Source organism: Glaciihabitans arcticus, from assembly GCF_004310685.1.
Classification (GTDB): Bacteria; Actinomycetota; Actinomycetes; order Actinomycetales; family Microbacteriaceae; genus Conyzicola; species Conyzicola arctica.
This window is the reverse complement of sequence record NZ_SISG01000001.1, coordinates 230686-285156: the sequence shown is the minus strand read 5'-3', so window position 1 is coordinate 285156 and position 54471 is coordinate 230686. Positions and strand designations below refer to the sequence as shown.

The window sequence follows — 54471 nt, the reverse complement described above, 5'->3', positions numbered from 1 at the left end:
CGGTCACGAAGATGCGGGTCGGGTCGACGGGCTCCTTCGACTCGATGTCGGCGATCGCGGCGGCGATGAAGGCGACGTCGTCGATCTGCTCGACCACGGGTCGGCCGCAGCAGACTCCCGCGTTCCAGGACAGCTCGCCCGGGATATTCGCAGCCTGAGTGCCGTTCGGGTAGGCGACGATGAAGCCGTCAGCGTCGGAGAGTGCGGTCAGCGCCGTCGCGGTCTCCGCGCGCGCGGCGTTGCCACCGGCGCCGTGGATCACGATGAGCAGCGGCATCGCATCGTCGGTCGCGCGCACGGGAGTGCGCAGCAGGTAACTGCGTTCAATGCCGCCCACGGTGATCGTGTTCGTGACGGCGGCCCCGGTGGCGGCGGCCGCGGCGATCACGGGAGCGGAGGCATCCGGAGTTGATACCGGAGCGCAACCGGCGACCAGCAGGGCGACGACCGCGAGCGCGCCGAGCAGCGCGGAGGGGGTGCGGAACCCTCGGGCACGGTCCGGAAGCATGCGTCATTGTAGGCATGGAATTCATCCGATGTTGACCACTATTCACGTGGCCGTAACACGCTGTATGCGCGCCGTGGCTTGGCTGTACGGCTAGCTCGACGCGACGAGCTGCACTCGCAGCGAATCGACGCGGGTGGCGATGATCTCGCTCGCCGACCATCGCTCCTGCATCCGGGCGAGCAGGGCGGCCAGGTCCTCGCGAGCAAGGCCGTTGGCAAGGGTCAGGAGAACAACGAGTTCGGGGCCGGCGAGCCGGGCATCCGGATCACCAGCGGCGAGACCGATCGACTGCACTGCGGCCTCGCCCTCGGCCCCCGCGGCGAAGGCGTCGAGCACCGCCTCGTCGGCATAGCTCGGCAGCCACGACTCGGACTGCGCAATCGACCACAGTGCGGGGCGGCGGATGACGTACTCCGTGTCGGAGGTCGGGTCGATGACCACGAGATCGGTCTGCTCGCTCGCCGCCGCAAGGGCGATGCGCACCGCGTTCGCCGGAACCGGCCGGGCGACCGGGTTCCACTCCCCCATCGAGGTCACGGAAGTGAACACCGGCAGGATCTTGCGCCCGTCGGGGGCCGTGACGGTGACGATCGACAGCTCCTGCGTCTTGTCGACGAGGTGGCCGTGCTCGCCCACTTCCGACTCTCCGAGTGTTGCGAGCAGCGGGATGAGGAAGCGCGACTCGCGTATCGCCTCGATCACCTCGGGTTCGCCGAGCTCCCGGCTGCGGAACCGGCGGAGCGCTTCGATGAGACGCTCGGGAGCCGAACCGTCATCCTCGGCGCTGTCGTTCGGCTCGAAGTGCCGGCCCTCCCAGGGAGTGCCGGCCGAGTCCGAACCGCCCGCCACTAGTCGCCCGCGACGTCGAGGGCTTCGGCGAGCGTAAACGCCTTGTTGTAGAGCGCCTTGCCGACGATCGCACCCTCGAGTCCCTGCGGCACGAGTGCGCGCAGGTCGGCGATGTCGTCGAGGTTCGCGATGCCACCGGAAGCGATGACCGGCTTGTGGGTGTGCTCCATGACCTGCTGCAGCAATTCGAGGTTCGGGCCGAGCAGCGTGCCGTCCTTGGTGACGTCGGTTACGACGTAACGACTGCAGCCGGCGCGCTCCAGGCGGTCGAGCACGGCCCAGAGGTCGCCGCCCTCCTGGGTCCAGCCGCGGGCCGCGAGGGTCGTGCCGCGAACGTCCAGGCCGACCGCGATGGCTTCGCCGAACTCCGCGATGACGTGGGCCGCCCACTCGGGGTTCTCGAGGGCAGCGGTACCGAGGTTGATGCGCTTGGCACCGGTCGACAGTGCGGCTTCGAGGCTCGCGTCATCCCGAATTCCACCGGACAGCTCGACATTGACGCTGCGGGGGGTGTTCTTGATGACCTTCTCGATGGTGTTGTGGTTGTTGCCACGGCCGAAGGCCGCGTCGAGGTCGACGAGGTGGATCCACTCGGCGCCCTGGTTCACCCACGCGTTGGCGGCTTCGACGGGGTCGCCGTAGTTCGTCTCCGAACCGGCCTCGCCCTGCACCAGTCGCACGGCCTTGCCGCCAGCGACGTCGACCGCCGGGAGGAGGGTGAGACCCGGGGTTCTGCTGAACTCGCTCATTGCCGTTCTTTCTTCTAACCGGTACGCGTTGTTCCGCGGACAAACAATCGATAGTACCGGCACTCACGCTACGCCGATTGCGCGCCGTTAGAGCGTGGCAAGCCAATTCTTGAGCAACCGGATGCCCGGTTCGCCCGATTTCTCGGGGTGGAACTGAGTGGCGGTCAGCGGGCCGTTCTCCACCGCGGCGAGAAAACGGCTGCCGTGTTCGGCCCAGGTCAGCAGCGGCGCAGGGAAGGGCGGCTGCACGTCGAGCTCCCAGGTCTGCGCGGCGAACGAGTGCACGAAGTAGAAGCGCTCGTCTTCGAGGCCGGCGAAGAGGCGGGTGTCCTTGGGGGTCTCAACGGTGTTCCAACCCATGTGCGGCAGCACCGGCGCTTCGAGCTCGGTCACACTGCCGGGCCATTCGCCGAGGCCCGGTGTGTCGTTGCCGCGCTCGACACCGTGCTCGAACAGCACCTGCATGCCGACGCAGATTCCGAGAACCGGGCGGGATCCGGTGAGGCGTCGCTCGATGAGCGCACCACCGCGCACTGTCGCGAGCGCGTCCATTACCGCCGAGAACGCACCGACACCGGGCACGAGCAGGCCGTCGGCGGCGTCCACGCGATCGCGATCGGCGGTCAGCTCGACGCGGGCGCCGGCCAGCTCGAGCGCCTTGGCGGCCGAGTGCACGTTGCCGGAGCCGTAGTCGAGCACAACAACGGTGGGTGAGGCCACCGTCACAGCTTTCCCTTTGTCGACGGGATGCCGCTGACGCGGGCATCGAGCTGCACGGCCTGGCGGAAGGCGCGCGCGAATGCCTTGAACTCAGCTTCGGCGATGTGGTGCGGGTCGCGCCCGCCGAGCACGGTGACGTGTACGGTCAGGCCCGCGTTGAACGCGATCGCCTCGAAGACGTGGCGCACCATGGAACCGGTGAAGTGTCCACCGATGAGGTGGAACTCGAACCCGGCCGGCTCACCCGTGTGGACGAGGAAGGGGCGCCCCGAGACATCCACCACCGCCTGCACCAGGGCCTCGTCGAGGGGAACGAGCGCGTCGCCGAAACGAGCGATGCCGGACTTGTCGCCGAGGGCCTGGCGGATTGCCGTGCCGAGCGCGATGCCGATGTCTTCTACCGTGTGGTGCACGTCGATGTCGGTGTCACCTGTCGCGCGCACGGTCAGATCAACGAGCGAGTGCTTGGCGAACGCGGTCAGAAGGTGGTTGTAGAAGGGCACCGACGTCTCGATGTCGGACGTTCCGGTGCCGTCGAGGTTGATCGACAGCTCGATGCTGGACTCGCTCGTCTCACGCTGGATTCGGGCGACGCGGGGCTCGGTGCTCATGCCCCAATCTTAGGCGGGCCGGGCGAGCTGCTCAGAGTCGCGCAAGAGCCTCGAGGAACACCGTCGTCTCGGCCGCGGTCCCGGCGGTGACGCGCAGGTGGTTCGGGATGCCGACATCCCGAATCAGGATGTCCTGCTCGAGCAGGGCCTCGAACACGGCGTTCGGGTCGTCAACCCCGCCGAACAGCACGAAGTTGGACCAGCTGGGCAGCGGCGCGTAGCCTAGCTTCTCGAGTTCGACGATGAGGCGGTCACGCTGCTCACGGATGTCGCCGACCATGGCGAGCATCTCGGGCGCGTGCCGCAGGGCTGCGACGGCGGCCGCCTGGGTGAGTGCGGACAAGTGGTACGGCAGGCGCACGAGTCGCAGCGCATCGGAGACGGCCGGGTCTGCGGCGAGGTAGCCGACGCGGGCTCCCGCGAAAGCGAAGGCCTTGCTCATGGTGCGGCTCACGATGAGGCGCTCGCGCCCCTCGAGCAGGCTCACGGCTGTGGGCAGCTCGCTGGGGGCGAATTCGGCGTAGGCCTCGTCGACGACAACAATGCCTCGGGAGGCCGCATAGGCGGCCTCGATGGTCTCGAGGCTGAGCGGTGTTCCGGTGGGGTTGTTCGGAGAGCAGAGAAACACGAGATCGGGGTCGGTCTGCTCGATCCAACGGGTCACCGTCTCGGGGGTGAGCGTGTACTGCTCGTCGCGCTCCCCGGCGATCCACTGGGTTCCTGTGCCCGCGGAGATGATCGAGTGCATTGAGTAGGTGGGCGGGAAGCCGAGCACGGTACGTCCGGGACCGCCGAAGGCCTGCAGGATCTGCTGCAGCACCTCGTTGGATCCGTTGGCCGCCCAGATGTGGTCAGCGCCGAGCTGTGCGTCGGGGGTTTCTTCGTTGAGGTATCGCGCGAGGCTCTCCCGCAGTTCGGTGAACTCGCGGTCGGGGTAGCGGTTGACGGTGAGGATGGCGCCTGCGATCGATTCCACGATGTCGCGGGCGACGTCTTCGGGGATCGGGTGCGTGTTCTCGTTGACGTTGAGCGCGACGCGCACGGTGTTCTGCGGCGCGCCGTAAGGCGTCAGTCCACGCAGGTCATCACGAATGGGAAGTTGGGAGAAGTCAGCCACCCGACCAGCCTATGGGCTGGGTTAGCGGGTGCACTGCGCTCGTTCGCGTGCTGATCCCGTTCGTGTACTGCGCTAGTTCGTGTACTGCGCTGGGATGTCGACGACCTGGCCGGCCTCGAGCACGTCGACGATGCCGTTGAGGTTCACGACGTCGGCGACGAAGTCGCGAGGGTCGCTGTGCGGCGCGTACTGCTCGGCGAGGCCCCACAGGGTCTGGCCGGGTTCGATCGTGACCTGCTCGAGCGCGACGCCTGCACCGTTGCCGGCCATCGCTCCCCCGCCGTTGAGGGCGAAAAACAGGGCGGCGATCACGATCGGGATGGCGATGAGCGTCATCAGCACGGCACGACCGCGGCGCGTGATGCGGAGGCGGGGCTGGGCAGCAGAGCGGGGCTGGGCAGCAGGTGCGAGCACGGGTGCGGCGTTGATGTGCGAACGCGCCGACACGGCGGTTGGTGCGAACTCGGCTACTGCGCTCATGTGCTTCTCCCTTACCTGCTGCTGGCTGCCTGTGTGAGGCGCTGTCTGACGCTCGAATCAATCTGGGTCGAAATATTCGTATCCGGCACTCGGCCGGGAGTGCCGGATACGAAGTGGTCGAGGAGCTAAGGAAGGCTGTGTGGCGATTCCCTAGAACCTCTGTTCCGAACATACCTTCGAATCACGGCGAAATGCAAGCCGATATTCGAAGATGTGGATAACTTCTGGTCCGACACACTCGAACAGGTGTTTGTTTATCGGCCTGAAGGCAGATATTGTTTCGAATGTCTGGTTCATACGTAACCAGCACCCACTGACATTGGAGGGCTCATGGCCGACATCGACAACACCGAAGCGGCTTCCGAGCGCCCCGGCACGCGTCGCCGCAAAAGCCTGAGCGAGAAGCAGATGGCGATCCTCGAGGTCATCCAGCGCGCAGTGTCCAGCCAGGGTTACCCGCCGAGCATGCGTGAGATCGGTGATGCCGTCGGCCTCGCCTCCCTCTCGAGCGTGACCCACCAGCTCAACCAGCTGGAGCTGAGCGGCTACCTGCGACGCGACCCCAACCGTCCGCGTGCGCTCGAGATCCTCATCGAACTGCCCTCGCAGTCCGAGGACTTCGAGAACAGCACCCCTGTTGGCGACGCCGCCATGGTGCCGCTCGTAGGTCGCATTGCCGCCGGCATCCCGATCACAGCGGAGCAGCAGGTGGATGAGGTCTTCCCGCTGCCGCGCCAGCTGGTGGGCAAGGGCGAGCTCTTTATGCTCAAGGTCGTCGGAGACTCGATGATCGACGCCGCGATCTGCGACGGTGACTGGATCGTCGTACGCCAGCAGAAGACCGCGGAGAACGGTGACATCGTCGCGGCCATGCTCGACAACGAGGCAACCGTGAAGGTGTTCCAGCAGCGCGACGGCCACACCTGGCTGCTGCCGCGCAACAGCCAGTTCGCGCCCATCCTCGGCGACTACGCCGATGTGCTCGGCAAGGTTGTTGCGGTTCTGCGCTCGCTCTAGGTTCTCGGCGGCTCTGTTTGAGGTCGGTTCGGCGCTGTCGGCTCGGTGTGTGGATTAGCGACCGACGCGCGGGTCTGATCCCCCGCCCCAGTCGCCACCCCACGCGCTGACGGTCACTGACGCCTGCCGTAGGGCGTCTCATCGTGTGCCATCTTGTCCTCCACAATGCGGGTTGAACCGAGGCTTTCCACATTTTTTTGTGCTGGTCAGGGATGCTTTACTCAATGTCGGTGGCCGTTGCCATAGTTCCGTCATGACCCACACCGGCACACTTCTCGACCAGCTCGCAGCACTCGCTGCCGAGCCCGTCGGTGTGCTTCGAGATGGCGATCTGCTGACCCGCGTCAGCTACGCGGAAGAGCTCGGCCGACTCGCTGACGCCTTGAGGGTCACGGCCGCGGCGGAGGTCGAGGCGCGCTCCCGCATCGAGCTGGGACCGGAGGGGCTATCCCGCCGCATGGGCCACGCCCGCGCCTCGCACCTGGTTGAGCAGCTCACCCGCGCGTCGGCGTCGTCGATCGCTTCGCGGCTCACGGTCGGGCGGATGATCGCCCCACGCGCCACCCTCGACGGCACCCCGCTCCTTGCCCTCTATCCGCGAGTGGCCGCCGCAGTGGGTTGCGGCGAGATCGGGATCGATGTGGCGAGAGTGATCACCCACAACCTCGAACAGGCGGCACCCTCCTGCTCCGTCGACGACCTCGCCACCGCCGAGACCGCACTCGTCGATCAGGCACTGTCATCATCCGCCGACCTGGTCGCGATCCAGGCTCGTATCTGGCGCGACACCCTCGACCCTGACGGCACCCTGCCCCGAGAAGAACGACTGCACACCCAACGCTCGCTTCGCATCGGGCGCGAACGCGACGGCATGGCCCGCGTCACCCTCGACACCTCCGGCGTCAACCTCGCCGAGATTCGCGCCATCTTCGGCGCCTACGCCTCACCCCGCATCACACCCCGGTTCCGCGACGAATCCGACATCGACCCCGCCTCCCCCGACCTCGAGACCCGCACAAACGCCCAACGCGGCCACGACGTCTTCATGGGACTCGTGCGCGCCGGCCACCAATCCGACGCAACCCGTCCCGGACCTCGCGTCGCGGTCCACGTCACCGTGCGCGAGAACGACCTGCAGACCGGAACGGGTGTCGCGTGGCTGGACGACGTGGACGAGCCCATCGCGGCGAGCTCAATCGATGAACTCGTCTGCTCGGGAGGCACCCGCAAGGCCGTCATCGACGAGAGCGGCGCCGTGCTCCACCTCGGACAAACCGAACGCTACTTCACCCCCGCACAACAAACAGCGCTGGCAATCCGTGATGGCGGCTGCGCGTTCCCGGGCTGCACCGCGCCACCCGCCTGGACAGACGCCCACCACGCACTCTTCTGGAAAGCCCACGACGGTCCCACGGACGTCGACAACGGAGTCCTGCTCTGCCCACCGCACCATCGACTCCTCCACAGCGGAGGCTTCCACCTCAAGATGCTGAACGGAGTCCCCTACTTCCGAGCACCCGCACACCTCGATCCCACCCGCGCGTGGCGCCGCGGCCAACAGAATCGCGCACTGACCGCGCTGCGGCGGTGAGAATCAGGCAGCCACAGTTGCGAAGGTGTGCAGCCAGCGGAACCGGTGGCGCAAAGCGGACTCGCGGGAAGCGGAACCGGTGGCACAAAGCGGACTCGCGGGAGCGGACCTGATGGCACAAGCGGACTCGCGCTCAGCGGACCCGCTGGCAGAACGCGCAGAAGTGCGACCCGCGGTTCATGAACTGCTCGCGCACGATCGGCCGACCACATCGCGGACACGGCTTACCCTGCTGCCCATAGGCGTTCAGCGAGTGGGAGAAGTACCCCGAGTTGCCGTTCACGTTCACGTACTGGGCATCGAAGCTGGTGCCACCTTCCGCCAGCGCCTTGATCAGCACCGACCGCACCTCCGCGAGCAGCAGCTTCGCGCGGGGCAGCGTGAGAGCCCCGGTCGGCTGGTCGTAGTGGATCTTCGCAGCCCAGAGCGCCTCGTCCGCGTAGATGTTGCCGATTCCGCTGACGAGAGTCTGGTCGAGCAGCGCACGCTTGATCCCGGTATTGCGCTTCCGCAACCGCGTGAAGAAGAGCGCGTCGTCGAACGAGGGGTCGAGGGGATCGCGAGCGATGTGCGCGACCTGCGACGGAACCAGCTGCGCCGCGACATCCAGAGTCGGCTGCATGGTGTCGATCGCCATCGAGCCGAAGATCCGCTGGTCGACGAAGTTCAGGCGCAGCGGCCCGTGATCCGGGTGCTCGAGCTCGATGCGGATGCGGGTGAGCGAGTCATCCGTGAACCGATCGCGCAGCAGCACCTGCCCGCTCATGCCGAGGTGAACAACAAGGGCCTCGGGGGCGCCGACGGGCGTGCCAGCCTCGACGAGCGGCAGCCACAGGAACTTGCCCCGCCGCTCCGCCGACAGGAACGTGCTGCCGGTCAGGCGCTCCACGAAATCCTCGGGGGGACCCGCGTGCCGGCGCAGGGAGCGGGCATCCAGAATCGACACGGATGCCACACGCGCACCGGTCACGGCAGGCTCGAGCCCCGCGCGCACAACTTCGACCTCGGGAAGCTCGGGCATCGACGAAGGGTTAGGCTGTGCCGGCCTGGAGCAGCGTCCAGGCCTCGAGCGCCGCAGCCATCTCGGCGTGCTTCTTGCTGGAACCGTCACCGGCGGCGATCTCGTCCGAGCCGAGGATCACGATGGCGTGGAAGCGCTTCGAGTGGTCCGGGCCGCTGTCGGTCACGAGGTAGGTGGGCAGGCCGCGACCGAGACGGGTGGAGAGCTCCTGCAGGCTGGTCTTCGGATCCATTGCGGCGCCGAAACGCTCGGGGTTGTCGAGCAGGGGAACGATGAGGCGAAGCACGAGTTCGGTCGCGGCATCCCCACCGAGGGAGATGTAGGACGCTCCGATGATGGCCTCGACCGTGTCGGCGAGAATCGATGACTTGTCGCGACCGCCGGTGAGCTCCTCACCGCGACCGAGGCGCAGGTGCTCGCCTAGCCCGATGCGACGGGCGACCTCCGCGAGGGCGACACTCGAGACGAGCGAGGCGCGACGCTTGGCCAGGTCCCCCTCGTCGAGGTCGGGGTGTGCGGTGTACAGCATGACCGTCACGGCCTGCCCGAGAATCGAGTCGCCGAGGAACTCGAGGCGCTCGTTGTGCGGGGAACCGGGGTGTTCGTAGGCCCACGACCGGTGGGTGAGAGCCTGCTCGAGCAGCTCGGCGCCGATTTCGACACCGAGGATGGCGTGGAGATCGGGCAAGGCATTGCTTAACGACGAAGAGACCGGCGCGCTACTCATAGCGCCGACCGGCCTGCTCGCCCATAACGATGGGGAGGACTATACGTCCGCGACCTTGCGGCCCTTGTACTCCATGTACAGGGGAGTGCCGGTCGAGTCTTCGACAACCTTCGCGCGGTGCGGGAGGCTGTAAACGGTCTTGCCGTTCTCGATGGTCTTGACCAGTGTGGGCGCGGTCGCCTTCCACTGTGCACGGCGCATGCGGGTGCTTGCCCGCGACATCTTGCGCTTCGGTACGGCCATTAGCTTCTCTTCTCTCTATCGGCAGCGGCGGCATCCGCCACGGCACTGCCTTCAACATCTTGTTCAGTCAGCTGAAGTCCGGCAAGCGCAGACCATCGCGGGTCAATCACTTCTCGGGGCTTCCTGTCCGGAAAATCGGCCAGACGCTCACCCGTTTCGGGATCGAGACCTGGGCAATCCGGCCGGCAGACCGGTTGAAACGGCAGTGACATCACTACCGCATCCCTGACCAACGGTTCCAGGTCGACATGATCGCCGACAACCGTGTAGTCAAAAGCTTCGTCCACAGAATACGCGAAAAGTTCCTGAATCTCGACTTCAATCGGCAGAGAGACGTCGTCGAGGCATCTAACGCACTCGCCGAGCGCGATTGTGTCGACATCGGCGGACACCAGAATGCCGTCGTGGAGCGATTCGAGCCGCACATCCAGGTGCACCTGGGCACCCTCGCGAACTCCGATCACGGCGTTGCCGTAGCCCTCTGCGACCGTCACGTCGAGAGCGCGCTCGCGCATCTCGCCGGGGCGGTGCATGAGGTCGAACACCGGAACGGTGTACAGGGTCGGAGTGAAATGGGACACAAGGGGATATTCTACGCGGTTGCCGCGGTTCTGCGCTCCTCGATCAACTTTCCCACCCCGACGACGGCTCCAACCGCGAGCATAACCAGAGCGCCCATCAGCACGATCGAGGGGTCGACGGGGGTGCGGGACATCCACGACCACGCGAAGGCGAGGGATGCAGCGAGCGCCACGATCGACGGAATGCTGAACAGTGCCGCCCTCGAGTGACGAACCGCGAGCACCACAATCATCATGGCGACAACGGCCACGGCCGAGCCGAGCGTGTAATCGCGCACCCCGGTCTCCCGACCGCCGAGCCGCAGCGCCAGCAGCATGACTCCCACCGACAGTAGTGCGGCGAAGATGACCGAGCGGCCCAGCTCCCACGAGAGCGGAAGGCGCCGTTCGGTGTCCTGGCGCTTGCGTGGGATGTACTCCCACGCCCGGCGGTCCGACCACGCCGCGGCGAAGTGACCGATGACGGCGAGAGAGAGGAACACCACCACGGGAACCACCCAGCTCTCGGCCAGGAACCAGACCAGCGCCGCGAGCACAAGGCCCGTGCCCGGGTTGGTGAGCGCGCGGATCCAGAACGCGAAGCGGAAGTGCGCCCGGGCCTCCGGCAGGTCGAGCGGGTGCACAAGCGGCTGTAAGGACGGATCGGGCAGGGTGATGGTTTCGGTGATCATGATTCGCTCCAGGGGACTGTCTCGATGAATGGTGTGGTGGAGCCGCCCTTGCCGATGTCGTAGACCTTCTGGCGGGAGACCCCGAGCGCGGTGGCCACAGCCACGGCGGAGTAGTCGTCGAGCAGAAACTCGACGGCTATGGCCCGCACGGCAGACGCACGTGAAACGAGATGAGCGGCGAGGGTGGAGACCTCGGCCGCGAGGAGGGCGGCGCCGAGGTTTCCCCCGAAGCCGTGGAAGCGGTCGTCCCCGCCCGAGCTCGCGGCTGCGTGCAGGGCGTCGCCGCCATCCGCCAGGGCGCTCTGCACGAGCTCGACGGAGATGCCGGCCGCGCGGAAGCGCTCGGTGGTCGCCTCACGCTGGTGTTCGGGGCGGTGAGCGAGGACATCCCGCCATCTGTCACCCCGGGGTTGTCTATTCATGCGTCGACTCTCCCACGAGCGGGAATACCTGTCAACCCCGGGATGACAGATAGGTGACACTCACCTCGCGGTCTAACGTGTGTTCTGACCGAGGAGGTCACATGGGCACATTGCTGTATGGCAGCAGTGGCATAGAGATCGACTTCGACGACCGGGCCCTCGCGCATCTCCAGGTCGCCATCACGGCGAAGCTACGCCGCAACGAGTCCTTCACCTTCTCCTGGGTGATCGAAGCGAGTGCCGGCGGAGGGCGAAACGCGGTCTGGCTGCACCCCGCCGTTCCGCTGTTCTACCGCTTCCGCGGCACCCGGCAGCCGTCCATCAACCCAGACTGGGTCGATCAGTTGTTGCAGTCAGCGAACCGCCCCGGAGGCATGGTCTACATCGACGAACCGACCGGTGCACACAAGGATGAACGATGAACGACGCCCTTCCCTGGACAGTCGAGCTGTCCCACGCGGAGCGGTCGCCACGAGACTCGGCGTGGTCAGCACCGCGCTCGTGACCGACGCGATCACGACGTGGACGCTCCGCACGAGCTACGTGCCCTCCGCTGACGGCTAGATGCCCTCGGTCGACGTCTTCGCGCCGCACCTCATCGGATGAGCCGTCTCGGTGCCGCAGCGCACCATCGAACTATTCGCGGCGTGCGCGGTCGCCGGGATGATGGCCCGCAGGACCCGGGCCGTCCCCTTCGCGAGTGCTTTCCTGACGATCTTCATCGGCTACCTCGCTCGCTACGAGATCATCCACGACCGTCGGGCCAGGCCGCCGACCTCGGTCGCGGTCGCCTCAACAGAAGAGGCCGTCGCATCTTCCGATACGACGGCCCCGACTGATTCGCAGAAGCTACTTGAGCAGCTCCTCGAGCTGTGCGCGGTTGAGCGAGCTGTAGCCGGTCTTGCCCGCGGCCTTGGCCTGCGCGCGCAGGGCGGCAACCGTGGGGGCTGCTGAGGGGGTGGCGGCGGGCACTGCGGCCTGGGCGGGCGCAGCCTTGGGAGCAGCGGCCTTGGCGGGCGCAGCCTTCGCGGGAGCGACCTTGGGAGCAGCGGCCTTCGCGGGCGCAGCCTTGGGAGCAGCCGCCTTCGCGGGAGCGGCCTTCGCGGCAGCGGCCTTCGCGGGCGCGACCTTGGGAGCGGCAACCTTTGCTGCAGGAGCCTTGGAAGCTACGGCCTTGCTTGCAGGAGCCTTCGTTGCGGCAGCCTTCTTCGCTGGCGCAGCCTTGGCGGCCTTCGCCTCGGACCTGGCCTCCGCCTTGTCGGCGGCCTTCTGGGTGGCGGCGGCATCCTGAATCTGCTCGGATGCTGCCTCGGTCGCTGCGACGACGGCGGCACCAGTAGCGGCGGCCGTCTCGACGACGCGCTTGCCCGCGAGCTTGGCATCGCGCTTGAGCTGCTTGGCAGCGAGACGCGCGGCCTTCTTCAGCTTCTTCTCGACCTGGGCGGCTTCCTTCGCGGCCTTCTTGGCTGCGCGCTTGAGCTCACGCTTCGACAGCGTCTCCGCCTTCTCGTTCTTTGCGGACTTCTTGGACTCGGCCATTGCAATGCTCTCTTTCAAAACTGTGTGAGGTTCAAGTTTCCCATGAGCACGCTGCCGAGCCCACCACACGGATCAGGTGTCGTAGCCTTCGCCATCCCAGGGCCAGTAGTAGACCATGTCATCGTTGGGCATGTGCGTCACGGATGCGATGTCGTAAAGTTTCGAATCCGGACCACGAGCGATGAAGCCGAAGGTGATGCCGTCCTGCTCGATCGAGAACGGTGCAACGGTTATGGGCTCGATCGTTGCACCCGCGAGCTCCTTGTGGCGAGCGTCGACCGCAGCAGAGAGACCACCGGATTCGATGTCGGCAAGCTCTGCGAACTCATCGATATCGGCGCTCTCGAACGAACCGTCCGCCGCCCAGTAGTAGACGGAGACGTAGCCCTTGTCGGTGAGGAGGTCGACATCCGCCGTCGCGAAGTACTGCCTGCCGTCGTCGAGCACACCCACATACCTGGCCTGCCAGGGGTCGGGGATGATGGTGAACCGCTCCGGGACTACCAGCTCTTCGGGACTCGGCACGTACGGCTCCTCTGGTCCGGGCTCGGGAAAGACGACATCCAGCACGTCCAGCGCCGAGACGCAGCCGCCCAACGCAGGCAGGAGCGCCACGGCCAGCACCACTGCGGCTACGCGTCGCATCAGGCGGTGACTGCCGTGAACGCCTCGTCGTAGATGTCGAGTGCCTGGGCGACCTCGTCCGGGGTGACGATGCACGGCGGCACCACGTGGATGCGGTTGTCCGCCGCGAACGGCAGCAGGCCGCGCGTCTTGAGTTCCTTCTTCAGCTGCCCGATGACCGCCGTGGAGATCGGGGCACGGGTGGCCGGGTCATCCACCAGGTCAAGCGCCCAGAACACGCCGACACCACGTACCTCGCCGATCATGGGGTGCTTCTCGGCCAGGGCCGCGAGACCCGGCCCGATGTGCTCGGCACCGACGGACGCTGCATTGCGCACGATGCCCTCGGACTCCATCGCATCCAGGGCGCCGACGATCGACGCCATCGCGAGCGGGTGCCCCGAGTAGGTGAGCCCGCCCGGGAACACCTCGTGCTCGAACGCGTTCGCGATCGACTCCGAGATGATCACACCACCGACGGGCACGTAGCCCGAGTTGACGCCCTTCGCAAAGGTGATCAGATCCGGGATGACCGGGCTCTCGGCCACGGCCGAACCCTGCCATGCGAACCACTCGCCCGTACGGCCGAACCCGCACATGACCTCGTCGAAGATGAGCACGATGTCGTAGCGGTCCGCGAGGGCACGCACGCCCTCGAGGTAGCCGGGCGGCGGAACAAGCACGCCGGCCGTGCCGGGAATCGTCTCGAGCAGGATCACGGCGATCGACGAGGGACCCTCCGACTGAATCACGCGCTCGAGGTGGCGCAGCGCGCGCTCCGACTCCTGCTCGGGCGAGTCCGACCAGAACTCGGTGCGGTAGGAGAACGGCCCGAAGAAGTGCACGTGTCCACGCGCGAACTCGTTGGGAACCCGACGCCAGTCCCCCGTCGCGACGACGGCGGCACCGGTGTTGCCGTGATAGCTGCGGTAGGTCGAGAGAACCTTGTCGCGACCGGTCGTGAGCCGCGCCATCCTGATTGCATTCTCATTGGCATCTGCACCGCCGTTGGTGAAGAAGACCTTGCCGAACCGGGGACCGGCAAGGCCGAGGATGCGCTTCGCTGCCTCACCGCGGGCGAGGTTACCGTGTGCGGGGGCGACGGTCGTCAGCAGGTCGGCCTGCGCCTTGATGGCGTTCACGACGGCGGGGTGCTGGTGGCCGATATTGGTGTTGACGAGCTGGCTCGAGAAGTCGAGGTAGTGCTTGCCGTCGTAGTCCCAGATGGTGCTTCCGGAACCGCCCGCGATGACGAACGGGTTGAGCGCCGCCTGGGCGCTCCAGGAGTGGAAGACGTGGGCCCGATCGAGGTCGTGGGCGAGGATGCCGTCAGCCGGATTCAGGTCGGTCATGGTGTGCTCCCGTGTTGGATCAAAGAGAGGGGGTGGACGACCCGAAGGCCGCCCACCCCAAGGGTATTTGTTACTGCCCGCCCTTGGTGAGCACAACGTCGAGCGGGGTATACTCGCCGCCGACGGTCACGCCCTCCTCTTCGAGCTCAGCAAGTGCCTTCGTGGTGTAGTCGTTCGAGTACGCCGACTCGAGCGGCTCCTCGGTGATGAGCGGGAGACCGTCCTGGTTGACCGCAGCGAGTGCGCCCTTGACGGTCTTGGCCCAGGCTGCCTCGTCGATCGTGCCGAAGTCTCCACCGGCCCAGATGAGCTTGTTGACCTCGTTCATCTGCCACAGCTGGTGGTTCGGTCCGACCGGGAAGGCCCCACCCTCGCCAGCGGCAACAGCGGCGTCGTACGTGATGGTCGCTGCTTCCTCGGGGTTGTCACGGGCGAAGATCCATCCCTTGGTGACGGCCTTGAGGAAACGCACCGACGCGTCGGCGTAGGCCGGGTCGTCGAGGCGCTCGGTGTCGGCCCAGATGGCGTCCTGGAGCATGGCCCCCTCGGTGTCCTCGTACGACACGACGTCGAAGTCCTCGGGCTGGTAGAGCTCGCCCGTCGCGGGGTTCTCCACCTCGAGGATCTGCGCCCACTCGTTGTAGGTCATCGCCTGTGCGGCGTCCACGTCTCCATCGAGCAGGGCGTTCATCGAGAAGTCCTGCGTCGTGACCTTCACGCTCGAGGCGTCGAGTCCGTCGGCGGCCATCGCGGCGAAGATCTCCCACTCGTTTCCGAAGCCCCACGAACCGATGCGCTTGCCCTCGAAGTCTTCGACCGACTCGACACCGTCACCCTTGAACGACACCTGCAGGGTGCCGGACTTCTGGTAGACCTGCGCGATGTCGGTAAGCTCTGCACCGGTCGCCTCGAGGGTTCCCAGGACCTTGGGTACCCAAGCGACTGCGAAGTCGACGTCACCGTTCACGAGCGCGTCCTGCGGCACGATGTCGCCACCGCTCGGGATGATGTCGACCGAGTCGAAGCCCTCCTCCTCGAAGTAGCCCTTATCGAGTGCCACGTAGTAGCCGGCGAACTGCGACTGGGGCAGCCACTGCAGCTGCAGCTTGATCGAGGTGAGCGGCTCGAAATCCTCGGAGGATCCCGGGTCGGCGGCCGGGCCGGCACATGCGCTGAGTGCGATTGCCGATACAACGGCGACGGATGCGACGGTGAGGCCGCGTCGAATGCTGTGTCTCATGCTGTTCCTTTCGTGGTGCGGATTGGGGGTGATGCGGGTGGTGCCCGGTCAGACCGGTCTTCTCCTCGTCACCAGGCGCTCGAGCAGCCCGGTGACGAGGAAGAGGGCGAGGCCGATAGCGATGCCGCCGGCGACGTAGGCGAAGGCGAGCGATGCGCGCCCCGACTTGGCATAGGTGGCGATAGCGGTGCCGATACCGTCGGCGGGACCACCGAAGTACTCGGCGACGAGGGCCGCGATCACGGCGACCGAGCTCGCGATGCGCAGGCCGGTGAGCAGGTAAGGCAGTGCGGTCGGCAGGGTCAGCACACTGAAGGTCTGCCACGGCGATGCCGCGGATGCACGCAGCAGGTCGCGGTGCACGGGCCGCGTCTGGCGCAGGCCGCGCAGCACGTTCACGAACACCGGCACGAAGGCCGCGATCGCCGCGACCGACATACGGCCGAACTGGCTGGACGCCCCGAACATGGTGTTCAGGATGGGGGTGAGCGCCACGATCGGTACCACCGCTATCGCGGCCACGAGCGGCGCGAGCATGCCGTCGATGGGACGGAAGGTGGCGGCGAGCGCGGCCAGCAGGATCGCGACGACGGCGCCGAGCGCGAGCCCGAGCAGGGCGTTGGTCGCGGTGATCGCCATGTCTTCGGTGATAATGCCGAAGCGCAGCCCGATCTCGGTAATGATGGCGAACGGACTGGGCAGGGCGCGCGGTGCCGCGTCCAGCACGTCGACGACGAGCACCCAGAGGCCGAGCATCAGTACGCCGACGACGACCGGCGCCGCGAAGCGCACCCAACCCGGCAGCGACTGCACAGCGTTCATCGCTCGTTCGCCCTCTCCACGGGAGTGCCGTGCAGTGCTTCGCGAACGGCGGTCACCCGCTCGAAGTACTCGGGCGACTCGCGCAGCGCCTCATCCCGGGCGTCCCCGAGAGGAGTCTCGATGATGTCGGTGATGCGCCCGGGTCGAGGGCTCATGACAACGACGCGGTCGGAGAGGAAGACCGCCTCAGGGATCGAGTGGGTGACGAACACCACAGCGGCGCCGGTCTCCTTCGCGATGCGCGTGAGCTCGCCCTGCAGGTACTCGCGGGTCATCTCGTCGAGTGCGCCGAAGGGCTCGTCCATCAGCAGCAGTCGCGGCTGTTCGGCGAGCGACCGCGCGATCGCCACGCGCTGCTGCATTCCGCCCGATAGCTGGTCGGGAAAGCGATCGATGAAATCGGAGAGCCCAACGAGCTCCGCGAGATCGGCAACGCGTTTCGCCCGGTCGGGCTTCGCCATGCCGTGCAGTTCGAGCGGCAGCGCGATGTTGCCGCCGACCGTGCGCCACGGCAGCAGTCCCGCCTGCTGGAAGGCGATGCCGTAGTCCTGGTCGACGCGCGCCTTCGCGGCCGGCTTGCCGAAGATCTCGAGCTCGCCGGTGGTCGCACCGTCGAGGTCGGCGATGAGCCGGAGGAGCGTGGACTTGCCACAGCCGGAGGGGCCGATGAGGGAGACGAACTCCCCCGCCGACACCGTCAGCTCGACCTCGGTGAGAGCGACGACGTCCCCAGCCTTCGTGGGGAACGTCTTGCCGACCCCTGTTGCGCGTACTGCGTATTCGGTGGTCATGCGGTCTGTTCTCCCCTGCGGTAGTTCTTCAGCGTGAGGCCGATGAGGGCAACGGTGCCCGCAGCGACGAGTCCGAGCGCGACCGACCCGATGGTCGGCCCCCAGGGCGCAGCGGGGTCGCTCGATCCCTGCCCGGCGAGCTGGATGAGCATGCGGCCGATGCCGCCCTGCATGCCGATTGATACCTCCGCGACGACCGCACCGACGACGGCGCTCGCCGCCGCGAGCCGGAGAGCGGGAAGCAAGTGCGGGATGGCCGCGGGGATGCGCAGCCGGAACAGCGTCTGCCAGTACCCCGCAGCGTACGTGCGCATGAGGTCGAGGTGCATCCGGTCGGGCGACTCGAGGCCGCGCAGAACGCCGACGGCGATCGGGAAGAATGACAGGTACGAGGCGATGATCGCGACCGAGAGCCACTGCGGCCAGTCGAATGCCGAGCCACGGCTGGCCTGCGTGCCGATCGTGTTGATGATCGGCGCGAAGGCGATGAGCGGAATCGTCTGGCTCACCACGATCCAGGGCAGCAGTCCCGCCTCGGCGAGACGCCAGCGCTGCATGACGGCACCGAGGAACGATCCGACGACGATGCCGATGATCCAACCGACCGCAGCGATACCGAGGGTCGTGAGACCGGCGGTGATCACCGCGACGTACAGCGGCGGCGTGTTGCCCCCGCTCGCCGACGCACCGAGGCGAGCGATCATGTCCCAGATGTGCGGCATCGCGCGATCGTTGGTGCGCGGCAGCAGCATCACGCCCGAGCCGGTCTCGCCCTCGGTCGCACCGACGACGAATCCTGCGGCCGGCCCGAGAAATTTGTAGAGCTCCCACGCGCCGAGCAGCGCGACGACACCGAGAACCCCCCAGAGCGCACCCCTGGCGCGGCCGGTCATACCTTCGCCACGATGACGTCGCGCATGGCCGGGATGACGGTCTCGCCGTAGACGCGGAGGGTCTCCTCCTTGTTGTCGTGCTGCAGGTATCCGGCGAACTGGTCGACACCGATCGCCTTGAGGGCGGTGAGCTTCTCGATGTGCTCCTCGGCCGTTCCGAGCACGCAGAACCGGTCGACGATCTCGTCGGGCACGAAGTCGGCGTGCGTGTTGCCCGCGCGACCGTGCTCGTTGTAGTCGTAGCCCTCGCGACCCTTGATGTAGTCGGTGAGCGCGGTGGGCACATCCGAGCCCTCGCCGTACTTGGCGACGATGTCGGCCACGTGGTTGCCCACCATGCCACCGAACCAGCGGGACTGGTCGCGGGCGTGGGTGAGTGCCGCCTCCGAGCCGTCCGTCACGTACATGGGCGCCGCGACGCAGAACTTGATCGACATCGGGTCGCGGCCCGCATTGGAGGCCGCCGTGCGGACTGTCTCGATCATCCACTTCGCGACATCGAGATCGGCCATCTGCAGGATGAAGCCGTCCCCGACCTCACCGGTCAGCTTGAGCGCGAGCGGGCCGTACGCGGCCACCCAGACGTCGAGCTTCGACCCGCGGCTCCACGGGAACTGCAGCTGCGCGCCGTTGTACTCGACCGAACGAGAGTTCGCCAGTTCCCGGATGACGTGAATCGACTCCCGCAGCGTCTTGAGCGTCGTCGGGGCGCCGTTGGTCACACGTACAGCCGAGTCGCCGCGGCCGATGCCGCAGATGGTGCGGTTGCCGTACATCTCGTTGAGGGTCGCGTAGGTCGAGGCCGTCACGGTCCAGTCGCGGGTGGCCGGGTTGGTGACCATGGGGCCCACGATGATGCGGTTCGTCTCGGCCAGGATCTGGCTGTAGATCACGTAGGGCTCCTGCCAGAGCAGGTGCGAGTCGAAGGTCCAGACGTACTCGAACCCGTGCTGCTCGGCGAGCTTGGCGAGGTGCACGGTGCGTGAGGCGGGCGGGTTGGTCTGCAGTACTGCGCCGAATTCCATGTGGTGCTGCTTTCTTTGTGTCGCTGATTGAGTAGGCCGTTCACGGCCGTATCGAAATCCGGTTTCGATACGGCGCTGGAGCGCCTACTCAACCAGCGAGGAAATCAAATGAGGTACTGGCTGAGGCCGCGCTTGACGAACTGGCCGTCACCCTTGGCGCCGAGGTACTGGTTGCCGTCGACCACGACCTTGCCGCGCGAGAGCACGGTGTCGACGTGTCCGTCGATCTCGAAGCCCTCCCAGGCGGAGTGGTCCATGTTCATGTGGTGCGTCTTGCCCTCGCCGTAACCGATCGAGGTGTGACCGTTCGGGTCGTAGATGACGATGTCGGCATCCGCACCGGGCTGGATGACGCCCTTCTTGCCGTAGAGACCGAACATGCGGGCCGGGGTGGTCGAGGTGATCTCCACCCAGCGCTCGAGCGAGATCTGCCCGTCGACGACGCCCTGGTAGAGCAGGTCCATGCGGTGCTCGACCGAGCCGATGCCGTTCGGGATCTTCGAGAAGTCGCCGAGGCCGAGATCCTTCTGGCCCTTCATGCAGAACGGGCAGTGGTCGGTGGAGACCATCTGCACGTCGTTGGTGCGCAGGCTCTGCCACATGGCGTGCTGGTGGCCCTCCTCCTTGGAGCGCAGCGGCGTCGAGCACACCCACTTGGCACCCTCGAAGGCGCCCCACTCGTCGCTCGTGGCGCCGAGCTGCTCCTCCATCGAGAGGAACAGGTACTGCGGGCAGGTCTCGGCGAAGACGTTCTGGCCGACATCCCGGGCAGCAGCAAGCTGTTCGACGGCCTGCTTCGCGGAAACGTGCACCACGTAGAGCGGCGCACCGGTGAGGTTGGCCAGCATGATGGCGCGGTGGGTGGCCTCCTCCTCCATCTGCCAGGCGCGGGCGACGCCGTGATAGTACGGGTCGGTCTTTCCCTGCTCGAGCAGCTGCTTGACCATAACGTCGATGACGGGGCCGTTCTCGGCGTGCATCATCGTCATCATGCCCGTGTCGGCCGAGACCTGCATCGCCTTGAAGATCTGGGCGTCGTCACTCATAAAGACACCCGGGTAGGCCATAAAAAGCTTGAAGCTCGTGATGCCCTCGTCGGGCAACGAACGCATCGCCTGCAGCGAGTCGTCGGTGACGTCGCCGATGATCTGGTGGAAGGCGTAGTCGATCGCACAGTTGCCCGCCGCCTTCTGGTGCCAGGTGGCGAGGCCGTCCATCACGCGCTGGCCGTAGGTCTGCACGGCGAAGTCGATGATGGTGGTCGTGCCGCCCCACGCCGCGGCGCGGGTTCCGGTCTCGAAGGTGTCGCTCGCCGCAGTGCCGCCGAAGGGCAGCTCCATGTGCGTGTGCGCGTCCACGCCGCCCGGGATGACGTATTTTCCGCCCGCGTCGATCACCGTGTCGACGCTCGACGCGATGTCGAAGCCGAGCAGGCTGGAGCCGGGAGCGAGCACCGCGGCGATGGTCTCGCCGTCGATGAGCACGTCGGCCAGTGAGCGGCCGGTTGCGGTGACGACGGTTCCGTTCTTGATGAGTGTCTTCATGAGTCGGCCCTTCGGGATTACGGCTTCGGGATGCTCGTGTACGAGTCGGGGCGACGGTCGCGGTAGAACTGCCAGTCGTCGCGCATCTCCTGCACCATGTCCATCTCGAGGTCGCGGATGAGGATCTCCTCGTCGGCACCCGAGCCGCGCTCGCCGACGAAGTTTCCGCGCGGGTCGATCACCTGTGACGTGCCGTAGAAGTCGACGGCGAGTTCGCCGTACTCGTTGTCCTCGCGTCCGACCCGGTTGGGCTGCAGCACGAAGTAGCCGTTGGCCACGGCCGCTGCCGGACCCTCGACCTCCCACAGGCGGTTGGAGAGACCCGGCTTGGTGGCGTTCGGGTTGAAGACCATGTGGGCTCCGTTCAGGCCGAGCTCGCGCCATCCTTCCGGGAAATGCCTGTCGTAGCAGATGTACATGCCGATCTTGCCGACCGAGGTGTCGAAGACCGGGTAGCCGAGGTTGCCCGGACGGAAGTAGAACTTCTCCCAGAAGCGGTCGAGGTGAGGCAGGTGGTGCTTGCGGTACTTGCCGAGGATGGTGCCGTCAGCCTCCACGAGAACCGTCGTGTTGTAGTAGACGCCGGTGATGTCCTCCTCGTAGATCGGGAGCACCATCACGAGGTTCAGCTCTTTCGCGAGGGCGGCGAAGCGCTGCACGATCGGGCCGTCGGCCTGCTCGGCGTAGCGGTAGTACTTCTTGTCCTCGGTGATGCCGAAGTACGGACCGTAGAAGAGCTCCTGGAAGCAGATGATCTGGGCGCCCTGCGCCGCCGCATCCCGGGCGAATTGCTCGTGTTTGGCGAGCATCGACTCCTTGTCGCCTGTCCATGTCGTCTGGGTGATGGCTGCGCGTACAACGGTCATGCATACCTCCTGGTCAGGTCCTCATCATCGAGGGCGAACGTTTCACCATTGTTTCCCTTTGTGACCTGCGCGTAAATAGAAGCCGGTCGCGGGCCTGATTTCGCGGGGCTAACGTTGACCGGTGATCATCACCATTCTTTCCGGCGGGGTCGGCGGGGCGCGTTTCGCCCGCGGCGTCCGTGAGCACCTGCGACGTTCTTTGCCCGATGCGGAGCTCCGCATCATCGTCAACACCGGCGACGACATGTGGCTGGCTGGCCTCCGCATCACCCCCGACCTCGACTCGGTCATGTACACCCTCGCCCGGGCGAACGACGAGGAGCGCGGCTGGGGACGCATCGGCGAGACCGAGCGGGCGAGCGCCGAGCTGAACGCGTACGGCGTGGGCTGGCCGTGGTTCACCCTCGGCGACCTCGACCTCGGCACACACATCGCGCGCTCGTCCTTCCTGCGCGACGGACAGACGCTGTCGCAGGCAACGGCGCGGATAACGTCGCGCTGGGACCTGGGCGCTTTGCTGATCCCAGTCACTGACTCCGAGGTCGAGACGCACGTCACGGTCGAGGGCGGCGAGCTGCACTTCCAGGAGTGGTGGACCCGCCACCGTGCACGACTGCCTGCCCTGGGGTTTGTGCAGCGCGGCATTGAGGGCGCTGTAGCGACTGACGCGGCGCTTGCGGCGATCCGGGATGCGGACGTGGTTCTCGTCGCCCCCTCCAACCCGGTCGTCTCGATCGGCACCATCCTCGGCATCCCCGGTATTCGCGACGCTCTCGCCGCGACCGCGGCTCCGATCGTCGGGGTCTCCCCCATCATCGGCGGTGCCATTGTGCGGGGCATGGCCGACGCGTGCCTCACGGCGATCGGTGTCGAGACGACGGCCCCAGCGGTCGCGGCGCACTACGGCGCCCGCTCGGCGGGTGGCCTGCTCGACGCGTGGCTCGTCGACACCGTCGACGCTTCGGCTTCCTACGATGTTCCGACGACCGCGGTGCCGCTCTGGATGCGCGACCTCGACACCAGCGCTCAGCTCGCTAGTGACGCGCTGGCGGCAGCGCGGCTCTAGTGGCCGCACCCAGGCGCTCGCCGAGACCCGCGAGCTGCTCGGGGGTGTCGACGTCGCGCCGCAGGCCCGAGTCCGCCGGGAGCTCCAGCTCGACGTAACCCGCCTCCCGATGGCGCTGCGCCGAGCCCTGACCGAAAGCGGGGGTGTGGCCGATCGTCGAGGTGAGCAGGACCGTGCCGGCGCCCTCGGCGTCGGGCACAAAGGCGCGGGGATGGGCGCTGGCCGCATCCAGAGCCGCACGCAGCTCGGCGGGCAGCAGCGCGGGCAGGTCACCGAGCAGGACCGCGACGGGGCCGTCGGCGGCCTTTATGCCTGCGCCGATGGCGGCGTTCAGGCCCGTGCCGGGATCGGCGACGATTCGGGTGCCCGCGAAGACGGATGTCGAGGCCGTGACGACAATCACCGGGGCGACCTCGAGGGCCGCCCGGATCGTGTCGAGGGCGATGGCCTCGGCGAGCGCGGCCGACGCTCCGAGCCGGGATTTCGCACCCACCGTGCCCTTTACGGGAATCACTATCGTCCAGTCGACCACGCACCCAGTGTCGCACCGCCGCGCGCTAGGCTTGTACCGACCCCCTGGCCGGTTTTGGCCGGGTGTGCCCGCCCCGGTTTTGGAGCGGCCCGGTTTCCGCTCGTGCAGTCTCGCCGCGAGCCGTGCCCTGCTGCCTGCTTATGCCCACCCGGAGGTCCCCGTGTCCCGTCTTGCCATCGCCGTATCCCTCGGCTCCGCCGCCCTGCTGCTGAGCGGCTGCGTCGCCGTCCCCGCGAACGGCACCGGTCCGATCGTCTCCAGCGTGTCGATCGACAACTGCGGCACGAAGTTCAGTGTCGACAAGGCACCCGAGCGCGTCATCACGATCAAGTCGACCTCGACCGAGATGCTGCTCGCGCTCGGCCTCGGCGACCGCATCATCGGCACCGGCTTCCAGGACGGCCCGCTGCCCGAGGAGTGGGCCGACAGCGACATCCCCGTGCTGAGCGAGATGGTGCCCGGGCAGGAGGCGGTGCTCGAGGAGGAGCCCGACTTCGTCTACGCCGGCTGGGAGTCGAATTTCTCCCCCGAGGGTGCGGGCGACCGCGCCGAGCTGCAGGACCTGGGCGTCAACACCTATGTCTCCCCCGCCGCCTGCAAGGAGGCCGCCTACAAGCCGGCCAAGCTCGACTTCGACGAGATCTTCGACGAGATCACCGAGGTCGCCATGATCTTCGAGGCCGACCCGAGCACGCTCATCGAGGCACAGAAGGAGACCGTCGCCGGGATCGACGCCGACGAGCGTGGCCTCAGCGCCCTCTGGTACTCGTCCGGCACTGATGTTCCCTACGTCGGCGCAGGGATCGGAGCCCCGCAGCTGGTGCTCGAGACCCTCGGCCTCGAGAACATCGCGGGCGACATCGACGACACCTGGTCGCCCTTCGCGTGGGAGGCCGTCGTCGACGCGAACCCCGACGTGATCGTGCTCGTCGACGCGACCTGGAACACTGCTGAGTCGAAGATCGCGCTGCTCGAGTCCAACCCGGCCACGAAGAACCTCGACGCCGTGAAGAACGCGCGCTACCTGTACATCCCATTCGCCGCGGGAGAGGCGGGCGTGCGCACGGCGCCGGCCGCAGCCGACCTCGCCGACCAGCTGAAGGCGCTCGACTTCTGATGAGACGGGGGCCGTGGATCTGGGGTATCGCGCTCGGCGCGGTGCTCGTGGCATCCATCACCCTCGCTGTCACGATCGGGCCGGCCGAGATCCGCTTCGACGAGGTGTGGGGGTCGATCGCGAGCCACCTCGGGCTCGGCATCTCTCCGCTGACCGAGCTGCGCGACGGCATCGTCTGGGAGCTCCGGATGCCCCGAGTTCTGACCGCAGCCGCTGTCGGCGCGGGCCTCGCCCTGAGCGGCGCGGTCATGCAGGCCCTCACCCGCAACCCGCTCGCCGACCCGTACCTGCTCGGGCTGTCGTCGGGTGCCTCGTTGGGTGCGGTGAGCGTGATCCTGCTGGGGGCATCGCTGCTGCTGCCCCTCGCCGCGTTCCTCGGCGCCCTGCTCGCCCTTGCCGCGACACTCCTGCTGGCGAGCGCACTCGGACGCATCACCCCGACCCGCACCGTGCTCGCCGGGCTCGCCGTCTCCTCGCTCGCCGGCGCCATCACGAGCTTCGTCATCTTCTGGACGGTCACGGGCGACTCCTACCGCGAGATCCTGAGCTGGCTGCTCGGCTCGCTCGCGGGAGCCCGCTGGCCTGCCGTTGCCATCGCGGGTATCGCGCTGATCGTGGTCGGAATCCCGATTCTGTTCACCGGTCGCCTGCTCGACTCGTTCGCGTTCGGCGACACCTCGGCCGCCGCGCTCGGCGTGAACGTTCAGGGCACCCGCTGGGCGCTGCTCGCCGCCACGGCACTGCTCACCGGCGCGATGGTCTCGGTGAGCGGGTCGATCGGATTCGTCGGGCTGATCCTGCCGCACGCCGTGCGCCTGCTCGTCGGACCGGGGCACCGCGCGCTGCTACCGCTCTCCGCGCTGGTCGGTGCGATCTTCCTGGTCTGGGCCGACACCCTCGCGCGCACCCTGTTCGACCCGCGTGAGCTGCCGGTCGGTATCGTGACGGCGCTCATCGGAGCACCCGTGTTCGCGCTGCTGCTCGCCCGCAGGAGGGCCGACGCGTGAGCGGGCTGCAGGGTTCCGACATCCGCGTGAGTGTCGGCGGCAAGTTGATCATCGACGGCATCGACTGCACCGTGCCGCCCGGCAGTCTCGCCGCCCTCATCGGCCCGAACGGAGCGGGCAAGTCGACACTGCTGCGCGCGCTTGCAGCCGTCGAGAAGCCGCAGTCGGGCAGCGTGAGCTTCGACGGCTCCGAGCTGTACGGCATGCCGCGGCGCGAGCGCGCGAAGCTCGCCGCCTTTGTGGAGCAGGACGCGGCGACCGAGCTGTCGCTGACCGTCGAGGCGGTCGTCGCCCTCGGCCGGATGCCGCACCTGTCGCTCTGGCAAGCGCCGGATGACGCATCCCGAACCGCCGTCACCGACGCGCTCGACGCCGTCGGCATGCGCGAGTTCGCCGGCCGCGACGTCACCACCCTCTCGGGCGGGGAGCGCCAGCGCGTGCTGCTCGCCAAGGCCCTCGCCCAGCAGGCCAGGCTGCTGCTGCTCGACGAGCCGACCAATCACCTCGATATCCGCGCGCAGCTCTCCACGCTTGCGCTGCTGCGCTCGGTCGCCTCGACCGGTGTCACGGTGCTCGCGGCCCTGCACGACCTCGGCCTCGCCGCAGCATGGTGCGACTCGGTGATCGTGGTTGCCGACGGGCGGGTCGTCGCTGCCGGCGAGACCGCGGCGACGCTGACCCCCGAACTGATCCGCGACGTCTACGGCGTGCGCGCGACCGTGTTCACCGACCCTGCGAGCGGTCGCCCGGTGATCGGCTTCGGCGAGCTGTAGCTGCGCTACTCGTCGCGCAGGGAGGGCGGGATGACGTCATCCGCGAACACCTCGGTACCACGACGCGACCACGCCCGGGCGCGGCGGTCGGCGATGCTGTTCGCGACGCCCCAGGCGAGCGACGCGGGCGCGACCCAGCCGCGAACGCGGGCCGGCCATCCGGATGCCCTGCGCACAGCGGGCAGCACCTCGTCGAGATCCTCGACCAGCGTGGACGACCGCGCCGAACCCGTCTCGTCGTAGACGGCGGTCTCGACCGCGGCCCGCAGGCGCTCGAGCGCGTCGATCCCACCCGAATCACCGAGCCTCGCCACCAGCACCGCCTCGAACTCCCGAGGTGTGGCCGAATCACTCGGGTCGAGGCGCAGGTCGCGCGCCGTTGCATCCAGTTCGGTCCAGGCGGCAAGAGCATCGCCGCCGGCCGCCGCCGCTCGGCGCCTGGACCGCAGCAATGACCGGATGCCCGCCGGCACCACCATCAGCAGAACAAGCAGCGCAGCAATCGTCGCCAGCCAGATGGGGAACGGCGATTGAGTGGGGGCGGAGGAGCTGCCGTCCGCCTCGTCGGGTGCGACGGTCGGCGTCGGTGTCGACGTGGGAACGGGATCGGCCGGATCGAGCGACGGCGTGGGCTCAGGCGTGTTGGGTGCCGGAGTAGGCGCGTTCGGGTCACCCTCGCCGAACACGGGAACCTCGCCGCGGCCCGGGGTCGGCTCGAAGCGCACCCAGCCGACACCGGTGAAGTACAGCTCGGGCCACGCGTGCAGGTTCGCCGTGGTCACGAGGAAGAAGTCGCCCTCATTGCTGGTCTGCTGCTGCCCAGGGGTGAACCCGACGGCGACCCGGCTCGGGATGCCGAGGGTGCGTGCCATGATCGCCATCGCCGAGGCGAAGTGCTGGCAGTACCCGGTTTTCTCGCCCAGGAAGCGGGCGATGATCTGGCCGTCATTGCCGTCGAAGCCGTCTTCGACGGGCGCGGTCTCCGAGTACTGGTACGCCCCGGTGCGGAAGGACCGCTGCAGCGCGAGGGCCTGGTCGAAGCGCGTCTCGGCATTCGCGGTGACCTCGAGCGCCCGGTCGCGGATGATTGGGGGCAGGTTGATCGGAAGGTTCAGGTAGGCGGCGGCGGCGGGGTCCTCGACGTCATCCTGCCGCTCCAGGTCGGCGACCGTGGGTTGCGCGTCGACGGCGGTGACCACGTACTCCTGGTTGCGCATCGACGAGTTCTCGGTGCGGATCGTGAGCGACTCCGGATCCCAGGTCCACTCCCCCTGCACGCCGCTGATGCTCGTCGGCGCGTACGGCACCGGCAGCCACTTTCCGCCGATGTTGCCGACGGTGTAGATCGACGAGGTCGTGTCGCGGGGAATGGTGTCGCCGAGGCCCGGAGGGCGCCCGATATTGCCGAGGTCGTTGTTGTTGTCTGACGGTTCAGACGGTACCCAGCCCTCGGAGTCGAAGTTGTCGAGGATCGAGAACGTGATGTACGACTGCTCGATCGCGTCGGTCTTGTAGGTCAGCGCCGTGATCGGCTCCTGCCGGCGCAGGTTCTCGCCCAGGGTGAGGATCGGGTTGATGCCCGTGACGTAGCCGATGCCGTTGCGGTCGCTGATCGGCTCTGGCGGGATCGGGAAGATGAACAGCTGCAGCACGAGCGACAGGGCAAGACTCAGTCCGCCGATCGCCACCGCGTTGCGCAGGTGCGCGAACGGCGAGCTGACGTGCAGCACGACCAGCCAGGCGATACCGGCAAGCAGGAAGAAGAACGGGTCGCTGAGATCGGCGCCGATGAAGGTCGGGGTGAGCACGATGAGCAGCAGCAGGGGGCCGGTCAGCGCGGGTCGGCGCAGTGTGATGGCGACCGCGTCGAGGGCGATCGCGAGCAGCCCGAACGACGACGCCACGAGGAAGAGGATGCCGGGTATCGGGTCGGCCGGCACCTTCTGCGTGGCGATCGAGCGGAGCCCTGTCTGCACGAGCTCGGAGAACCTGTCGATGGTCTCGGGAGACGGGATGATGCCGAGCACCGACGCCGGGGCCGCGAAGAACAGGCTGAGGGTGACGAGGAGCGCGGCGAGGCCGACGAGCACGGGCCATCCCCTGCCCGTCAGCAGCAGGCGCGTCACGGCCATGGCCGTCGTGACGATCAGGGCGGTGGCCATCGCGACCACCCACCACCAGATTCCCTCGAGGATCGGGCCGAGGGCCACCGCCGCGACGCCGAGGGCGATCAACAGCGTGACGCTCAGCCCCCAGCTCGTGATGTCGCCGCGCGGCTGCCAGGTCGGCTTCGCCTCGGGGGCACGCAGCGCCTGCCGGATCGGGGTGTCCCGCTTCACTTCAGCGGCCATCGTGCACCGCCGTGAGCTCTGCCCAGACGTCGGCCGCAGAGGAGTTCGGTTCGGCCTCGATGCACTGCCAGCCCGCCGCCTCGAACTGCGCCCGCGTGCTGAGCGCCTCGGGGTTGAGCAGGTCGCGCATCATCGGCAGACCTGTCTGCAGGATCACGGCGATGCCCGGCTCGAACGCTCGGCGGTGGGCGATCGCCCAGTCGATGGTCGCGTCGCTCGGCTGGCAGAGCACGGCGAACACGGGGGCAGCGGTGTCGGGCTGGTAGTGGTCGAAGCCGTCGAAGTCGTCGCGCACGAGCCGCACACCCGCGAGGCTCTCGAGGAAGGCCGCGCTCGAGTGATCCCCGGTCGCCGTGCTGCCACGGAACGAGACGGCCGGCGACGAGACCTGCTGGCCGCCCGATTCGATGGTCGCAACCGAGAATCCGGATGCCTCGAGGTGCACGCCGAGCGATGCGACGAGTCGCACCACCCACTCGAACGACTCGCTCTCGATCTGCGGGCTGCTGCGGTTGGGCGCATCGGTGGACACGTCGCGATATCCGTCACCGCGGGTGTCGAACAGCAGGCGCACCTCGGGCCGGCTGCGCTGTTCTTCCTGCCGCACCATGAGCTCACCGTAGCGGGCCGAAGCGCGCCAGTGCACGCGGCGCAGGGCGTCGCCGCGGCGGTACTCGCGGGTCATCAGGTCGTCATCGCTGCCGCTCGTCGACCGCTGGATGACGCGGGATGACCCGTCTCCCGCCTCGAGCGGCATCCCGTTGCCCGACAGGTCGACAACGGGTGGGGTCACAAAGAGCGAGTGGGTTCCCGCGAGGGAGACGGTTCCGACCACGAGCCCGAACGGATCACCCGTCACCACGCTCAGCGGCCCGATCTCGAAGACACCGCGGCGGGGCGGCGTGAGCTCGTAACTGAAACGGGCCGAGGTGCCGGAGTTGGCGTAGCGCCCGGTGTGGGCGGTCAGCGCGGGCAGCACGCGCATCTCGGTGCGTCGCTTGCCCCACGGAATGCCGTCCTGCCAGCGGGCCGTCGCACTCTTCGACCTGGCCCGGTTGGTGATGACGAGCGTCGCGCGGGTCGTGTCGCCGACCGCGACGTTCGGCGGGTTGAAGGTGCGCACCGCGTCGAGCTCGAGGGTGCGCGCGCGCATCAGCAGCCGCCCGATGATCACGAGGGTCGCGGTAAGGAACGACGCGAGCAGCAGCACCGTGTTGCCGAGGGCGAAGGCCGCGACGAGGAATCCGATCGACGCCGCGACGAACAGGCGGCCGCGCACGGTGAGCGTCGTCTTCCCGGTCGCGGTGCGGGTCGCCGCCTTCTTCGAACTGGCCATTGCCGTCAGGCCCCGGTGGCCGGCTCCAGCGGAACGGGGGTCTCGGCGACGATGCGGGAGATGATGTCCGGGATGCTCGTCGCGACGCCGATGCCGCCGCCGCTCGAGGAGCGGCTCGCCGGGATCAGGCGGTGTGCGAACACGGGGATGGCGAGCGCGTCGATGTCGTCGGGCAGAACAAACGCGCGGCCGTCGAGAGCTGCACGGGCCTTGGCGGCTCGCATGAGCTGCAGGGTTGCGCGGGGGCTCGCGCCCAGGCGCAGGCCCGGGTGGTTGCGGGTCGCGTGCGCGATCGACACCGCGTACTGCTCGGCCGACCGGCTGGCGTGCACGTTGTTGGCCGTTGCGATCATGGAGATGAGTTCTTCGTTGCTGACGACGGCGGTGACCGCGTCGAGGGGGCGGGCCGTTGCCCTATCCCGCAGCATCTTCATCTCGGCTTCGGCGTCGGGGTAGCCCATCGACATGCGCACCATAAAACGGTCGCGCTGCGCCTCGGGGAGGGCGTAGGTGCCCTCCATCTCGATCGGGTTCTGGGTGGCCACCACGGTGAACGGGGTGGAGAGCGGGTACGTGTGCGCGTCGACGGTGACCTGGCGCTCCTCCATGCTCTCGAGCAGGGCGGACTGCGTCTTCGGGCTCGCGCGGTTGATCTCGTCACCGATGACGATGTTGGCGAAGATCGGCCCGGGCTTGAACTCGAACTCGCGCTCGGCCTGGTTGTACACGGAGACGCCCGTGATGTCGGCGGGCAGCAGGTCCGGTGTGAACTGGATGCGGGTCACGGAGGATCCCACGCTCTGCGCCAGCGCCCTCGCGAGCATCGTTTTGCCGACGCCGGGCACATCCTCGATGAGAAGGTGGCCCTCCGCGAGCAGAACGGTGAGCGCCATGACGACGGCGCTGCGCTTGCCGTCGATCACCGTCTCAATCGATTCGACGATGCCGTGGCTTGCGGCCTGGAACTGCTCGAGTGGCATTGCTGAGGTCACCTCGCCACTCTGCCATACCGTCGTCAGATTTCGGCCTCTTTGCGGGCAGCTTCCAGCCGGGCCGCTTCGAGACCGGCGGCGTATCCCTCCGCGTAGGCCTCGGCAGACCCCAGGCGGAACATGTCCTCGCTGGAGTCGCGCACGAGGGAGCGGGCGCCCGGGGCATCCAGTTCGGCGACGAGGTGACCGAGCCCGCGCACCACGGCGACCGGCATGCCACTCGCCTTGCCCTTGACGAGGTCCGCGGCGGCGGCGATCTCGTCGGCGACGGCCGTGATGGTCGCCTCAAGCGGTCGGCCTGCGGCGTCGGTCGTGCCGCGCAGATCGTCGACGACCCGGATGCCCGCCGCCCCGATCGCGACATCGGTCTGTCCGGTGCGCCAGGGTCGCCCGAGTGTGTCGGTGATGACGACCCCGACCCGCACGCCGTGGGTGCTTCGCAGCGCTGCGGCGATCGCCCGCGCAGACGCGTCCGGGTCCTCGGGCAGCAGCAGCACGGTGCCCTCGGGGGTGTTGCTCGCGTCGACGCCGGCCGCGGCCAGCACCAGCCCGAGCGGGTTCTCGACGATGCGGGTGTTGCCACGGGTGGCCACGAGGCGCACGGTCTGGCTCGTGATCGCGTCCTCGCGATCCGCGGCGAGGATGACGCGTCCCTCCGCCTTGCTCACGATCTTGGAGGTCACGGCGAGGATGTCCCCGTCTTCGAGGATCGACCCGACCGCCTCGCCGAGGATCGTCGGCAGGTCGTCGCCGGTGGCGAACTCGGGCAGCCCGGCGACCGGGAAGACCAGCATCTACTTCACCAGCTTCGGCAGTACGTCGCGGCCGAAGACCTCGAGCCACTCGCGCTGGTTGCGGCCGACATTGTGCAGGTAGACCCGGTCGAAGCCCAGGTCGAGGAAACGCTGGATGTGAGCACGATGCGCGTCGGGATCGGAGCTGACGAGCATCCCGCCCTCGAAATCGCTGGGCTTCACCATGCGGGCGATCTGTTCGAGCTCCCACGGCGAGCGGATGTCGCTCTTGCCGAAGCGCATGCCGCCGTTCGGCCACTCGGTCATGGCGTTGCGCATCGCCTCTTCATCGGTGGGCGCCCAGGAGAGGTGCACGCGCAGCACCTTCGTTCCGGTCTCACGGCCGACCTCGCGCGCGCCCTCGTGAAAGCGCTGCAGCAGGCTCGCGAGCTTCTCGACCGGAGCGGCCTCGGTGATGAGCCCGTCGACGGTGCGGCCGGCGCGCTTGGCGGTGACCGGTCCGGCGGTCGCGACGAGGATCTCGGGGGCGACGGCGGGCATCGTCCAGAGCCGGGTCGATTCGAGTTTGTAGAACTGGCCGTCGTGCTTCACGTCACGCTGGGTGAGTCCCGACACGAACAGCTTCTTGATCACGTCGACCGCCTCGAACATGCGGTTGATGCGCTCGGGAGCCTCCGGCCAGTACTGCCCGGTGATGTGCTCGTTGATGGCCTCGCCACTGCCCAGCCCCAGCCAGTGCCGGCCCGGGTACATGGCGGCGAGCGTCGCGGAGGCCTGCGCCACCATCGCCGGGTGCCAGCGGAACGTCGGTGCCGTCACTCCGGTGCCCAGGTCGCCGGTCGTGACCTGCCCGAGGGCGCCGAGCACGTTCCACACAAAACTGGCCTGGCCCTGCGCGGGCACCCACGGCTGGAAGTGGTCCGCAGCCATCACCCCGGTGAAGCCGTGCTTCTCGGCCTCCTGCGCCAAAGCGATCGCCTCGGTGGGATGAAACCGCTCAAGCATCGCGGCGTAGCCGATGTGGGGTGGGGTGGCCATGGGTCTATTCTCGCGCTTTATAGGCGCGCGCCGGTCCTACTCGCTGGCGGTCTGGCCCTTGGCCTTGAGCTCGGCCTCGAGCCGACGGATGCGGTCCTGGTTCTCATGGAACGCAATCTCGCGCTCCAGGGCGGCGAGCTCGTCCTCAGTGGACGAAGGTGCTCCGAAACCGACGGCCTCCGCGCGACGGGAATCGCCGAAGGAGCCGAGGTTCTCAGCGGTATTACCCCACTCGCGACCGACCAGGAACCAGAGGATCGCACCGACGAGCGGCACGAGGATCACGATGAAGATCCACGTCATCTTGTCAAGGTTTTTGATGTGGTCGCCGTGCCCCGAGATGATGTCGGCTAGCGCGAAGATGAGAAGGGCGAGCGTCCCGACGGATCCCAGCAGATAGATCATGGCCACAGCATAGGCAACTCGAAGCTGCCAGTCGAGGGTTACTCCACAACAGTGCCGATCGCGTAGCGAAAGTGATTGAGCAACCGGTAGCCGTCACCCTGCCGGAAGGGCGCCGCCGCCGCGAGCACCGTCGGCCCGAGCTCGCGTTGCACCGACGCATCCTCGCCCAGCAGCACACCCCGCACGAGATCGTCGTCGCTCGCGAGCACCCACGGCACCGCGACGGCTCCGGATGCCACGAGCTCCAGCCCACCGTCCGCGAGCAGTTGCTCGAGCCCGCCCGGCAACCGCAGGTCACCGTCGGGCGACGGCTCCCCCTCATCCACGGACCGCTCCAGCACGTCGAGGTCGTTGAGTTCACGCTCCGCCCAGTTCACGATGGCGACGAAGCCAGCCGGGGCGGTCACGGCGACGAGCGCGGCCAGGGCGTCATCCGTGTCATCGGCGAACTGCAGTGCGTTGAAAGCGGTCACCACATCGAACGGGCCGGCAGGCAGCGAGCCGAAGTCCCCGAGCTCGACGTTGGTCACACGCGTGCGAGCAAGATCGACCATGCCCTCTGCCGGGTCGACACCGGCGACCGTCGCGCCGAGGGACGCCGCGTACGCGAGGAACTCGCCGCTGCCGCAACCGACATCCAGAACCCGCGAACCGCTTCGGATGCCCGTGCTCTCCGCCACCGCAGCCCACGCGGGTCGGCCCAGCTCGCCCCAGAGCTCCGCCCACTCCGTGGCGAGTTGCGACCAGCTCACGCTCGCACCAGAGGTCTCGTCATGGTTACATTCTTGCGCGACACGCCCGGGATGCTTGCGCCCCGCGCGGAGCTCGCGCTATGGTTTTGCTCGCGCCATTGAACAGAAAGGAGTCGGCGAATGTTTATTTTCAAGACGGGAATTCTCCCAGTTTCTGCCGGCTTCGACCGCGCACTCACCGCCTAATCGGCTGACGGATTCCGCCACCCGATTTCTGCGGTGGTGACGCTCTCGAAGCCCGACCAGCACGACTCTCAGCAGTCGCGCGTCTGGTCAACCACCCTCTTGCGGTGACCTCCAGGTAGTTCGCCGCACCCCTTTTGCCGCGCCGTGCTGACACGCACAGCGGCTCCTCCGTCGCGCTCGCGACAGTTCCAAAGGATCACCTCTCATGAGTACAACCACGTCGACTCGTCGACTGCAGCACCCTCCCCAACAGGAGACCACCGTCCATTCCGTCAGCCGCGTCGGCCTGCTCGACCGAGTAGCCCTGCACGTCGGCCTGGCCCTGATCACGTGGAGCCGCCGGACCCGTTCCATCGAATCCCGCGAACGCCTGGCACTCCTGCACGAGCAGCGTCTCGCCCGTGTGGAGCGCGAAGCCGCGGCTGCGCGCATGCAGCTGCTGCTGCCCCGGCAATTCTGATGTCAGCCGGTTCGTCAGTAACAACAAAGAAGGCCGTCGCCGAGGTTCGCCTGGGCGGCGGCCTTCCGCCTGTTCTGGATGACGCTGCGCTTCGCCGAGTTGCCCGAAAGCGCTGTCTCTTCGAGTGGACAGACAGCGTTTTCAGGCACCTCGGACGTGGTCGGGTTACAGCGCGCGCAGCCTCGGCGCCAGATCCTTCTCGAACAGCTCGAGGAAGCGGCGCTGGTCTGCACCCGGGGCGTGGAACACGAGGTGGTTGAGACCGGCGTCCGTGTACTGCTTGATCTGCGCCACAACGGCGTCTGGATCGGTGCCCACGATGAATCGTGACGCGATCTGTTCGATGGGCAGCGCATCCGCGGCCTTCTCCATCTCGATCGGGTCGGTGATGTCGTGCTTCTGCTCCTTGCTGAGCGCGAGGGGCGCCCAGAAGCGAGTGTTCTCCAGGGCGACCTCCTCGGTGGTCTCGTAGGAGAGCTTGATCTCGATCATGCGGTCGATGTCGTCGAATGACTTGCCGGCCTTCTCGGCCCCCTCCTTCACACCCGGCAGCAGCGCCTCGGTGTAGAGCTCCATTCCCTTGCCCGACGTGCAGATGAACCCATCCCCGACGCGACCGGCGAAGCGCGCGACCTGCGGGCCGCCCGCCGCGACGTAGATCGGCACCGGCTTCTCGGGACGGTCGTAGATGTTGGCGTCGACGGTCTGGTAGTACTCGCCCTCGTAGCTGACGCGGTCCTCGGTCCAGAGCAGACGCATCAGTTCGATGGATTCGCGCAGACGCCCGATCCGCTCCTTGAATTCCGGCCACTCCCCCTTCCAACCGGTCGCGATCTCGTTGAGGGCCTCGCCGGTGCCGACACCGAGGAAGATGCGCTCCGGGTACAGCACGCCCATCGTCGCGAAGGCCTGGGCGATGACGGCCGGGTTGTACCGGAACGTCGGGGTCATGACCGAGGTGCCGATTGTGATGGTGGATGTCCGCTCCCCCACCGCTGCCATCCACGCGAGCGAGAACGGGGCGTGGCCACCCTCGTGGCGCCAGGGCTGGAAGTGGTCGCTCACGGCGACGCTCTCCATGCCGTGCGCCTCGGCGGCGACGGCGATCTCCACCAACTCGCGGGGGTCGAACTGCTCTGCCGATGCCTTGTATCCGAGTTTCAGGGTCATGGTTCTATTCTGCTCTGGTTCCGGTGCCACCCGGCGCGCGCACAGCAAAGGCGCGGCGCCCCGAGGGGTGCCGCGCCTTTCGCGGAGGGTTTACTTGCTGTGGCTGACAGCCCAGGTGAGGGCGTAGTCGGCGATCTCCTCCCAGCCGTCCTGGCTGACCAGACGGTGGGTGCGACCCGCGTACTCCTTCTTCGAGACGACCGCCGGGCCGGTGTACTTGGCGGCGATCGCGTTCACGATGGCCGGCGGCACAACGTGGTCAATGCCACCCGCGATCAGTAGCAGCGGAGCACGGTCAGCCCGGGCGTAGTCGACGTGCGAGACTCCGCCCTTCTCGTTGAAGGCGCCCGCAACACCCTCGAAGAAGACCCGGTTGTACGAGTTCACCGCCGACTGCTCCCAGAGCGCATCGGACGCGTCGCGGTCGAGGTCATTCGCAAACGTGTAGTGGAAGTGTCCCTTCGAGAACGGGGACGCGTCACCCTTGGCCCACGGCTTCGACAGGATCGGGAAACCGGTGCGGAGCGTCGAGAACGGCAGCGTCGTGATTCCGGCCGGCTGGCCGGGGGCGACACCGACGTAGGCGGAACCCAGCCCGCGGTCCGCGAGCATCTGAGTCATCAGGCCACCGAAAGAGTGGCCCATGATGATCGGCTTCTGCCCCTCGGCGAAGCCGGGCAGCGCGCGGATGATGCGCTCGTAGTTGTCCACGATCTGCTTGATGCCGATGCCCTTCAGGGCTGACGGGTCGCGGCGGATGTCCGCAACCGTGCGGTCATCGATGCCGGGCCAGCCCGGAACAACCACGGTGTGGCCGGCGGCGCGGTAGCGCTCAGCCCAGGTGTCCCAGCTGGAGGGGGTCATCCACAGGCCGTGGATCAGGACGATGGTCTTGGGGGAATCGATAGTCATTTCTTCAATCCTTCTGATCGGAGTGCCGCTCTCCCCAATGAGAGAACGATCGTTCTTTCTGCTACCTGAGAAGTTACGCCGCGCTGTCGAAGTTGTCAAGCAAAAAGAGAAAGATCGTTCTATCATTTAGGACATGTCCACAACTTCCGCCCAAACTCGCACATCGCAGGCACGTGAGCGCCTGTTATCCACAGCTGCGGAGCTTTTCTACCGCGAGGGCATCCACGCCGTCGGCGTCGACCGCATCGTCGCCGAGGCCGCGGTCACCCGCGCGACCTTCTACCGCCACTTCCCCGGCAAGGAGGATCTCGTACGCGCCTACCTCGACCTGGAAGACGGCGCGCTGCGCGGCTACTTCGCACAGGTCGAGGGAGAGCCCGACGTCATCCTCGAACAGATCATTCAGGGCATCGCCGACGACGTGACCCGCAACCACACCCGCGGCTGCCCGTTCATCAATGCGGCCGCTGAGTATCCGGATGCCACGAGCCTCGTTCGACAGACCGTGCGAGCCCACCGCGACTGGTTCGCTCACACGCTCGAGACCACACTTGAACAAGCCGGACGCGATGACGCTCCCGAGCGCGCCCGCGCCCTCGTGCTGCTGCGCGACGCCGCACTCGTCGGCGGCTACCTGGACGGGCCGGACACGATCCGCGAGACGTTCATCCGCACGGCGCGACAGGTCGCAGGGCTCTGAGCCGCTAGTCCTTCTCGAGGTACGCGAACACGGCGGGCGGAACGTACGGGCTCACGTCACCGCCGAGTGCCGCGACCTGGCGCACGAGCGAGCTCGACACGTGGGCGTGTGCGGGGTTCGGTAGAAGGAACACCGTCTCGACCCCGGCGAGGTTGCGGTTCACGATCGCCATCGGCGTCTCGTAGGCGACATCGATCTGCGAGCGGATGCCCTTGACGAGCACACTGGCCCCGACATCGGTGCAGTAGTCGACGAGCAGTCCGACACTCCAGCTGGTGACCTTGATGTTGCCGGGCAGTCCCGCTTCGACGATCGACTGCTCGATGAGCGACACCCGCTGGGCGATCGGCAGCAGCGCGGTCTTGCCCGGGTTGTGCACAACCAGCACGTGCAGTTCGTCGAAGAGTCCGGCGGCCCGCTCGATGACGTCGAGGTGGCCAAGGGTGACGGGATCAAACGACCCCGGAACAACAGCGATCCGGCTCATGCGTTCACCCTAGCCGCTGAGTGTTACAGGCTCGTGAATTGGTCAGTTCTTGGCGAGGAACGCGGCCTCGGCCTCATCCAGACGACGATCGAGTGCCTCGCGCAGCGCCGGGTGCCCCGCGAGTGACGGGTCATCATCCAGAATGGATGCCGCGAGCTCGCGGGCCTCGGCGATCAGCTCGCCGTCCTTCGCGACACGCAGCAGCCGCAGGCCCGTGCGACCGCCCGACTGTGTGCTGCCGAGCACGTCGCCCTCGCGGCGGAGCTCGAGATCCTTTTGGGCGAGCTCGAACCCGTCGAGTGTGGCGGCGACCGCTTCGACGCGTTCACGGGCGAGGGTGTCATCCGTCGCCTTCGTCACGAACAGGCACAGTCCGGGAACCCCGCCACGGCCGACGCGACCGCGCAACTGGTGCAGCTGCGAGACGCCGAACCGGTCGGCGTCGAGGATGATCATGGTCGAGGCGTTGGGAACATCCACGCCGACCTCGATGACCGTCGTGGCAACGAGCACGTCGATGTCGCCGGCGGCGAAGGCGCGCATCGTGGCATCCTTCTCGTCGCTCGTCATGCGTCCGTGCAGTGGCTGGATGCGGGCACCCGCGAGCACCGGATTGGCCTGCAGCTCGGCGAGGGTGGCGGTGACGTTGGCGGGTTTGGTGGGCGAGGGCTGGTCAGGGGCGACCTCTAGCGGCTCCTCCACCTCGGCCTCGTCGATCGCCGGGCACACGACGAAGACCTGGCGGCCCTTCGCGATCTCCTCGGCGGCGCGCTGCCACGCCCGGTCGTAGAGTCCTTTGTTCGAGACGACGTGCGACACGATCGGCACACGGCCCGAGGGCAGCTCGGCGATCGTCGAGATGTCGAGGTCACCGAATACGGTCATCGCCACGGTGCGCGGGATCGGCGTGGCCGTCAGCACCAGCACATGCGGGGGTACCGCGCCCTTGGCCCGGAGTGCCTCGCGTTGTTCCACGCCGAACCTGTGCTGTTCATCCACCACAACAAGGCCGAGGTCGATGAACTCGACCCTGTCGCCGAGCAGCGCGTGTGTGCCGACGACGATGCGCGACCCGCCCGCGACGATGTTGAGCAGCGCCTTGCGACGCTCGGGAGCGCTGAGCTGGCCGGTCAGCAGGGTCGGCCGCAGGCGCGCGGAGAGGTCGGGGCCGAGCGTCTTCACGATCGAGCGCAGATGCTGCTGGGCGAGCACCTCGGTGGGGGCGAGCAGGGCTGACTGTCCGCCGTCCTGCGCGACCGCGAGCATCGCCCGCAGCGCGACGAGGGTCTTGCCCGAGCCGACCTCGCCCTGCACGAGCCGGTTCATCGGAATGCCCTCGGCCAGGTCTCGGCTGATCTCGAAGCCGACCCGCTCCTGGTCGCCGGTTCGGGTGAACGGCAGCGCCGCATCGAAGTCGTCGAGCAGCTGGCCCTGGATGCGCGGCTTCGCCGCTGCCTCCCGCAGCCGGGCGCGCTGCTGCAGCAGTGCGGCCTGCAGCACAAACGCCTCCTGGAACCGCAGCGACTTGCGCGCGCCGGCCCAGTCCGCGTCGGTGAGAGGTCGGTGGATGAGCTCGACGGCGCGCTTGTACGGCATCAGCCGGCGGCCCTTGCGCACGCTGTCGGGCACCGGATCGTCGAGCTCGGGAAGGGTGTCGAGCACGATCTCGATCGCCTTCTGGATCTGCCAGCTCGCCATCGTCGAGGTCGCCGGATAGATCGGGATGGGCAGCTCCGCCCAGGCCTTCGCCTTCTCGGGGTCGGTCTCGATGGTCTCGTCAAACAGTTCGTAGTCGGGGTGCGCGAGCTGCAGCGTGCCGCGGTACTCGCCGACCTTGCCCGCGAAGATGCCGCGCACGCCGACGCGCAGCTCTTTGTCGCGCCAGGCCTGGTTGAAGAAGGTGAGGGTCAGGATTCCCTTGCCGTCGCTGATGCGCACCTCGAGAATCGATCCGCCGCGCGCCCGCATCGGACGGCTGCGCACCTCGAGCACCTCGGCGACGATCGTGACGTTCTCGTCGAGCGGCAGAGCTGTGAGTGCCGTGAGCTCGCCGCGCTGCGCATAGCGGCGCGGGTAGTGGCTGAGCAGGTCGCCGACAGTGCGCAGGCGCAGCCCCTTCTCGAGCGCGGTCGCCGTGCGCCCGCCGAGGGCGTTACTCAGCTTTCCGTCGAGCGGGGAGGTCACCGCTCAAGATTACCCGCCACGGCCGTCAGTCGAAGCGAGCGAACGCCCGCAGGGACCCGCCGACGAGCGAGTAGCCGAGCGACTCGTAGAACGCCTGCTGCGCGGGTTCGTCATCCGTCAGCAGCACCTTCTGGCGTACGTGCGCATAAGGCTGCAGGGCGAGCTCGACCAGGGTGCGGCCCACTCCCCTGCGCTGCTCCGCGGGATGCACGAGCACGTCCTGCAGGTAGGCGATGGTCGCCCGGTCGGAGATGACCCGTGCGAGCCCGACGATCGCCTCACCGCGGCGGGCCACAACGACCGTCGTGGATCCGGCGAGCGCCAGCGACAACGTGCCGGGGTCGTTCGTGTAGACCGTCCAGCCCACGGCGCCGTAGAGGTCCAGAACGCGGGACAGGTCGAGGGTGCGGCCGTCGACCAGCTCGAACTCGGGCGCAGAAACATCCATGCCCCATTGTCTCTTGTACCGTTGGTGCCGTGACCCGCATCATCTCCGGTTTCGCCGGCTCCCTCACCCTCGCCGTGCCCTCGACCGGCACGCGCCCCACGAGCGAGCGCGTGCGCGAGGCGATCTTCTCGGCACTCGAGGCGCGCGATGCTATTTCGGGATGCGCCGTGCTCGACCTCTACGCCGGCTCCGGCGCCCTCGGGCTCGAGGCTGCGTCCCGCGGCGCCACGCGGGTGACGCTCGTGGAGTCGGGGGCGCAGGCTGTTAGGGCATGCCGGGCCAACGGCGCACTGCTCTCCAGGAAGGCGCCCTTCCCGCTCAGCGTCGAGGTCTCGGGGGCTCCCGTGCAGTCGTTCCTGGAGTCGTCGCGCGACACCTGGGATCTCGTGTTCATCGACCCGCCGTACGAGCTCTCCTCGGTCGAGTTGGCCCGGGCGCTCGCGCTGTTGCTGCCACGGCTCTCGCCCGACGCCGTGGTGATGCTCGAACGCGCGTCGCGGGATGCTCCGCCCGAGTGGCCCCCCGGGCTGGTGCTCGACAAGCTCAAGAAGTACGGGGACACGGCGGTGTACTGGCTCGGGCTCGCCTGATCTCGGCTTCGCTCGATCGCCGGTCAGCCGGCGTTGCCGTCCCAGCCCTCGTACGGGTCCCAGCCGCCGCGCGACTCGTAGGGGACGCCGTCGACAAGCACGCCCTCGCCGGTGGTGGCGACCCCGATCCGACGGAACCCTCCCGGCAGTTCCGTCCCCGGCGGGAAGGTCGCGAGCAGGGAGTGGTCCTCCCCGCCGTCGAGGGCTTCACGCGAGCCGATGGACGCGGCGTCGAAGTCGATGGCGATCCCACTCGCGGCAGCCACACGGCGGGCGTCGAGGGCGAGGCCGTCACTGAGGTCGAGCATGGCGGTGGCTCCGGCGAGCGCCGCGAGCACGCCGTCCGCGATCGGCGGGCGCGGGGCGAGTTGAGCCGCGACCTCGGGGTGGGCCTGGCGGAGAGCTGCGGCATCCCGCACGCCGTGTTCGAAGAGGATGCGCAGCCCGGCCGCAGCCTGGCCGAGGGCTCCGGATACCGCGACAACGTCACCCGGGCGCGCGCCCGAGCGGAGCACCGGGGCTCGACCCTCGAGGTCGCCGAACGCGGTGACCGCGATGGTGAGCGTTTCGGAGACGGAGAGGTCGCCGCCCACGACGCCGCAGCCCGGGGCGAGTTCGGCGCAGGCGTCACGGAAGCCGTCGGCGATGCCCTCGAGCAGGCTCACCGGCGAGTCGGCGGGCACCGCAAGGGCGACGACGAGGGCCGTGGGGCGCGCGCCCATGGCGGCGACATCGGCGAGGTTGGAGGCGGCGGCCTTGAAGCCGAGGTCGTGCGGGCTGGACCAGGCGAGGCGGAAGTCTGGACCGTGGATCATCATGTCGGTCGTGACCACGAACCGCCCATCGGGTGCCGCGACGACTGCCGAGTCGTCGCCGGGGCCGAGCAGAGCGGCATCCGCGTGGGGAAGCCGCGGGAAGATGCGAGCCAGGGTCGCCGACTCACCGATCGAGCCGACTGTGTCCATGCCCCTACGGTAACAGCGCGGGCTTCTGCCAACCGCGCGAGGCGGGCCGAGGGCGCGCTGTTGGCAAACCGGCGCATTGTCGGCACACAGGCGCCACGGGATACCCTGAACCCGATGAAGAAGTTGCTCGCGATCGCCGCCCTCGCCGTTCTCACCCTCACCGGCTGCGCGCAGTCCCTCGCCTACGAGCCCGCCGAGTTCGCGGCCGACCCCGGCTGCGCGGACGTCATCGTGCACACCAACTACGACGTCGCCGATCTGCCGCTGCGGGAGACCAACGCCCAGGGCGTCACCGCGTGGGGAAGCCCGGCCGCGGTGATCCTGCGTTGCGGCGTCGCCGAGCCCGAGCCGACCTCGACCCTTCCCTGCGTGCAGGTGGATGACGTGTTCTGGCTGCGCGACGACACCGACGCGCCCAACTACGTCTTCACGACCTATGGCCGCTCCCCCGCCACCGAGGTCGTCATCAACCGCGATGTCGTCTCGCCCGGTGCCGCCCTCTACGCCCTGACCGGCGCGATCGGCTACACGGAGTCCACGGGCACCTGCACCGAGGTCGAGGACACCCTCGGCAACCCCACCGACGCCGACTGACCCGTCGCCGCCCGGTCTACGGACGCCCGCCCGGGTCACACCCCGGGCGCCGGTCGCTAAGGCGGGCGACGAGAGTCGGGCGACGAGCCGGATACGCTGAACCGGTGACGACCCAGCCGCTGAAGAGACTCGCGCTGCTGGCCGCCCTCGCCCTGACCCTCACCGGGTGCGTGCAGACCGTGTCGCTGCGGCCGGCCGAGTTCGCCGTGGATCCGCTCTGCGCGCAGGTGATGGTGGATGCGCCGAGCGACGTCGCCGAGCTCCCGATCCGCGAGACGAACGCCCAGGGAACGCTCGCGTGGGGCAGTCCCGCCGCAGTGCTGCTGCGCTGCGGGGTTCCCGAGCCCGATCCCACCGCAACGCTGCCCTGCTACGAGGTCGGCGGGGTCTTCTGGCTGGTGGATGACGCGGGCTCCCCCAACTACGTCTACACGACCTATGGCCGCTCTCCAGCGACCGAGGTCATTCTGAACCGGGATCTCGTGGCCCCGGCGCCCGCCCTGCTGGACGTGTCACGGGCGGTGGCGGCGACCACGGCGACGTCATCCTGCACCGAGGTCGCGGACACGCTCGAGTAGCAGCTACGCGCGCGGCCCGTCGAGACCGACGAGCTTGCCGGCGATACCGCCCGCGGCGCGCAGCGCGGCGCCCGAGCCGAAGCCGGAGGCGGGCAGCACAACGCGGTGATCCCGTGCTTCGACGAGGGCATCCTTCAGCACAACCGCGGCAGCGGCCTGCGGAGCCCAGAGGTAGAGCGACATCGCACCGGGGATCGAGTTGACCTCGTTGACGAAGAGCTCGCCGGTCTTCTCGTCGAAGAGCAGGTCGAGGCGGCAGACACCGGTCAGGCCGGTCACCGCGGCGACACGGCGGGCCAGTGAGGCAGCGAGGTCTGCAACGGAAGACGGGATGTCGGCCGGGAACTCCCGCGGCGCGCTCGTGAAACCGACCTCGGCACCCTCGCCACCGGAGAGGTACTTCTCCGCGTACGAGTACAGGGCGCCCGCCGTGTCGCCGCGCAGCGGCTTCTCCACGGCGGTGACCTCGAGCGCCGGGTAGGTGCGGAAGGAGATGTTCAGGTCGACGAGGTCGGGGCGGTAGGGCTCCACCACGGCTCCGGCGCGCAGGTGGGCGCTGGCCTTCGCGATCGTGAGGGCAGTCTCGGCATCCTCGACGATCTCGATACCGATGGACGAGCCACCGAAGCGCGGCTTGACGATGTACGGACCCGCGAAGGTCGGCGGGACGTCCGCGGACAGGTGTTCGCGAGTCAGTGACGGGATGCCCGCTGCCGCCATGAGCCCACCGAAGGCGAGCTTGTCCATGCCGACCGCACCCGCGAAGAGCGAGGAGCCGGTGGCTGGAATCCCGAGCAGCGTGAACAGCGCGGCAGCGCCCCCGCCCTCGCCGACACCACCGTGCAGGGTGAGAAGCACGGCCGAGATCGGCAGCGCCTTGCGCTTGACGTAGAGACCGGAGTCGCCGGACAGGCGCACCTCGATCGGCTTGGAGCCCTTCGGCACGCCGTCCAGGTAGTCCTTCGCCTCGGTGCCCGATGGCACGAGGAACCACTCACCTGAGGGCGACCAGTAGATGGGGGTGACCTTCTCGCCCGCGGCGGTCAGAACCCGCTCGGACTGCAGACCCGTGAGGATCGAGATCTCGTGCTCGGGCGATGGCCCGCCGAACAGAACTGCCCACGGTGAACTCACGCTAAAAACTCCAAGGATTGCCGGTCAGGCTGCCACGATCAGGGGTAGTGGTCGGGCAGGTCGTTCTCATAGAGGATAACGCCTCGGTCGCCGGCCTGATCGAGTGCCGCGGCGACGGCCTCGACACGTCGCTCGAAGACGCGCACGGTTCCGCCCGCGCTGCCCTCGACGAGTGCCGCCCTGTTGGTGCGGGCGACGGCGAACAGGTCCCCGCCCTTTTCGGCGATGGATGCAGCGAACGCCCGGTTGCGCGCGAACTGCACGCTGCCAAGCTCCACCATGCCCGGCGTCACGACGACGAGGGGTCCGCCGCGTTCCTGCGCGAGGAGTGCCGCACCCTCGAGCGCACGCGCGGCGCCCACCGGGTTCGAGTTGTAGGTGTCGTCGATGATCAGCACGCCGCTCGGCGCCTCCTGGATCTCGGCGCGGTGGCGGGAGTCGGGCAGGTGGCTGAGGCGCTTGGCGATCGTGCTGAAGTCCATGTCCAGCGAGACTCCGATGCCCACGGCGATGGCGAGGTTGACGGCGTGGCCCACGGCCGGGATCGACACGGGCGCGGTGACGGCGGCGACCGTGACGGTACCGGCCGCGGCATCCACGATCACATCAGCGTCCGTGCCGGGCACGGTGGAGACGGTGACGACCCGCTTGCCCTGGGTGCGGCAGAGCGCGGCGAGCCCGGCGAGCTCGATCTCGTCGACCGGCAGCACCACGATGCGCGCCTTCTCGGTGATCTCGGACTTGGCCTGGAAGATGACCTCGCGCGAGCCCATGCGGGCGAGGTGCGCCTCTCCGATGGTGGTGATGGCAGCGATGTCGGGTGGGAAGCTCTCGCTCAGCTCGCGGATTTCGCCGCGGCCGTAGACGCCCATCTCGGCGATGAACACCTCGGTGCCGGGAACAACGCGGTCGTTGACGGCGCGCGACAGGCCCATGAGATTGTTGAAGCTCGCGGGCGAGGCGACGGTCGTGAAGGCGGCGCCGAGGATGTGCGCGACGTAGCCCTTGGTCGAGGTCTTGCCGTATGAGCCGGTGATCGCCACGATCGTCGGGCGCACCTGCTGCAGGCGCTTGCGCGCGCTGACGAGGTATTTGCGCGAGAGCGCCTTCTCGATCGGCTTGAGAATGACGAGTGCCAGATCCGTGATCGGTGCGAGAGCGAGGATGACGATCGGCACCCCGGGCAGCCCGATGAGAAGCACGAGAGCGGCACCGATGACGGCCACGAGCAGCACCCAGACGACGACCAGGCGACGCAGTCGCGCGGTCCACGCGAGCTTGGCGCTCGTGCCGCGCACGCCGAGCCCGATCGGCACGGAGGCGAGGGCGGCCACCGCGACGGCGGGCAGCGCGAGCTGAAGCGCCGAACCGTTCTGCGGGATCACGATCGCGAGCACCGTGAACAGCACGGCGCCGCCCACATAGGCGAGGTTGACCGGCACAACCCGCAGCCAGAGGGCGGCGATGATCGAGACCCACGGCGCGATGTAGTGCTCGCGCTGGGCAACGCGCAGCCAGCGGAAGCCGGCCACGACGGCGACGATCACGCCGACGACGAGGGTGCCAACGTAGATGATGGTTTCCGGGGTCACGCTTCAGTCTCCTCGATCATGGCGGTCAGTTCTTCGCGCACCGCGGTGCGCAGCTCGCCGTCGAGCAGATGTCCAGCTCCGGGCACGACCCGGAACCGCGCGCCGCGGACCATCGCAGCGGCGGCCCGGCCTGCGTCGGCGGGTGCAGCGGTGTCGTTCTCTCCCCAGACCATGCGCACGGGCGTGGAGAGCCTGCGCAGGTCGTCGTCGTAGTTCTCACCGACGGTTCGCACGAGGATGTCCCGCATCACTCCGCGAGCAGCGAGGTAGTCGGCCGAGCCGTGCTTACGTCGCTGCTTCTCGAGCACCGACTGCGGAACGAGCTTCGCCTTCGCGAGCGAGCGCACGATGCGGAATCCGAGCGCCGGCTTCTTCGCCGCGGTGAGCCGCACGAGCGGAACCCCTGTGAGCACAACACCACGCACAAGATTGGGGCGCGAGGCGGCGAGTCGCACGGCGACCCTTCCGCCGAACGAGTGGCCGACGAGGATGACGGGCCCGAAGCCCTCGATCGCGTCGGCGACGGCCTCCGCGTACCGCTCGGTGCCCCAGGCCTCCGGCGGCTCGGGTGTCACACCCATGCCGGGCAGATGGATGGACACGGCGTCGAGGCCGCTCACGATGGCGGCGAAGTCGGCACCCGTGCGCATCCAGCCGTGCAGGGCGACGACGGTGGGCGGGGTGGCGCCGGTCTTCTCGGCGAGCAGGGCGCCATCTGCGAGGGCGGTCAGCATTGGCGCATCTCCATAAGCACTACTCCCCCTGCGGCATCGGGTCGGTGGTGAGGTGCGGCGCGATGTCGCGCGGGTCGAGGGTGCCCGCGAGCACCTCGGCGACCTGCGAGACGATCGGCATCTCGACGCCCTTGGAGAGCGCGAGTTCGAGAATGGGTGCCACGGACGACAATCCCTCGGCCGTCTGGTTCATCTGCTTGACGACGTCGGAAAAGCTGTAGCCCTGGCCGAGGAGACGACCGGCGGTGTTGTTGCGGGAGAGCGAGGACTCGCAGGTGGCGATGAGATCGCCGAGACCCGCAAGGCCGGCGAGCGTCTCCGCGCGCCCCCCGAAGGCGACCGCGAAGTCGGTCATCTCGACGAGACCGCGGGTGATGATCGAGGCCTTGGTGTTCTCGCCGTAGCCGACGCCATCGACGATGCCGATGGCGACGGCGATGAGGTTCTTGAGCACTCCGCCGAACTCGGTGCCGATGACATCCGTGTTGACGTAGGAGCGGAAGTACGGGTTGGTCGCGGTCATCGCGACCGTTGTGGCCGTCTCGAGGCTCTGCGAGGAGACGACGGCGGCGGTCGGCTGCTCCTTGGCGATCTCGAGGGCGAGGTTCGGGCCGGAGACCACGGCGACGCGGTCGGCGCCGATGCGCAGCTCCTGGTCGATGACCTGGCTCATACGGAAGCGGGTGCCCTTCTCGACGCCCTTCATGAGCGAGATGACGATCGCGTCGGCCGGGATCAGCTCCCGCACGATCAGCAAGTTCTCGCGCAGTGACTGCGCGGGCACGGAGACGTAGACCTGCTCGGCGCCCTCGAGCACCTCGGGCAGGCGTGAGCTCGCCCAGATGCTGCGCGGCAGGTTGATGCCGGGCAGGTAGTCGGAGTTGCGCTTTGACTGCGAGATCTCGCGCGCGAGCTCGGGGCGTCGGGCCCACATCGCGACATCCGCACCACCGTCGGCGAGGATCTTGGCGAAGGTGGTCCCCCATGAACCGGAACCGAGCACGGCGACCTTGCGGGCTGCTCTCGGCTCGGTCTGCACGTCACTGTTCAAAACGGCCGGTCTCCTTCTGGTTGTTCTTGATCGGATCCCAGCGTTCGGCCGGAGCCTTCTCGCCGCGCAGGTCCTCGAAGAGCACGGTGATGGCATCCATGAGCACGGCGGTCGCCTCGGTGAGGGTCGCGTTGTCGAGGGGACGGCCCGCGAACGCCGAGAGGTCGACGGGCGGTCCGAAGAGGATCGTGATGGTCTTGCGCGGAAACAGGCTGATCTTCTTGCCGTAGCGCGGCATGACCAGCTGGGTTCCCCAATGTGCTGCGGGCACGATCGGTATGCCTGCCTCGAGCGCCATGCGCACCGCACCCGTTTTGCCGCGCATCGGCCACAGGCCGGGGTCGCGCGTCAGCGATCCCTCCGGGTAGATCACGACGGCGAGGTTGTTCTTGACGATCTGCCGCGCGGCCGCGAGCGGGTCACTGTTGCGGGATGCCCCGGCACGCTCGACGGGAACCTGCCCCGACTTGCGCATGAGCATCCCGAGAAAAGGCAGCTTGAAGATCGAGGCCTTGGCCAGGAAGCGCGGCATGCGGCCGACCTTCCACATGGCGACACCCATCACGAGCGGGTCGATCTCGCTGTAGTGGTTCGGCGAGAGCACAAAGGCGCCCGTCTTCGGCACGTTCTCGACCCCCTGCAGCTTGTAGCGCGCGAGAAAGTGCATCGGTGGAAGCACAAGGGCCGCAATGAAGCGGAAGATCGGAACCTTCTCGGACTTCTGCTTCTTGTCGGGCGTCGTTGTCACCTGAGGATTATCCCTCGTAGACGAAGTCGGCTCCAAGTGCGGCCAGCTTGTCGGCGAAGTTCTCGTAGCCGCGCGAGATGATGCCGACGTTCGTGATGGTCGACTGGCCCTCGGCCGCGAGGGCCGCGATGAGGTGGCTAAAGCCACCGCGCAGGTCGGGAACCTCGATGTCGGCGCCGTGCAGCGGGGTCGGACCGGTGATGACGGCGGCCTGCTCGAGGCGGCGGCGCGGCACACGACGGGTCACCGACTCGATGCCCTCCTTGTGCACAACGATGTTCGCACCCATCTCGATGAGCGCATCGGTGAAGCCGAAACGGTTCTCGTAGACGGTCTCGTGCACAACGGAGATGCCCTCGGCCTTGGTCAGGGCGACAATGAGCGGCTGCTGCCAGTCGGTCATAAATCCGGGGTGCACGTCGGTCTCGACGACAACAGGCTTGAGTGGTCCGCCCGGGTGGTAGAAGCGGATGCCGTCCTCCTCGATGTCGAACGCACCGCCCACCTTGCGGAAGATGTTGAGGAAGTTCATGAGTTCCTGCTGCTTCGCGCCGCCGACGAAGATGTCGCCCTCGGTCGCGAGAGCGGCCGACGCCCAGCTCGCTGCCTCGTTGCGGTCGAACAGGGCGCGGTGGTTGTAGCCGTGCAGCTTGTCGACGCCCTCGATGAAGATCACGCGGTTGGGCTCGACGTTGATGATCGCGCCCATCTTCTGAAGGATCGCGATGAGATCCATGATCTCGGGCTCGATGGCCGCGTTCTTGAGTTCGGTGACGCCCTTGGCGAGCACCGCGGTCAGAAGTACCTGCTCGGTCGCGCCAACGCTCGGGTAGGGCAGGTCAATGAGCGCACCGGTAAGGCCGTTCGGCGCGGTCAGGCGGATGCCCTCGTAGCTCTTGTCCACGATGGCACCGAAGGCGCGCAGGGCGTCGAGGTGAAAGTCGATCGGGCGGTCGCCGATGCGGCAGCCACCGAGGTCGGGGATGAGTGCCTCTCCGAGGCGGTGCAGCAGCGGGCCGCAGAAGAGGATCGGAATGCGGCTGGAGCCGGCGAGCGCATCGATCTGGGCGAAGTGCGCCTTCTCGACGTTGCTCGGGTCGAGCACGAGCACGCCGGGGGCCGTCTCGGTTACGGAAACCCCGTAGGCCTCGAGCATGCCGGTGACGACACCGACGTCACTGATGGTCGGAACGTCCTTCAGCGTCGACGGCGAATCGGCGAGAAGTGCCGCGACCATGGCCTTGGTGGCGAGGTTCTTCGCGCCGCGGAGTTCGATGCGACCGCGCAGCGGCTTGCCGCCGTTGATGACGATCTTGTCGGACTTCAGTCCCACACGCTCACCAGCCTTGCTGGAATCGATGCCGAGAGAATTCATACACGTACCTTCAATGACTTGTCGAACGAATTGTCGCCTGGTGGGCTATTCGCTCTGTCGTGCCGGGAGAGTCAACGGCCGCCAGGATTCCCGGCGAGCTTCGAACTCCGTGATCTGCGCTTCGTCGCGCAAGGTTAGGCCGATGTCATCCAGCCCCTCGAGCAAGCGCCATCTAGTGTAATCGTCGATCTCGAAAGGAACACTCAGGCCACCTGCTGTGACTGTACGTGCAACAAGATCGACCGAGACGGATATTCCGGGCTCGGCGTCGATGAGGGCCCAGATCCGCTCGATGTCGGACTCGCTCACCTGGGCCGCGAGCAGCCCCTGCTTGCCGGAGTTGCCGCGGAAGATATCGCCGAAACGTGCGCTGATCACCGCCTGGAAACCGAAGTCCCGTAGCGCCCAGACCGCGTGCTCGCGGCTCGAGCCGGTACCGAAGTCCGGGCCGGCCACGAGGATGCGGGGTTTCTGGAACGCGGGCTGGTTGAGGATGAACTCGGGGTCCTGGCGCCAGCCGTAGAACAGCGCGTCCTCAAATCCGGTCTTCGTTACGCGCTTGAGGAACACGGCGGGGATGATCTGGTCGGTGTCGACGTTGGACCGCTTGAGCGGAACCGCGACGCCGGAGACGGTGGAGATCTTGTCCATTACGCACCCACCTTCTCTGCGGTCGAGCTCTCGGCGGCCAGGTCCCACGGGCTGCTGAGAGTACCCCGAATGGCTGTCGCGGCGGCGACGAGGGGCGAGACGAGGTGCGTGCGGCCACCCTTGCCCTGGCGCCCCTCGAAGTTGCGGTTACTCGTGGACGCGCAACGTTCACCCGGCGCAAGCTGGTCGGGGTTCATCCCGAGGCACATGGAGCAGCCGGCGAAACGCCACTCCGCTCCGAAGTCCTTGACGATCTGGTCGATGCCCTCGGCCTCGGCCTCGATGCGCACGCGGGCAGAACCCGGGACGACCATCACGCGAACGCCGTCGGCCTTTTTCTTGCCCTTGATGATGCTCGCGAAGGCGCGCAGGTCTTCGATGCGGGAGTTGGTGCACGAGCCCATGAACACGGCATCCACGCGGATGTCCTTCATGGGGGTACCGGCCTCGAGGTCCATGTACTCGAGCGCGCGCTCGGCGGCCGAGCGCTCGTTCGGGTCGGCGACGAGGGCCGGGTCGGGAACCGGCTCACTCAGCGAGACGCCCTGGCCGGGGTTGGTGCCCCAGGTGACGAAGGGTTCGAGCTCGTTCGCGTCGAGGATGACCTCGGCGTCGAAGGTCGCGCCCTCGTCGGTGGCGAGGGTCTCCCAGTAGGCGACGGCGTCGTCCCAGTCCTGGCCGGTCGGCGCATGCGCGCGACCCTTCAAGTAGTTATAGGTGGTCTGGTCGGGGGCGACCATGCCCGCGCGCGCGCCGGCCTCGATCGACATGTTGCAGATGGTCATGCGGCCATCCATCGAAAGGGCGCGAATGGCGCTGCCGCGGTACTCGAGCACGTAGCCCTGCCCGCCTCCCGTACCGATCTTCGCGATGACGGCGAGGATGATGTCCTTCGCCGTCACGCCCGGACGCAGCTCGCCTTCGACGGTGATCGCCATCGTCTTGAAGGCCTTGAGCGGAAGGGTCTGCGTGGCGAGCACGTGCTCCACCTCGCTCGTGCCGATGCCGAAGGCCATGGCGCCGAACGCGCCGTGTGTGCTCGTGTGCGAGTCGCCGCAGACGACGGTGATGCCCGGCATGGTGAGGCCGAGCTGGGGTCCGACGACATGCACGATGCCCTGCTCGATGTCGCCGAGCGAGTGCAGGCGAACCCCGAACTCGGCGGCGTTGTTGCGCAGGGTCTGGATCTGCGTACGGCTCGTCAGGTCGGCGATCGGCTTGTCGATGTCGAGCGTCGGGGTGTTGTGGTCCTCGGTCGCGATCGTGAGGTCGAGACGGCGCACGGGGCGACCGGCGAGGCGCAGGCCGTCGAAGGCCTGCGGGCTCGTCACCTCGTGCACGAGATGCAGGTCGATGTAGATGAGATCGGGAGTGCCGTTCTCGCCCTTGACGACGAGGTGGTCATCCCACACCTTCTCGGCGAGGGTGCGCGGCCGAGTGGCCTGCTCGCTGGAGGCGGTTCCGGCAGAGGTTGTTTCAATCACGATGTGCTCTTTCTCCTCAGAAGTATTGCCAGCCCATGACTAACACCGCGACGAGGGAGGCCTGGAGATTAGGACTCGTCGCGGCGACTAAGAAGAAGCCCGGCGTACAGCACCGATACAGCTTAACAGCTATCCGGCGGTAGTGCCGTCGGTCACAGCGCCGGCTCCCGGGAGACGAGGATGACGAACTGCCCCAGATGCACTCGATCGCCCGCCGACGCCCGCTCGCGCTCCCCCGTAACGAGCTGCACGGGCTCGGTCCTGCCGCGCGCGATCGACATGCCGTTGGTGGAGTCGAGGTCGGTGAACCACAGTGCGTCGCCGTCGGCCTCGACGAGCGCGTGTGTCTTGGAGACGGTCTTACCCGTGTCGGTGACGTGCACGAGCAGGGCGTCCGGCCACCGCGCATCAGCTGCGGCACCGCGTCCGATGATCACACGACCGGTGACCTCGACGTGGCGCCCGCTGTCGAGCACGAGGTACCAGGGGACGGCCTTTCGACGACGGCGCACCACGACCGTATCGTCAGACACGTCTTCCCACGCCACACTGAATCGCCCCCAGGGACCCGACCTCACCGGCTTCCGCCTTCGGGTGGCGGGCGCGGGATCGTGTCGCGTCAATCCTTCCAGCCGGGTGCTCCGCGAGGAAGTGTCGCGGAATCCCCCTTTCGGGGCGACGATCGTCTATCCGAGCGGGAGGGGCCCTGCCGCTGGGCGTCATCCCGCCTCTAGAATGCGAGGGTGGCGCCCACAAGCGCGCCCGCCACCGCGAGCCCATAAGGCTGCATTCGAAGGAGTTTGCCCATGTCTGCTGAACCCATCCCCGTCATCGACTTCACGCACGAACGAGTGCTCGTCACCACCGGCTCCCGCTCCGGTCTGGTGATCATCGTCGCCGTGCATTCAACGGTTCTCGGACAGGCCCTCGGCGGCGCCCGCGTGTGGCAGTACCCGAGCTGGACGGACGCCCTCGCCGACGCGCTGCGCCTCTCCGCCGCGATGACCCTGAAGAATGCCGCGGCCGGACTGCCCCGCGGCGGCGGCAAGTCCGTCATTCATCTGCCACTCGGCACCGTGCTGAGCGAGGCGCAGAAGCGCGACGCCATGCTCGACCTCGGCGATGCGGTCGAATCGCTGAACGGCGCCTACATGACCGCCGAGGATGTCGGCACGAGCGCCGAGCTCATGGCGATCGTCGCCGAGCGCACCACCCATGTCTGCGGCTTGCCGCCCGAGCAGGGCGGCGTGGGCGAGCCCGCCGATGCGACGGCCGCCGGTGTGCACGCGAGCGTTCTCGCGACCCTCGAGGCGATCTTCGGCACGCGCGAGGTCGAGGGGCGCCACATCGTCATCTCGGGTCTCGGCCAGGTCGGCGGACGACTCGCCCGATCCCTCGCCGCGGCCGGTGCACGTCTCACGGTCAGTGACGTCGACCTGACGAGGATGACCCTCGCCACCGATCTCGGAGCGACCTGGGTCGACGTGCCGAACGCCCACTCCGTCGCAGCCGACCTGTTTGTGCCGTGCGGTCTGGGCGGCGTGCTCACCGAGCGCGTGATCGACGAGCTGCGGGTGCCCGGCGTTGTGGGTGCCGCGAACAACCAGCTCGCCGAGCGCGCGGGAGCGGATCAGCTCGCGGCGCGCGGCATCCTCTGGGCGCCCGACTTCGTGGTCAACGCGGGCGGGGTCATCTACCTCGACCAGGCTGCGCTTCCGGGCGCGAGCCAGGTCGCCATCGAGGAGCGGGTCGCAGCGATCGGCGACACCATCGCCGAGATCTTCCGCGACGCCGCAGCCACCGGCATCACGACCCTCGAAGCGGCCGAGCGGCTCGCGAACGGCCGCCTGCGCGGAACCGTCGGCGTTGGCATCTAGCCGAGCAAACAGCTAGTCGAACGCGACCTGTACGCGGTACTGGCCGAGCTCGATCGAGCTTCCGGCCGGCGCGTAGACGGGGGCGCCGGGTTCCACCCGTGCGTCCCCTCCGGTCGGCGTGCGCACGAACGTGCCGTTAGTGGAGCCGAGGTCGGCGACCCAGAGTCCGGTGCCGTCAACCCCCAGCAGGGCGTGCGACTTCGAGACCGAGCGGTTCGGGTCCACGATCTTCGCGAGCGCGGCCATCGGGTACTCCGGCAGCGCTTCGGGATTGCGCCCCAGCAGCACGGCCCCCTCGACGGCGAGCGGATCGGCATTGGGCAGCACCAGCCGCCAGGTCGCGGCGGCGACCACGGGCACACCGGCGGCGGGCAGCTCGTGCGCCGAGGTGACCTCGGTCGGGAGCGCGGCCTCGGTCGTGATG

Annotated in this window: 62 protein-coding genes (2 of these 62 cut by a window edge); 14 read left to right on the top strand and 48 right to left on the bottom strand. The window is 67.8% G+C overall.

The genetic code is table 11. From position 1 onward, the window contains the following. From EYE40_RS01270 to EYE40_RS01240, 7 genes are all read right to left on the bottom strand, one after another. Nucleotides 1-508, bottom strand: the 5' portion of a protein-coding gene (locus tag EYE40_RS01270) for a CE1 family esterase (RefSeq protein ID WP_130980243.1). The gene continues 470 nt to the left of window position 1, outside the view; 508 of the gene's 978 nt are visible here — the first part of the coding sequence; its start codon is at nt 506-508; its stop codon lies off the left edge, out of view. Between the two features lie 90 nt (nt 509-598). Next, nucleotides 599-1357 (bottom strand): SseB family protein, encoded by a 759-nt coding sequence (locus tag EYE40_RS01265; protein ID WP_130980242.1) that lies wholly within the window; start codon nt 1355-1357, stop codon nt 599-601. Further along, complete coding sequence (gene priA / locus EYE40_RS01260; RefSeq protein WP_130980241.1) at nt 1357-2106, bottom strand: bifunctional 1-(5-phosphoribosyl)-5-((5-phosphoribosylamino)methylideneamino)imidazole-4-carboxamide isomerase/phosphoribosylanthranilate isomerase PriA; 750 nt, start codon at nt 2104-2106, stop codon at nt 1357-1359. The genes EYE40_RS01265 and priA overlap by 1 nt, the downstream gene beginning before the upstream one ends. 87 nt (nt 2107-2193) lie before the next feature. After that, nucleotides 2194-2826: an imidazole glycerol phosphate synthase subunit HisH gene (gene hisH / locus EYE40_RS01255; RefSeq protein ID WP_130980240.1), complete on the bottom strand. Its 633-nt coding sequence runs from the start codon at nt 2824-2826 to the stop codon at nt 2194-2196. A 2-nt stretch (nt 2827-2828) separates the two neighbouring features. Next, a complete protein-coding gene (gene hisB / locus EYE40_RS01250) occupies nt 2829-3437 on the bottom strand; it encodes an imidazoleglycerol-phosphate dehydratase HisB (RefSeq protein WP_130980239.1) in 609 nt (202 codons plus the stop codon). 31 nt (nt 3438-3468) lie between these two features. Continuing rightward, entirely contained in the window at nt 3469-4554 is a 1086-nt protein-coding gene (locus tag EYE40_RS01245) for a histidinol-phosphate transaminase (protein ID WP_130980238.1), read from the bottom strand. A gap of 72 nt (nt 4555-4626) precedes the next feature. Then, nucleotides 4627-5034 carry a hypothetical protein gene (locus tag EYE40_RS01240; RefSeq protein WP_240034664.1) on the bottom strand — a complete coding sequence of 136 codons (408 nt, stop codon included), beginning with the start codon at nt 5032-5034 and terminating at the stop codon, nt 4627-4629. Between the two features lie 330 nt (nt 5035-5364). On the opposite strand from EYE40_RS01240, the gene lexA reads away from it, so the two are divergent. Further along, entirely contained in the window at nt 5365-6051 is a 687-nt protein-coding gene (gene lexA / locus EYE40_RS01235) for a transcriptional repressor LexA (protein WP_130980237.1), read from the top strand. Between the two features lie 253 nt (nt 6052-6304). Continuing rightward, nucleotides 6305-7642 (top strand): HNH endonuclease signature motif containing protein, encoded by a 1338-nt coding sequence (locus tag EYE40_RS01230; RefSeq protein ID WP_130980236.1) that lies wholly within the window; start codon nt 6305-6307, stop codon nt 7640-7642. 133 nt (nt 7643-7775) lie between these two features. Here the strand turns inward: EYE40_RS01230 and mutM are convergent, their stop codons facing one another. Genes mutM through EYE40_RS01200 form a run of 6 tightly spaced genes read right to left on the bottom strand, consistent with a single transcriptional unit; the run spans nt 7776 to nt 11307 of the window. Beyond that, on the bottom strand, nt 7776-8663 hold the full coding sequence (gene mutM / locus EYE40_RS01225) for a bifunctional DNA-formamidopyrimidine glycosylase/DNA-(apurinic or apyrimidinic site) lyase (protein WP_130980235.1): 888 nt from the start codon (nt 8661-8663) through the stop codon (nt 7776-7778). A 10-nt stretch (nt 8664-8673) separates the two neighbouring features. Then, complete coding sequence (rnc, locus tag EYE40_RS01220; protein WP_130980234.1) at nt 8674-9390, bottom strand: ribonuclease III; 717 nt, start codon at nt 9388-9390, stop codon at nt 8674-8676. 39 nt (nt 9391-9429) lie between these two features. Further along, on the bottom strand, nt 9430-9633 hold the full coding sequence (rpmF, locus tag EYE40_RS01215) for a 50S ribosomal protein L32 (RefSeq protein WP_097061410.1): 204 nt from the start codon (nt 9631-9633) through the stop codon (nt 9430-9432). After that, nucleotides 9633-10178 (bottom strand): YceD family protein, encoded by a 546-nt coding sequence (locus EYE40_RS01210; RefSeq protein WP_338029008.1) that lies wholly within the window; start codon nt 10176-10178, stop codon nt 9633-9635. Before EYE40_RS01210 ends, rpmF begins: the two co-directional genes overlap by 1 nt. Before the next feature lie 47 nt (nt 10179-10225). Continuing rightward, the gene (locus EYE40_RS01205; RefSeq protein WP_130980233.1) at nt 10226-10885 is read right to left on the bottom strand and encodes a hypothetical protein; all 660 of its coding nucleotides are present in this window, start codon (nt 10883-10885) and stop codon (nt 10226-10228) included. Then, nucleotides 10882-11307: a hypothetical protein gene (locus EYE40_RS01200; protein ID WP_130980232.1), complete on the bottom strand. Its 426-nt coding sequence runs from the start codon at nt 11305-11307 to the stop codon at nt 10882-10884. The genes EYE40_RS01205 and EYE40_RS01200 overlap by 4 nt, the downstream gene beginning before the upstream one ends. A gap of 101 nt (nt 11308-11408) precedes the next feature. Here EYE40_RS01200 and EYE40_RS01195 point away from each other — a divergent pair, with 101 nt between their 5' ends. Next, nucleotides 11409-11729, top strand: coding sequence for a DUF7882 family protein (locus EYE40_RS01195; RefSeq protein ID WP_130980231.1), 321 nt, complete (start codon nt 11409-11411; stop codon nt 11727-11729). Next, nucleotides 11719-11871, top strand: a complete 153-nt coding sequence (locus EYE40_RS15365; protein WP_154071837.1) for a hypothetical protein — start codon at nt 11719-11721, stop codon at nt 11869-11871. The genes EYE40_RS01195 and EYE40_RS15365 overlap by 11 nt, the downstream gene beginning before the upstream one ends. Here the strand turns inward: EYE40_RS15365 and EYE40_RS15360 are convergent. From EYE40_RS15360 to EYE40_RS01145, 11 genes are all read right to left on the bottom strand, one after another. Continuing rightward, nucleotides 11868-12029, bottom strand: a complete 162-nt coding sequence (locus EYE40_RS15360; protein ID WP_154071836.1) for a hypothetical protein — start codon at nt 12027-12029, stop codon at nt 11868-11870. The two genes, EYE40_RS15365 and EYE40_RS15360, sit on opposite strands and share 4 nt — an antisense overlap. Before the next feature lie 127 nt (nt 12030-12156). Further along, nucleotides 12157-12846 (bottom strand): hypothetical protein, encoded by a 690-nt coding sequence (locus EYE40_RS15470; RefSeq protein WP_193554463.1) that lies wholly within the window; start codon nt 12844-12846, stop codon nt 12157-12159. A 72-nt stretch (nt 12847-12918) separates the two neighbouring features. After that, complete coding sequence (locus EYE40_RS01185) at nt 12919-13491, bottom strand: hypothetical protein (protein ID WP_130980230.1); 573 nt, start codon at nt 13489-13491, stop codon at nt 12919-12921. After that, nucleotides 13491-14822 (bottom strand): aspartate aminotransferase family protein, encoded by a 1332-nt coding sequence (locus EYE40_RS01180; RefSeq protein WP_130980229.1) that lies wholly within the window; start codon nt 14820-14822, stop codon nt 13491-13493. The genes EYE40_RS01185 and EYE40_RS01180 overlap by 1 nt, the downstream gene beginning before the upstream one ends. Before the next feature lie 70 nt (nt 14823-14892). Beyond that, on the bottom strand, nt 14893-16062 hold the full coding sequence (locus tag EYE40_RS01175; protein WP_130980228.1) for an ABC transporter substrate-binding protein: 1170 nt from the start codon (nt 16060-16062) through the stop codon (nt 14893-14895). 48 nt (nt 16063-16110) lie between these two features. Then, nucleotides 16111-16884, bottom strand: coding sequence for an ABC transporter permease (locus EYE40_RS01170; protein ID WP_130980227.1), 774 nt, complete (start codon nt 16882-16884; stop codon nt 16111-16113). Next, nucleotides 16881-17675, bottom strand: a complete 795-nt coding sequence (locus tag EYE40_RS01165; RefSeq protein WP_130980226.1) for an ABC transporter ATP-binding protein — start codon at nt 17673-17675, stop codon at nt 16881-16883. Before EYE40_RS01165 ends, EYE40_RS01170 begins: the two co-directional genes overlap by 4 nt. Then, nucleotides 17672-18568, bottom strand: coding sequence for an ABC transporter permease (locus EYE40_RS01160; protein ID WP_130980225.1), 897 nt, complete (start codon nt 18566-18568; stop codon nt 17672-17674). The genes EYE40_RS01165 and EYE40_RS01160 overlap by 4 nt, the downstream gene beginning before the upstream one ends. Then, on the bottom strand, nt 18565-19593 hold the full coding sequence (locus EYE40_RS01155) for a TIGR03842 family LLM class F420-dependent oxidoreductase (protein ID WP_130980224.1): 1029 nt from the start codon (nt 19591-19593) through the stop codon (nt 18565-18567). Before EYE40_RS01155 ends, EYE40_RS01160 begins: the two co-directional genes overlap by 4 nt. 104 nt (nt 19594-19697) lie before the next feature. Further along, nucleotides 19698-21137: a dihydropyrimidinase gene (gene hydA / locus EYE40_RS01150; RefSeq protein WP_130980223.1), complete on the bottom strand. Its 1440-nt coding sequence runs from the start codon at nt 21135-21137 to the stop codon at nt 19698-19700. Between the two features lie 17 nt (nt 21138-21154). Then, the gene (locus EYE40_RS01145; protein WP_130980222.1) at nt 21155-22003 is read right to left on the bottom strand and encodes a nitrilase-related carbon-nitrogen hydrolase; all 849 of its coding nucleotides are present in this window, start codon (nt 22001-22003) and stop codon (nt 21155-21157) included. A gap of 121 nt (nt 22004-22124) precedes the next feature. Here EYE40_RS01145 and cofD point away from each other — a divergent pair, with 121 nt between their 5' ends. Beyond that, on the top strand, nt 22125-23069 hold the full coding sequence (cofD, locus tag EYE40_RS01140) for a 2-phospho-L-lactate transferase (protein WP_130980221.1): 945 nt from the start codon (nt 22125-22127) through the stop codon (nt 23067-23069). Here cofD and cofC read toward each other — a convergent pair. Further along, nucleotides 23038-23601: a 2-phospho-L-lactate guanylyltransferase gene (gene cofC / locus EYE40_RS01135; RefSeq protein ID WP_130980220.1), complete on the bottom strand. Its 564-nt coding sequence runs from the start codon at nt 23599-23601 to the stop codon at nt 23038-23040. The two genes, cofD and cofC, sit on opposite strands and share 32 nt — an antisense overlap. A gap of 160 nt (nt 23602-23761) precedes the next feature. Between cofC and EYE40_RS01130 the strand changes: the two genes are divergently transcribed. The 3 genes from EYE40_RS01130 to EYE40_RS01120 are packed head-to-tail and all read left to right on the top strand — an operon-like array spanning nt 23762 to nt 26498. Then, nucleotides 23762-24718 carry a putative F420-0 ABC transporter substrate-binding protein gene (locus tag EYE40_RS01130; RefSeq protein WP_240034663.1) on the top strand — a complete coding sequence of 319 codons (957 nt, stop codon included), beginning with the start codon at nt 23762-23764 and terminating at the stop codon, nt 24716-24718. Beyond that, nucleotides 24718-25725, top strand: a complete 1008-nt coding sequence (locus tag EYE40_RS01125) for a putative F420-0 ABC transporter permease subunit (protein WP_130980218.1) — start codon at nt 24718-24720, stop codon at nt 25723-25725. Before EYE40_RS01130 ends, EYE40_RS01125 begins: the two co-directional genes overlap by 1 nt. Next, on the top strand, nt 25722-26498 hold the full coding sequence (locus tag EYE40_RS01120) for an ABC transporter ATP-binding protein (protein ID WP_240034661.1): 777 nt from the start codon (nt 25722-25724) through the stop codon (nt 26496-26498). The genes EYE40_RS01125 and EYE40_RS01120 overlap by 4 nt, the downstream gene beginning before the upstream one ends. 5 nt (nt 26499-26503) lie before the next feature. On the opposite strand, the gene EYE40_RS01115 is transcribed toward EYE40_RS01120, so the two are convergent. Genes EYE40_RS01115 through EYE40_RS01085 form a run of 7 tightly spaced genes read right to left on the bottom strand, consistent with a single transcriptional unit; the run spans nt 26504 to nt 34127 of the window. Then, complete coding sequence (locus tag EYE40_RS01115; protein ID WP_130980217.1) at nt 26504-28849, bottom strand: transglutaminase TgpA family protein; 2346 nt, start codon at nt 28847-28849, stop codon at nt 26504-26506. Continuing rightward, nucleotides 28839-30185, bottom strand: coding sequence for a DUF58 domain-containing protein (locus EYE40_RS01110; protein ID WP_130980216.1), 1347 nt, complete (start codon nt 30183-30185; stop codon nt 28839-28841). The genes EYE40_RS01115 and EYE40_RS01110 overlap by 11 nt, the downstream gene beginning before the upstream one ends. A 5-nt stretch (nt 30186-30190) precedes the next feature. Further along, the gene (locus EYE40_RS01105) at nt 30191-31165 is read right to left on the bottom strand and encodes an AAA family ATPase (protein ID WP_130982683.1); all 975 of its coding nucleotides are present in this window, start codon (nt 31163-31165) and stop codon (nt 30191-30193) included. Between the two features lie 35 nt (nt 31166-31200). Beyond that, on the bottom strand, nt 31201-31971 hold the full coding sequence (locus tag EYE40_RS01100) for a coenzyme F420-0:L-glutamate ligase (protein ID WP_130980215.1): 771 nt from the start codon (nt 31969-31971) through the stop codon (nt 31201-31203). Further along, the gene (locus tag EYE40_RS01095; protein WP_130980214.1) at nt 31972-32970 is read right to left on the bottom strand and encodes a TIGR03557 family F420-dependent LLM class oxidoreductase; all 999 of its coding nucleotides are present in this window, start codon (nt 32968-32970) and stop codon (nt 31972-31974) included. It lies immediately after the preceding gene. 36 nt (nt 32971-33006) lie between these two features. Continuing rightward, nucleotides 33007-33375 (bottom strand): PLD nuclease N-terminal domain-containing protein, encoded by a 369-nt coding sequence (locus tag EYE40_RS01090; protein WP_130980213.1) that lies wholly within the window; start codon nt 33373-33375, stop codon nt 33007-33009. Nucleotides 33376-33413: 38 nt separating this feature from the next. Continuing rightward, on the bottom strand, nt 33414-34127 hold the full coding sequence (locus tag EYE40_RS01085) for a class I SAM-dependent methyltransferase (protein ID WP_130980212.1): 714 nt from the start codon (nt 34125-34127) through the stop codon (nt 33414-33416). 391 nt (nt 34128-34518) lie between these two features. Here EYE40_RS01085 and EYE40_RS01080 point away from each other — a divergent pair, with 391 nt between their 5' ends. Further along, entirely contained in the window at nt 34519-34773 is a 255-nt protein-coding gene (locus EYE40_RS01080; protein ID WP_130980211.1) for a hypothetical protein, read from the top strand. 165 nt (nt 34774-34938) lie between these two features. Here EYE40_RS01080 and fgd read toward each other — a convergent pair whose 3' ends face one another. Together fgd and EYE40_RS01070 are read right to left on the bottom strand one after the other, a co-directional pair. Beyond that, complete coding sequence (fgd, locus tag EYE40_RS01075) at nt 34939-35943, bottom strand: glucose-6-phosphate dehydrogenase (coenzyme-F420) (RefSeq protein ID WP_130980210.1); 1005 nt, start codon at nt 35941-35943, stop codon at nt 34939-34941. A 90-nt stretch (nt 35944-36033) separates the two neighbouring features. Next, entirely contained in the window at nt 36034-36855 is an 822-nt protein-coding gene (locus EYE40_RS01070; RefSeq protein WP_130980209.1) for an alpha/beta hydrolase, read from the bottom strand. 133 nt (nt 36856-36988) lie between these two features. On the opposite strand from EYE40_RS01070, the gene EYE40_RS01065 reads away from it, so the two are divergent. After that, a complete protein-coding gene (locus EYE40_RS01065) occupies nt 36989-37555 on the top strand; it encodes a TetR/AcrR family transcriptional regulator (RefSeq protein ID WP_130980208.1) in 567 nt (188 codons plus the stop codon). A gap of 4 nt (nt 37556-37559) precedes the next feature. Here EYE40_RS01065 and coaD read toward each other — a convergent pair whose 3' ends face one another. The 3 genes from coaD to EYE40_RS01050 are packed head-to-tail and all read right to left on the bottom strand — an operon-like array spanning nt 37560 to nt 40674. Then, nucleotides 37560-38042 carry a pantetheine-phosphate adenylyltransferase gene (gene coaD / locus EYE40_RS01060; RefSeq protein ID WP_130980207.1) on the bottom strand — a complete coding sequence of 161 codons (483 nt, stop codon included), beginning with the start codon at nt 38040-38042 and terminating at the stop codon, nt 37560-37562. Nucleotides 38043-38084: 42 nt separating this feature from the next. Further along, nucleotides 38085-40226: an ATP-dependent DNA helicase RecG gene (locus EYE40_RS01055; protein WP_130980206.1), complete on the bottom strand. Its 2142-nt coding sequence runs from the start codon at nt 40224-40226 to the stop codon at nt 38085-38087. Between the two features lie 25 nt (nt 40227-40251). Continuing rightward, a complete protein-coding gene (locus EYE40_RS01050) occupies nt 40252-40674 on the bottom strand; it encodes a GNAT family N-acetyltransferase (protein WP_130980205.1) in 423 nt (140 codons plus the stop codon). 29 nt (nt 40675-40703) lie between these two features. On the opposite strand from EYE40_RS01050, the gene rsmD reads away from it, so the two are divergent. Next, nucleotides 40704-41264 carry a 16S rRNA (guanine(966)-N(2))-methyltransferase RsmD gene (gene rsmD / locus EYE40_RS01045; RefSeq protein WP_130980204.1) on the top strand — a complete coding sequence of 187 codons (561 nt, stop codon included), beginning with the start codon at nt 40704-40706 and terminating at the stop codon, nt 41262-41264. Nucleotides 41265-41287: 23 nt separating this feature from the next. Here the strand turns inward: rsmD and thiL are convergent, their stop codons facing one another. After that, nucleotides 41288-42229 carry a thiamine-phosphate kinase gene (gene thiL / locus EYE40_RS01040; RefSeq protein ID WP_130980203.1) on the bottom strand — a complete coding sequence of 314 codons (942 nt, stop codon included), beginning with the start codon at nt 42227-42229 and terminating at the stop codon, nt 41288-41290. A gap of 114 nt (nt 42230-42343) precedes the next feature. On the opposite strand from thiL, the gene EYE40_RS01035 reads away from it, so the two are divergent. Beyond that, on the top strand, nt 42344-42823 hold the full coding sequence (locus EYE40_RS01035) for a DUF3515 family protein (RefSeq protein WP_130980202.1): 480 nt from the start codon (nt 42344-42346) through the stop codon (nt 42821-42823). Nucleotides 42824-42927: 104 nt separating this feature from the next. Continuing rightward, on the top strand, nt 42928-43401 hold the full coding sequence (locus EYE40_RS01030) for a DUF3515 family protein (protein ID WP_240034659.1): 474 nt from the start codon (nt 42928-42930) through the stop codon (nt 43399-43401). A gap of 3 nt (nt 43402-43404) precedes the next feature. On the opposite strand, the gene EYE40_RS01025 is transcribed toward EYE40_RS01030, so the two are convergent. The 9 genes from EYE40_RS01025 to EYE40_RS00985 form a co-directional block, all read right to left on the bottom strand. Continuing rightward, nucleotides 43405-44535: a D-alanine--D-alanine ligase family protein gene (locus tag EYE40_RS01025; RefSeq protein WP_130980201.1), complete on the bottom strand. Its 1131-nt coding sequence runs from the start codon at nt 44533-44535 to the stop codon at nt 43405-43407. Between the two features lie 38 nt (nt 44536-44573). Next, nucleotides 44574-46127 (bottom strand): Mur ligase family protein, encoded by a 1554-nt coding sequence (locus tag EYE40_RS01020; RefSeq protein ID WP_130980200.1) that lies wholly within the window; start codon nt 46125-46127, stop codon nt 44574-44576. Next, nucleotides 46124-46861, bottom strand: a complete 738-nt coding sequence (locus tag EYE40_RS01015) for an alpha/beta fold hydrolase (RefSeq protein ID WP_130980199.1) — start codon at nt 46859-46861, stop codon at nt 46124-46126. The genes EYE40_RS01020 and EYE40_RS01015 overlap by 4 nt, the downstream gene beginning before the upstream one ends. Before the next feature lie 19 nt (nt 46862-46880). After that, nucleotides 46881-47864 (bottom strand): NAD(P)H-dependent glycerol-3-phosphate dehydrogenase, encoded by a 984-nt coding sequence (locus EYE40_RS01010; protein WP_420810059.1) that lies wholly within the window; start codon nt 47862-47864, stop codon nt 46881-46883. Nucleotides 47865-47901: 37 nt separating this feature from the next. Continuing rightward, entirely contained in the window at nt 47902-48660 is a 759-nt protein-coding gene (locus EYE40_RS01005) for a lysophospholipid acyltransferase family protein (protein WP_240034657.1), read from the bottom strand. Between the two features lie 7 nt (nt 48661-48667). Further along, the gene (gene murA, locus EYE40_RS01000; protein WP_130980197.1) at nt 48668-50035 is read right to left on the bottom strand and encodes a UDP-N-acetylglucosamine 1-carboxyvinyltransferase; all 1368 of its coding nucleotides are present in this window, start codon (nt 50033-50035) and stop codon (nt 48668-48670) included. Between the two features lie 45 nt (nt 50036-50080). Next, a complete protein-coding gene (leuD, locus tag EYE40_RS00995; protein WP_130980196.1) occupies nt 50081-50686 on the bottom strand; it encodes a 3-isopropylmalate dehydratase small subunit in 606 nt (201 codons plus the stop codon). Continuing rightward, nucleotides 50686-52170 (bottom strand): 3-isopropylmalate dehydratase large subunit, encoded by a 1485-nt coding sequence (gene leuC, locus EYE40_RS00990; protein ID WP_240034656.1) that lies wholly within the window; start codon nt 52168-52170, stop codon nt 50686-50688. The genes leuD and leuC overlap by 1 nt, the downstream gene beginning before the upstream one ends. A gap of 152 nt (nt 52171-52322) precedes the next feature. Then, complete coding sequence (locus EYE40_RS00985; protein ID WP_161972329.1) at nt 52323-52703, bottom strand: FHA domain-containing protein; 381 nt, start codon at nt 52701-52703, stop codon at nt 52323-52325. A gap of 273 nt (nt 52704-52976) precedes the next feature. Here EYE40_RS00985 and EYE40_RS00980 point away from each other — a divergent pair, with 273 nt between their 5' ends. Beyond that, nucleotides 52977-54047, top strand: a complete 1071-nt coding sequence (locus EYE40_RS00980) for a Glu/Leu/Phe/Val dehydrogenase family protein (RefSeq protein ID WP_130980194.1) — start codon at nt 52977-52979, stop codon at nt 54045-54047. Nucleotides 54048-54059: 12 nt separating this feature from the next. Here EYE40_RS00980 and EYE40_RS00975 read toward each other — a convergent pair whose 3' ends face one another. Continuing rightward, on the bottom strand, nt 54060-54471 hold the 3' portion of the coding sequence (locus tag EYE40_RS00975; protein WP_130980193.1) for an FHA domain-containing protein. 263 nt of this gene lie beyond the right edge of the window; 412 of the gene's 675 nt are visible here — the last part of the coding sequence; the start codon falls outside the window, past its right edge; its stop codon occupies nt 54060-54062.

Bases quoted from the DNA above. Each gene is read 5' to 3' on its own strand.
- priA (WP_130980241.1), bottom strand. From the start codon at position 2,106: ATGAGCGAGTTCAGCAGAACCCCGGGTCTCACCCTCCTCCCGGCGGTC.
- hisB (WP_130980239.1), bottom strand. From the start codon at position 3,437: ATGAGCACCGAGCCCCGCGTCGCCCGAATCCAGCGTGAGACGAGCGAG.
- EYE40_RS01240 (WP_240034664.1), bottom strand. From the start codon at position 5,034: ATGAGCGCAGTAGCCGAGTTCGCACCAACCGCCGTGTCGGCGCGTTCG.
- lexA (WP_130980237.1), top strand. From the start codon at position 5,365: ATGGCCGACATCGACAACACCGAAGCGGCTTCCGAGCGCCCCGGCACG.
- EYE40_RS01230 (WP_130980236.1), top strand. From the start codon at position 6,305: ATGACCCACACCGGCACACTTCTCGACCAGCTCGCAGCACTCGCTGCC.
- mutM (WP_130980235.1), bottom strand. From the start codon at position 8,663: ATGCCCGAGCTTCCCGAGGTCGAAGTTGTGCGCGCGGGGCTCGAGCCT.
- rnc (WP_130980234.1), bottom strand. From the start codon at position 9,390: ATGAGTAGCGCGCCGGTCTCTTCGTCGTTAAGCAATGCCTTGCCCGAT.
- rpmF (WP_097061410.1), bottom strand. From the start codon at position 9,633: ATGGCCGTACCGAAGCGCAAGATGTCGCGGGCAAGCACCCGCATGCGC.
- EYE40_RS01205 (WP_130980233.1), bottom strand. From the start codon at position 10,885: ATGATCACCGAAACCATCACCCTGCCCGATCCGTCCTTACAGCCGCTT.
- EYE40_RS01200 (WP_130980232.1), bottom strand. From the start codon at position 11,307: ATGAATAGACAACCCCGGGGTGACAGATGGCGGGATGTCCTCGCTCAC.
- EYE40_RS01195 (WP_130980231.1), top strand. From the start codon at position 11,409: ATGGGCACATTGCTGTATGGCAGCAGTGGCATAGAGATCGACTTCGAC.
- EYE40_RS15365 (WP_154071837.1), top strand. From the start codon at position 11,719: ATGAACGATGAACGACGCCCTTCCCTGGACAGTCGAGCTGTCCCACGC.
- EYE40_RS15360 (WP_154071836.1), bottom strand. From the start codon at position 12,029: ATGAAGATCGTCAGGAAAGCACTCGCGAAGGGGACGGCCCGGGTCCTG.
- EYE40_RS15470 (WP_193554463.1), bottom strand. From the start codon at position 12,846: ATGGCCGAGTCCAAGAAGTCCGCAAAGAACGAGAAGGCGGAGACGCTG.
- EYE40_RS01185 (WP_130980230.1), bottom strand. From the start codon at position 13,491: ATGCGACGCGTAGCCGCAGTGGTGCTGGCCGTGGCGCTCCTGCCTGCG.
- EYE40_RS01180 (WP_130980229.1), bottom strand. From the start codon at position 14,822: ATGACCGACCTGAATCCGGCTGACGGCATCCTCGCCCACGACCTCGAT.
- EYE40_RS01175 (WP_130980228.1), bottom strand. From the start codon at position 16,062: ATGAGACACAGCATTCGACGCGGCCTCACCGTCGCATCCGTCGCCGTT.
- EYE40_RS01170 (WP_130980227.1), bottom strand. From the start codon at position 16,884: ATGAACGCTGTGCAGTCGCTGCCGGGTTGGGTGCGCTTCGCGGCGCCG.
- EYE40_RS01165 (WP_130980226.1), bottom strand. From the start codon at position 17,675: ATGACCACCGAATACGCAGTACGCGCAACAGGGGTCGGCAAGACGTTC.
- EYE40_RS01160 (WP_130980225.1), bottom strand. From the start codon at position 18,568: ATGACCGGCCGCGCCAGGGGTGCGCTCTGGGGGGTTCTCGGTGTCGTC.
- EYE40_RS01155 (WP_130980224.1), bottom strand. From the start codon at position 19,593: ATGGAATTCGGCGCAGTACTGCAGACCAACCCGCCCGCCTCACGCACC.
- hydA (WP_130980223.1), bottom strand. From the start codon at position 21,137: ATGAAGACACTCATCAAGAACGGAACCGTCGTCACCGCAACCGGCCGC.
- EYE40_RS01145 (WP_130980222.1), bottom strand. From the start codon at position 22,003: ATGACCGTTGTACGCGCAGCCATCACCCAGACGACATGGACAGGCGAC.
- EYE40_RS01125 (WP_130980218.1), top strand. From the start codon at position 24,718: ATGAGACGGGGGCCGTGGATCTGGGGTATCGCGCTCGGCGCGGTGCTC.
- EYE40_RS01115 (WP_130980217.1), bottom strand. From the start codon at position 28,849: ATGGCCGCTGAAGTGAAGCGGGACACCCCGATCCGGCAGGCGCTGCGT.
- EYE40_RS01110 (WP_130980216.1), bottom strand. From the start codon at position 30,185: ATGGCCAGTTCGAAGAAGGCGGCGACCCGCACCGCGACCGGGAAGACG.
- EYE40_RS01105 (WP_130982683.1), bottom strand. From the start codon at position 31,165: ATGCCACTCGAGCAGTTCCAGGCCGCAAGCCACGGCATCGTCGAATCG.
- EYE40_RS01100 (WP_130980215.1), bottom strand. From the start codon at position 31,971: ATGCTGGTCTTCCCGGTCGCCGGGCTGCCCGAGTTCGCCACCGGCGAC.
- EYE40_RS01095 (WP_130980214.1), bottom strand. From the start codon at position 32,970: ATGGCCACCCCACCCCACATCGGCTACGCCGCGATGCTTGAGCGGTTT.
- EYE40_RS01090 (WP_130980213.1), bottom strand. From the start codon at position 33,375: ATGATCTATCTGCTGGGATCCGTCGGGACGCTCGCCCTTCTCATCTTC.
- EYE40_RS01080 (WP_130980211.1), top strand. From the start codon at position 34,519: ATGAGTACAACCACGTCGACTCGTCGACTGCAGCACCCTCCCCAACAG.
- fgd (WP_130980210.1), bottom strand. From the start codon at position 35,943: ATGACCCTGAAACTCGGATACAAGGCATCGGCAGAGCAGTTCGACCCC.
- EYE40_RS01070 (WP_130980209.1), bottom strand. From the start codon at position 36,855: ATGACTATCGATTCCCCCAAGACCATCGTCCTGATCCACGGCCTGTGG.
- EYE40_RS01065 (WP_130980208.1), top strand. From the start codon at position 36,989: ATGTCCACAACTTCCGCCCAAACTCGCACATCGCAGGCACGTGAGCGC.
- coaD (WP_130980207.1), bottom strand. From the start codon at position 38,042: ATGAGCCGGATCGCTGTTGTTCCGGGGTCGTTTGATCCCGTCACCCTT.
- EYE40_RS01050 (WP_130980205.1), bottom strand. From the start codon at position 40,674: ATGGATGTTTCTGCGCCCGAGTTCGAGCTGGTCGACGGCCGCACCCTC.
- thiL (WP_130980203.1), bottom strand. From the start codon at position 42,229: ATGGACACAGTCGGCTCGATCGGTGAGTCGGCGACCCTGGCTCGCATC.
- EYE40_RS01035 (WP_130980202.1), top strand. From the start codon at position 42,344: ATGAAGAAGTTGCTCGCGATCGCCGCCCTCGCCGTTCTCACCCTCACC.
- EYE40_RS01015 (WP_130980199.1), bottom strand. From the start codon at position 46,861: ATGCTGACCGCCCTCGCAGATGGCGCCCTGCTCGCCGAGAAGACCGGC.
- murA (WP_130980197.1), bottom strand. From the start codon at position 50,035: ATGAATTCTCTCGGCATCGATTCCAGCAAGGCTGGTGAGCGTGTGGGA.
- leuD (WP_130980196.1), bottom strand. From the start codon at position 50,686: ATGGACAAGATCTCCACCGTCTCCGGCGTCGCGGTTCCGCTCAAGCGG.
- EYE40_RS00980 (WP_130980194.1), top strand. From the start codon at position 52,977: ATGTCTGCTGAACCCATCCCCGTCATCGACTTCACGCACGAACGAGTG.